The sequence below is a fragment of the Pseudoxanthomonas sp. CCNWLY206-1 genome, assembly GCF_039710385.1.
Classification (GTDB): Bacteria; Pseudomonadota; Gammaproteobacteria; order Xanthomonadales; family Xanthomonadaceae; genus Pseudoxanthomonas_A.
This window is the reverse complement of sequence record NZ_JBDKXI010000001.1, coordinates 866,886-923,924: the sequence shown is the minus strand read 5'-3', so window position 1 is coordinate 923,924 and position 57,039 is coordinate 866,886. Positions and strand designations below refer to the sequence as shown.

Genomic DNA, 57,039 nt, shown 5'->3' with positions numbered 1-57,039 from the left:
TAGCTGCGATTGAGCCCGCAGCGCCGCCGTTGACGTCCGAAGTACCGGAACTTCAGCAACGCGAGGTTCCGGAACCATCACCGCCGGCTGCCCTGCAGACCTTGCAGGTCACAGAGACGCCCGCACCCACCATCGAATTCGTGTTGCCGCCGCCTACGCCGCGCACGGTCGAAATCGCGCCGCCGCAGATCCGCACGCCTGAGATTGGCGTACCGACACGTGAGGTGACGGTGGTGCCGGCACCGCCCGCGCAACGGGAGCTGCCGCGGAGGCCGGTGGACACACCGCAGCTCGCGGCACCTGAGCAACAAGTCCAACAACGCGAAATCGCCGCGCCTGCGCCCCAAGTGCGTCAGGTGCAGGTGCCATCGCGCGAGATGGGCTCGCCCGAATTGCGCGCACCTGCGGTTAGCGTGCGTGAAGCCGAAATTCCTGCGCCTCAGCCTCGCCCTGGTCCTACAGGCACTGCGCCGACAGCGCCCGCCGCCCAGACACCGGGCAGTGCCACGACACAGACGTCCGGCACCAGCCGACCAGCGGGTGCGCAGCCGGCTGCGACGAGCTCCGGTCCCACAATGGCCGATCGGCCAGGCAGTCGACCTGCCCCAAGCCGCGCGGACGACTGGGGTGACTCGAATCGCAACGTGCCCGGCCAAGCGGGCGTGCCTGGCGGAGGAGAACGCCCGGGTCTATTCAACAGCGACGGTAGCGTCCGCCTTCCCGGGGCGGGTGATGCGGGCACGGCCAGCGACGGCGGGCCACGCGGTGCGCCCGGTGGCGATCAAGACGCGTGGACCCGTGAAAAGCTGGAGCAGGCCGGCACCTGGCTGCAACGGCCCCCTTATGACTACGAGCCCACCGCCTTCGATAAATTCTGGGTGCCCAATGAATCGCTGTTGCAGGAATGGGTACGGAAGAACATTCGCGAAACTTCCATCCCGATTCCAGGAACGTCGAAGCGGCTTAAATGCGTGGTTTCGGTACTGCAACTAGGCGGCGGTTGCGGCATCGTCGACCCCAATCTCAACGAGCAACCCGCCGAAGCGCGCCCGCCGCCGGATATTCCTGTCAAGCGCAAGCCGATTCCGACGGATAGTTAGGATAGGTAAGAGCGCCGTCCCGGCGCGCGCGCTTCGCTCTGCCTGCGCGCGATCTGGCAGGGAAAGCTCGCGCCGAGATGGCGCTCCAGATCGGTCGCCATCGGCAAGCACCCAACAAAAAACGGAGCCCTGCGGCTCCGTTTTCGTGTTCAGCAGCTAACGCTCAGGTCAATGCACGTTGTGCAGATCGCGTAGTTGGCTGGTGCGCGAGCCGAAGTAGGCGGCCAGGTCGGAAATATCCTGGTCGCTCAGATTGGTGGCTTGCGCGCTCATCAGCGCGTGCTCGCGATCGCCGGCGCGGTAGGCCTGCAGCGCGTGTGCGAGGTAGTCGGCGTATTGGCCACCCAGCTTAGGGTACGTGTCGTCGATAGGCGCATTGCCTTCGGCCCCATGACAGTCCACGCAGCTCTGACCTGTGGCCTTGCCCTTGGCGCTGGCCAACTGTTCGCCAGCGGCTATACGTCCTTTCGGCAGGCCGGCGGAAGAACTGGAACCGTGCTCGCCACTGCTGTGACCGGGGTCTTCGGCGGCGGTTTCGGTGGTTTCCACCTTGGAACATGCCCCCAGGGCGAGTGCAGCGAACAGGGCGATGGCTAGACGCTGGGCGTGCTTGGCGTTGGGCATGGGAAGGTTACTTGACGGTGGAAAGGAAAGCGGCGATGTCGGCAATGTCCTGCTCCGAGAAACTCTGAGCCTGGGCCTGCATCGTGGGGTGCTTGCGGTTGCCGTTCTTGTATTCGGTCAGCGCGTTGGCCAGGTATTCGGCCGATTGCCCGCCGATGCGTGGCACGTGGAAATTGGGGTAAGCGTTCTTATAGCCCGCGATACCGTGGCAGCCCTGGCAGGTGTAAGTCAGCAGGTGACCCTTTTCAGGATTACCGGCCAATGGCATGGCGGCGGGCGCGCTGACAGGAGCGGCGGCGGCTTCGGCGGCAGGCGGCGGGGTCTGCGATTGAGCGGTCAAGGCGGCCAGCGAAAGGGCGGCCAGGGCAAGGCAAGCGGCGAGCGGCAGCGGTCGCATCATGTCGTATCCGGAACTCTCTAAGATTGCGCGCGCCACGTACAACCGCGGCGCTTGGCTGGGGCAAGTATAACGTGTGGCCCGCAAATGCCGCCATCCGCCGGACGGCATCGCGGCCGCGACGCCTAGCGCTATGATCCTCGGGGACACTGAAATGTGCTTGCGGCCCGCAGTTTCTTTCATCGCGATGGGGATGTCCGTCTTGACCAGGCAACCGTAGGAGCGCCGTCCCGGCGCGAGCTCTTCGCCGTCGTCGCGACCTGACAGCAAAAGCTCGCGCCGAGACGGCGCTCCTACCTGGTTACCCCAGAACGTGCCGCTTAGCTCGGGCCGATCATCGTTTTGTCGCCAAACGCAGGGATCATCGCGCAACCGGCAGCGCTCCTGCCGCATCTAATTTCAGATCCCCTTGACGCAAGTCACCATGACCTTCGGCGCATGAAAGTCACGGTTAGGTGATATACCTTCATACAACACCTAAACAACAACCACACGGTCCGTCCCATGTCCCGACCAATCACACCATCCCGTCGCTTTCACCGTATCGCCTTGATTCCGTTGGTCTTCGGCGTGTTGGCGCTGGCGGCCTGCAAGGGCGGCGGCCCCACTCCGGAAGCCCAGGCCAAGAATGGCGAAGCCCCCAAGGGCCCGGATGCCGTGCCGGTGGAAGTGGTGAAGGCCGCTCATCGTCCGGTCGCGGCCAGCTACACCGGGACCGCGGCGCTGGATGCCCGTGGCGAGTCCCAGGTGGTGGCCAAGACCTCGGGCGTGGCCTTGGCGGTCATGGTCGAGGAAGGACAATTGGTCAGGGCCGGGCAGCCGCTGGTGAGGCTAGACCCGGATCGCGCACGTCTGGCGGTTGCCCAGAGTGAAGCGCAGATGCGCAAGCTGGAGAACAACTACCACCGCGCGCAGCAGCTGGTCGAGCAGCAGATGATCAGCGCCAATGACGTGGACCAGATCAAGTACGACTTGGAAAACGCCCGCGCGCAATATCGTCTGGCGTCGCTGGAGCTTTCCTACACGACCGTCGTAGCGCCGATTTCCGGCATCATCGCATCGCGCTCGATCAAGACCGGCAACTTCGTACAGATCAATACGCCGATCTTCCGCATCGTCGACAACTCGCGGTTGGAAGCCACGCTCAATGTGCCGGAACGCGAACTGTCCACCTTGAAGGGAGGGCAGCCGGTGTCGCTGCAAGTGGACGCGCTGCCAGGCAAGTCCTTCGAAGGTGTGGTGGATCGCATCGCACCGGTGGTGGATTCCGGTAGTGGCACCTTCCGCGTGGTCTGCAGTTTTGCAGGCGGCGACGTGCTGCAGCCGGGCATGTTCGGCCGCATCAAGATCGACTACGACAAGCGCGCCGACGCGCTGGTAGTGCCGCGCATCGCATTGCTGGACGATGAAGGCGATCCGGCGGTATTCGCGGTCCGTGACGGCAAGGCCGCACGCGTACCGGTCAAGCTGGGTTACATGGATGGCGAGTGGATAGAAATTCTCCAGGGCGTCAAGGTCGGCGATAGCGTCGTCACCGCTGGCAAGATCGCGCTGCGCGATGGCACACCGGTGGAAGTAATCGGCAAGCCAGTCGCGAAAGCCACCGCCAAGGTGGAGGTTGAAGCTGCCGGTAAGCAGCAATGAGCGCGCACGACAACGATCCCCCCGCCGGCGTCGATCCGCTGGCGCCGCCACCCGGCCTGACGGGCGGCGGATTGGTCGAGTTCTCCACCCGTCGCCGTGTCACCGTGGCGATGTTCTGGATCACGATGTTCCTGTTCGGATGCATCGCGCTGACATCGCTGAAGGTCAATCTGCTGCCCGACCTGAGCTATCCCACGCTCACGGTGCGCACCGAATACACCGGTGCAGCACCATCGGAGATCGAAACCCTGATCTCCGAGCCGGTGGAAGAAGCCGTTGGCGTGGTGAAGAACCTGCGCAAGCTGAAGTCGGTCTCGCGCACGGGCCAAAGTGACGTGGTGCTGGAATTCGCCTGGGGCACGGACATGGACCAGGCCAGCCTGGAAGTCCGCGACAAGATGGAAGTGCTGCAACTGCCGCTGGAAGCCAAAGCGCCCGTGTTGCTGCGTTTCAATCCGTCCACTGAGCCGGTCATGCGGCTCGTGCTGTCGTCGAAGACCGCCGGCAAGACCGATGCCGATTCCATTCGTCAGCTCACCGAGCTGCGGCGCTACGCAGATGACGATCTGAAAAAGAAACTGGAACCGGTCGGGGGCGTTGCCGCGGTCAAGGTCGGCGGCGGTCTGGAAGACGAGATACAGGTCGAACTGGATCAGCAGAAACTGGCGCAGTTGAACCTGCCCATCGACACCGTTATCCAACGTCTGCAGCAGGAAAACATCAACATTTCTGGCGGCCGCCTGGAGCAAGGCTCGCAGCGCTACCTGGTGCGGACAGTCAACCAGTTCGCCACCGTGGCCGAAATCCGCGAGATGCTGGTCACCACGCAGAGTTCGGGCAACAACGCGGCGGCTAGCGCAGCCCAGCAGATGGCCGCCATCGCGGCTTCAACCGGCGATGCGGCGGCGATGGCAGCAGCGGCGTCGGTACAGAATGCATCCTCGTCCAGTTCCAGCGTGATCGCCGGCGGAGTGCCGGTGCGCCTGAAAGACGTGGCCGAAGTCCGCCAGAGCTACAAGGAACGCGAAGCCATCATCCGCCTGGCCGGCAAGGAAGCGGTAGAACTGGCGATCTACAAGGAAGGCGACGCCAATACGGTTGCCACCGCTGACGCCATCAAGGCCAAGCTGGAGCAGATCAAGACGCAGATCCCGTCGGACGTGGAGCTGACAACGGTTGAAGATCAGTCGATCTTCATCAACCACGCCATTAGTGACGTGCAGAAGGATGCGGTGATCGGCGGCGTGCTGGCCATCCTGATCATCTTCCTGTTCTTGCGTGATGGCTGGAGCACTTTCGTGGTTGCGTTGTCGCTGCCCGCATCCATCGTGACCACGTTCTTCTTCATGGACCAGTTGGGACTGAGCTTGAACGTGATGTCCCTGGGTGGCCTGGCGCTCGCCACCGGCCTGGTGGTGGACGATTCTATTGTGGTGCTGGAAAGCATCGCCAAGGCACGTGAGCGCGGCTTGGGTATCCTGCAGGCGGCTATTACCGGTACTCGCGAGGTCAGTATGGCGGTGGTGGCGTCGACGCTGACCACGATCGCGGTGTTCCTGCCTCTGGTTTTCGTGGAAGGCATCGCGGGACAACTGTTCCGTGACCAAGCACTGACCGTGGCGATCGCCATCGGCGTGTCGCTGGTCGTGGCAATGACGTTGATTCCGATGCTGAGCGCGCTGAAGGGGCGGCCGCCGATGGCGTTCCCGGAAGAAGAAGGTCATCCAAAGTGGCAGCCCCAATCGCGCTGGCAGAAACCGGTGGCAGCTACAGGCCATGGCGTAGGTATGGTTTCGCGCGGATTCTTCTTCGGTCTCGTCTGGCTGTTCGTAAGGGTCTGGCGCGGTTTGGCTGCAGTGATCGGCCCGGTGATGCGCAAGGCCAGCGACCTGGCGATGGCGCCTTATCACTACGCCGAAAGCGGCTACATGAAGTTGCTGCCGAATTCGTTGGGCAAGCCCTGGCTGGTGCTCGGTTTCGCAGCGGCGGCGTTCGCCGCGACGCTGGCGGTCGTCCCGATGCTGGGCGCCGACCTGATTCCGCAGTTGGCGCAGGATCGTTTCGAAATGACCGTGAAACTGCCGCCCGGCACGCCGTTGCGGGAAACCGACGGCCTGGTGCGCGAGTTGCAGGAAAAGCACGCAAAAGACGAAGGCATCCGCGCGCTGTATGGCGTCAGCGGCAGCGGCACGCGTCTGGACGCCAATCCCACCGAAAGCGGCGAGAACATCGGCAAGATCACGGTGGTGATGGCTGACGGCGGCAGTAAGGAGCTGGAAGCGGAAGAGACCGAGAAGCTACGCGCCACGATGAAGGCGCACCCGGGTGCACAGGTGGATTTCCGCCGTCCCGAACTCTTCAGTTTCTCCACGCCGCTGGAAATCGAACTGCGCGGCCAGGACCTGGAAACCATCCAGACTGCAGGCCAGAAGATGGCGGCCTTGTTGCGTAGCAATCCGCACTACGCCGATGTGAAATCGACAGTGGAGGAGGGCTTCCCCGAAATCCAGATTCGCTTCGACCAAGATCGCGCCGGTGCGCTGGGACTTACCACGCGCCAGATCGCCGATGTGGTGGTGAAGAAAGTGCGTGGCGATGTTGCCACCCGCTACAGCTTCCGCGACCGCAAGATCGACGTACTGGTGCGTGCGCAGGAATCCGATCGCGCTTCGGTCGAAAGCATCCGCAAGCTGATCGTGAACCCAGGCAGTTCGCGCCCGGTGACACTGGAGTCGGTGGCCGAGGTCATATCGACCACGGGACCCAGTGAAATTCACCGCGCCGATCAGGTGCGTGTGGCGATCGTGTCGGCCAACCTGCGCGATATCGACCTGGGCGCGGCGGTGCAGGAAGTGCGGGACATGGTGGCGGAAAATTCGCTGGGTGCCGGCATCGGCATGCACATCGGCGGACAGGGCGAGGAACTGGCCGAATCCGTGAAGGCGCTGCTGTTCGCATTCGGCCTTGCCATCTTCCTGGTCTACCTGGTGATGGCCTCGCAGTTCGAATCGCTGCTGCATCCGTTCGTCATCCTGTTCACCATTCCCCTGGCACTGGTCGGTGCGGTGCTTGCGTTGCTGCTGACGCGTTCGCCGGTCTCGGTGGTGGTGTTCATTGGCTTGATCCTGCTGGTCGGATTGGTGGTGAAGAACGCCATCATCCTGATCGACAAGGTCAACCAGCTGCGGGAGGCGGGCGTCGCCAAGCGCGAAGCGCTGATCGAAGGTGCTCGTTCTCGCCTGCGTCCGATCATCATGACCACGCTGTGTACTTTGTTCGGCTTCTTGCCGCTGGCATTGGCTTTCGGCGAAGGCGCGGAAGTGCGCTCGCCAATGGCGATCACCGTAATCGGCGGTCTATTGGTATCTACGCTGCTGACGCTGGTGGTGATCCCGGTGGTGTACGACCTGCTGGATCGCCGCTCCGACGAGTACTACGCCGAGCGTGGTCGCCTGCATAAGCAAAACGAGGAACCGCTCTCCACCGCGGGCAACGAAGGGCTGGATCACGCATGAGCGTCGCCGAACTGAGCATCAAGCGTCCTGTCAGCGCGATCATGCTGTTCGTATCGCTGTTCGTCGTCGGCATGATCGCCGCAGTCCGTTTGCCACTTGAGGCCTTTCCGGAGGTCTCGCCGCCCTTCATCTTCGTGTCGTTGCCCTATACGGGCTCGACACCGGAGGAGGTGGAACGCACGGTGCTGCGTCCGGTGGAGGAGGCGCTTTCCACCATGACCGGCATCAAGCGCATGGATGCCACCGCGAATGCCAACGGCGCGGAAATCTTCATGCAGTTCTCGGATTGGGAACGCGATGTCGCCATTGCCGCCTCGGATGCGCGAGAGCGCATCGATGCCATCCGCGACGATCTGCCGGATGACTTGCAGCGCTATCTGGTATTGAAGTTCTCTACTACCGACCAACCAGTACTGCGGGTGCGTCTGGCCAGCGACGCCGACCTGACCGGCGCGTACGACATGATCAACCGCGAGTTCAAGCGGCGTATCGAGCGCATCCCAGGCGTGGCGCGCGTCGACATCTCCGGCGCGCCGGCCAATGAGGTAGAGATCGCGATCAACCAGGACCGTCTGACGGCGCACAACCTGGGCCTCAACGATCTGACCACGCGATTGCAAGCGATCAACTTCTCGGTGTCCGCCGGCACCATCACCGACGGCGGTCAGCGCCTGCGCGTGCAGCCGGTGGGCGAGATGACCGACCTGCAGCAGCTGCGTGACCTGGTAATCGGTAGCAACGGCGTGCGTTTGTCGGACATCGCCGAGATTCGCCTGAAGCCGCAACGGATGGACTATGGCCGGCGCCTGGATGGGCGCAAGGCAGTGGGCCTGGACATCTTCAAGGAGCGCAATGCCAATCTGGTGGAAGTCTCCAGTCGGGCACTGAAGGAAGTGGAGGAAATCCGTAAGGAGCCCTCGCTGAGCGACCTCCAGGTCAAGATAATCGACAATCAGGGCGACAACGTCACCACATCGCTGATCGAATTGGCCGAAGCCGGCGTAATCGGTTTGGTGTTGTCCATTGCAGTGCTGTTCTTCTTCCTGCGCCACTGGCCCTCCACGGCGATGGTCACGCTGGCGATTCCGATCTGCTTCGTGATGACGCTGGGCTTCATGTATTTCTTCGGCGTCACGCTCAACATTCTTTCGATGATGGGCCTGCTGCTGGCCATCGGCATGCTGGTGGACAACGCGGTGGTGGTGGTGGAAAGCATCTACCAGGAACGCGAGCGTATGCCCGATCAGCCGCGGCTGGCTTCGATTCTGGGCACCCGCCACGTGGCCATCGCACTGTCGGCCGGCACCTTGTGCCATTGCATCGTGTTCGTCCCCAATCTGTTCGGGGAACGCAACTTCCTGAGCATCTATCTGTCGCAGATCGCCATCACCATTTCGGTTTCGCTGCTGGCATCGTGGCTGGTGGCTGTCAGCTTGATTCCGATGTTGTCGGCGCGCATGAAGACGCCACCGGCAGTCGGAAACCACACCGGCATCATTCCGCGCATGCAGACGCGCTATGCGCGCATGTTGCGGTGGACGCTGGAGCATCGCGGCTGGAGCGTGCTCGGTATCGTGCTGATCATCGCGGTCAGCATCGTGCCAATGATGCTCACGAAGAAGAACATGTTCGGCGGCGACGACGGTACCGAAACCAACATCTTCTACCAGTGGAAAGGCTCCTATAGCCTCGGCCAGATTTCGGACGAGGTGCTGAAGGTCGAACAGTTCCTGGATGCGAACCGCAAACGCTTCCATATCGAACAGATCTATTCGTGGTACAGCGAACGCGGCGATGCCGGCACGCGCGTCAAGTTCAACGTCGAGGAAATCGACGACACCAAGAAGATCGTCGAAGAAATCCGCAAGGCACTTCCCAAGTCCGCGCGCGCCACCGTCGGCATAGGTGATGGCGGTGGCGGTCCGGGTGGCGGTGGGCAACCGGGTGAGAAGGTGCAGGTGCAACTGGTCGGCGATTCCACCGAAACATTGGCGGAAATCGCGCGTGAGATCGTGCCGATGCTGGGCAAGCGCAAGGAGCTGCGCGATGTGCGCGTGGACGCCGGCGACCAGAACAGCGAACTGTCGGTGCGGGTCGACCGTGAACGTGCGGCCTCGTTCGGCTTCAGTGCTCAGCAAGTCGCGGAGTTCGTCGGCGTTGCGCTACGTGGTGCGCCGTTGCGCGAATTCCGTCGCGGCGAGAACGAAGTGCCGGTTTGGGTGCGCTTCGCCGGTGCGGAGAGCTATGGCATCGAGGACCTGGATGCCTTCATGGTACGGGCGGCGGATGGGCGCACGGTGCCGTTGCTCAGCATGGTGGACGTGGACGTGAGCCCGGCCTCGACGCAGATTCAACGTACCAATCGCCAAACGACGCTGACGGTGCAAGCCAACCTGGGCGACAAGGTCACCGTGCCCGAAGCGCGCAAGGCGATGGAAGAAGCACTGAAAGGTGCTGTCTTCCCCGCGGGTTACAGCTACTCCTTCGATGGCGGCGCCTTCCAGGAAGAGGACGAAGCCGGCGCTCAGATGATGACCAACCTGGTGATCGCGCTGCTATTGATCTACATCGTGATGGCGGCAGTATTCGAGTCGCTGCTGTTTCCGGCGGCGATCATGAGCGGCGTGCTGTTCTCGGTGTTCGGTGTGTTCTGGTTGTTCTGGTTGACTGGCACCGAGTTCAACATCATGGCGTTCATCGGCATTTTGGTGCTAATGGGCGTGGTGGTGAACAACGGTATCGTGATGATCGAGCACATCAACAATCTGCGCCGGCGCGGGAAATCGCGAACGGACGCCTTGGTCGAGGGCAGCCGGGAGCGGCTGCGTCCCATCCTGATGACCATGGGTACCGCGATTCTGGCGATGATCCCGATTGCGTGGGGAAATACCCAGATGGGTGGCGATGGCCCGCCGTACTACCCGATGGCGCGTGCGATTGCCGGCGGCCTGGCTTTCTCGACGGTGGTCAGCCTGTTGTTCCTGCCGACCATCTACGCGATTCTCGATGATCTGCGTACCGGCACCGCGCGCCTCATCAAGCGCGCCCGCGTCCGCAAGGGCAGCGGCGCGCCTGCCGCGGTCGCGGCAATCCACGCGGAATGAAGAGTGGCGGTGATCCGGGCTCAGGTCCGGATCACCCGCGCGGCATTCTGTAGGAGCGGCGTCCCCGCCGCGAGCTTTCCCATCAGGTCGCAACAGAAGCTAAGAGCTCGCGCCGAGACGGCGCTCCTACAAAAGCAGGGAAAAGGTCGCGGCCAGGACGCCGGTCCTACGACGTGGGAAGCGGAATCGGATCAGCCGATGATCTTGCCGAGCATCCGCAGGCCGCCCGTCCACACGCCGATGGCGGTGCCCAGGCTGGTCAGGAAGAAATTCAGCAAAATGCGCGCTACCCGGTTCTTCCACCATCCGCGCAGCGTCTGCACGTCGTCACGCAGCGCCAGGAAATCAGCGTAGGTGGGTTTGCGCAACGTCGCTTCCACCAAGCCGCTGACGGTGCCGGATGCCAGGGCAGGGTGCAGCGGTGTTAGCGGCGATGAAATGAAGGCCGCCAGGATGCTCAACGGATGACCGCCGGCGATGGCGCAGCCCAGTGCGCCGAGCAGGCCGGTGGCCAGTACCCATTGCACGATCAGGTCCGAACCGACGTCCACACCGCCTTGCCAGAAACCCCAGGCAAAGCCGCCCAGTACAAACGCGGCCAGTACGATGGTGAACCAGGGAATTCCGCTCTTCTGCTGGATGTGTTCCAACTCGGCCAGGATATCGGCCGCTGGAGCACTGTCCTCGCGCAGATGCTTGGCCAGCCCTGGCAAATGACCGGCGCCGACCACGGCTAGAACTTCATAGGGCCGATCATCGTGCTGTCGTGGCTTTTCCTGCGCTACCTGGCGCAGGCGCGATGCCATGTAGCGGTCGCGTTCGGCGATGATGGTGTTGTAGAGCACAGGATTGTCGGCCGCGAACTCGCCAAAGCTGGATTCCAGCATGTCGCCTTGTTTGAGCTTTTCGATTTCCTCATCGCCGACTTCTTCGTCGACGAACATCGCCGTCATGATGCCGGCGCTGATCTTGGCCCGGCCCCACCAGCTCAAGCGGTGCAGGGCACGCTTGAAGGTAAGACCGACTTCGCGGTCGATCAGGTGCAGCGGTAGTCCGCGTTCTTTCGCATCCAATGCGCCGGCCTTCAACTCCGCACCTGGCTCCACATCCAATTGCTCGGCCAATCGCCGCTGATATGCCGCCAGCGCGAGATTGGCGGCGAACAGATGCGTCTTGCCTTCGCGTAGCACTTTGATCAGGTCCAGCTTGGCGAGTGCGTCGGGGTCGGTCAGCGATTGCAGACGCCCTGCGTCGAGTTCGATCGCCACGCTGTCGTACTCGCCGCTGGCGATGGATGCGCGAACAGCGTCCACACTGCTCCGGGAGACGTGAGCAGTGCCCAGCAGGGTGAAGCGCACGCCGTCGCGTTCGACGATCTGCCAGGGCTGGCCTTCGAGCGAATGCGGCGTGGTGGGCTGGGAGGTGGAGTCGTTCATTCGTTCAAGCCTGGAAACGTCGTGAGGTGTGGAGGCGGCATCGGCCACCATCGAAAAGATCGGACAGCGAGAAATGGCAGAGAAATGGTTTCGGGCGAATGCCGATCAACGATCTTCGCCAACAGGGGCATCCCGGTCACCCGAACCCAGCGGCCGCTGCATCTGCACGGTGTCCAGCCATCGGCCGTGCTTGCGGCCCAATCCCTGGAAGATACCGACAGTGCGGAAGCCCAGGCGCTCGTGCAACGCTACCGACGCGCCATTGCCGGGTTCGCCAATCACGGCAACCATCTGTCGGAAGCCTTTGGCCTCGCAGAGATCAATCAGTTTGGCCAGCAAGGCTTTACCGATGCCGCGGCCCTGGAACTCCGGGCGCAGGTAAACCGTGTCTTCCACCGTCCAGCGGTATCCGATACGTCCGCGATAGCTACTGGCGTAGGCATAACCGGCGAATGTGCCATCGAACTCCGCGACCAGATACGGATAACCAGCTGCCTGGATATCGCGCATGCGGCGATCCATTTCCTTCTCGTCCGGCGCATCGTATTCGTACGTGGCGACACGTTCGCGCACTTCGTCGGCGTACAGCACGGTGATGGCGGGAATGTCGGCGGCGGTGGCGTCGCGGATCAGCAGGCTCAAGTGGCGGGCTCTCAGTGGTGTGGCGCTCAATTGATGCAATGCTCAGTCGATATAGCGCTTGAGCAGATCGCCATACGCATCGATACGGCGGTCGCGCAGGAACGGCCAGATACGGCGCACATGCTCGCTGCGTACCAGATCGACCTCGACGCTGAGGATCTCCGGCTCGCCACCGGCTTCGGCGACGAATTCACCCTGCGGACCCAGCACATGGCTGTTGCCCCAGAATTGGATGCCGGAAGCGCCCAAGGGCGACGGTTCATGGCCGACGCGATTGCAGCTGAGCACGGGGAGGCCGTTGGCGACGGCGTGACCTCGATGGCTGAGGATCCAGGCATCGCGCTGGCGATTCTTTTCGTCCTGCGCATCATCCGGATCCCAGCCGATCGCGGTGGGGTAGAGCAGCAGCTCCGCGCCCGCCAACGCCATCAGCCGCGCAGCTTCCGGATACCACTGGTCCCAGCAGACCAGCACGCCTAGGCGGCCGACCGAGGTATCAATAGGTGTGAAGCCGATATCGCCCGGCGTGAAGTAGAACTTCTCATAGAAGCCCGGATCGTCGGGAATGTGCATCTTGCGGTACTTGCCGGCGATGCTGCCGTCTTTCTCGAAGACCACGGCGGTGTTGTGATACAGCCCGGCGGCGCGGCGCTCGAACAACGAACTGACCAGTACCACGCCATGTTGTTTGGCCAGCTTGCCGAGGCGTTCGGTGCTGGGACCGGGAATCGGCTCCGCCAGGTCGAATTCGCAGACGGCTTCGTGCTGGCAGAAATACGGGCCGTTGTGCAATTCCTGCAGCAACACCAACTGGGCGCCGCGCTTGGCTGCTTCGGCCACGCGGGTTTCGATGACGCTGAGATTGGCGTCGGCGTCACCGTGGTTTTTTTCCTGAATCAGGGCAACGGGCAGGGTCGTGCGGCGCATTGGGAAAAGAAGATCCGGGGAAGTGCGAATGGTACCGCGGATAGCCCGGGGGCAGGCTTCCGGGCCGTGAACGCTTGTCAGGAAGGCCTTGCGGGCAAAGCGGTTAAGGTTTCCTTTTCACGTTGCCAGCGGCCCAGGGCACCGCCAGTGAAAGCCCATACCGCTGCGATGCCCGCGCCGATCAACATCGCCAGCGCCGGTTGTTCGGCAACCAGGTCCAAGCCGCGTTTTACCCACGCGCTGATCGCGTCGCCACCGCGATAGACCACCGTATCGATGAAATTCTTGGCCTTGTACTTGGCGTCGGGCGCGACCACCGTGTAAAGCATCTCGCGGCCCGGGCGGACGAAGGCGTATTCGCCGGCGCGCCGTGCCACCATCACCACCACGAACACCGCGAAGGTGGGTGCCAGCGCCAGCCACACGAAGCCGGCCGCCATCACCAGCGGTACTGCAACCAGCAGCACGCCCACACCCAGACGTTGGGCAATGCGTCCGGTGATGAACAGTTGGCTGAGAATGGCCAATGCTTGCACGACCGTGTCGATCAAACCGAACACCTGCGTCTGCCTTGCTTTGTCGGGAAACAGCGCGTCGACCAGTTTGGCCTGTTCGAAGTAAAGGAACGTCGTCACCGTGGCCAACAGCACAACGAACAGCGCTATGCACAAAAGGTAGGGCGAGCGGAACACGTCGATGGCGCCGGCAAAGGGATTGCCGCCGAGCGGCTGGCGGCGTTGTTCCGCAGTGCTGGTGCCGGCGGGCAATGGATGGCGGTCGCGCCAACCGTGCACCCAGGTGGCGGTAGTCGCGCTAGCAGTGATCAGCAGCGCGGAAACGATCATCAGGCCACCATGTCCCAGCGGCTGGACCAGCAGCGTGGTCAGCAGCGGTCCGATCAATCCGCCCAGGCTGGCGCCGCCAGCGATCAGCGCGAACAAGCGCTTGGCTTCGGCGCTGGCGAACACATCCGCCAGCACGCTCCACGCCAGCGAGATCATCAGCAGATTGATGACCGATACCCAGATGTAGAACGCTCGCGCCATCCACACATTGTCCGGCTGCCACTGTATTGCCAGGCTGAAACCAAGCAGGCTGGCGACCACGGACCCGAATACCCACGGTACGATCCGCCGCCGCGACACCTTCGACACCAGCCAGCCGAATGGCGGCAGTACCAGCAGCGTTGCGATGAACGTGCCGGTGAACAGCCACTGCAGATTGTCCACGCCACCGGCGACACCCATGGTTTCGCGTATCGGCCGCAACATGAAGTAGCCGGTGAACAACAGGAAGAACATTGCCAGGCCGGCCAGCACCGCCGGTGCTTCGCGCAGTTCGACGTCGAACAATCGCGCGATACCGCGCAGCAGCGGTTGGGGGGTTCCGTCGCTCATCGGCTCAAGCCAATGCCGCGATGAGCGCCTGCCGCTGTTCCTCGGTCAAATCAGGTCCGACGCCTGCCATCAGGTTGTCGGTTTGCCGGTCTGGCTTGCCGGTCGCGGGAATCACTACTGTCACCGCAGGATGGCTGAGCGCGAATTTGAGGAAAGCCTGCGCCCAGGAACCGACGCCGGAACTTGCGACCGCAGCCGGCAATGGCTTGTCCTTGACTCGTGCGAACAACTTGCCGTCTTCGAACGCGCGGTTGATCATCACCGCGACACCGCGATCTTTCGCGAGCGGCAACAGCCGTTTCTCGGCGCCGCGCGACGTCACCGAATAATTGATCTGCAGGAAGTCTAGTTTCTCCGCCTGCACCACACCGATCAGTTCTTCGTGCGCCGTTTCCTGGTAATGAGTGACGCCTATGTAGCGCACCTTGCCCTGTGTCTTCAGCTCGCGCGCCACGGCCAGTTGTGTCTTCAGGTCGCCCAGGTTGTGAACCTGCAACAGTTCCACTTTGTCGGTCTTCAGCCGGCGCAGGCTGTCTTCGAACTGCGCCATGCCCTCGTCACGCCCATTGACGCCGGAGAGCTTGGTGGCCAGCCAAGCCTTTTCGCTTAGTTTCTGCTCGGCCAGTAGTGCACCCACAACGTCTTCCGCGGTGCCGTAAGTAGGTGCGGTGTCGATGACGCTGGCGCCTGCGGCGAAGAAGCGCTTCAGCACCTCACGTAGCGGATCGCGCTCGTCCTTGGAATCGCCAACCTCAAAACTGCCGGAGGTGCCCATGCCGATCACTGGAATTCGTTCGCCGGTGCTGGGAATCGCGCGGGTATTGAGCGGCCCAGGTAGAGACTTGGCCGGTTTGGCGGCAGTGGTTTGTCCTCCGCCACCGGCCTGCGCTTGAGCGGAATCTCGGCAGGCGGCGAGGGTGATGCCTGCGGCGGCGAGGGCACTCGAGGTCAAGAACGTGCGGCGTGTGTACACGGCAGTCTCCAGAGGCGGCGGGACTGTCGGTTATCGGCTATTTGGTGACCACGATGTGTGAATGAAGCGTTTGTTTAGCACCCAACCAAAGTCATGGTCGACCGGAACTGTGAAGGCCGGCTGGCAAATACCCGCGCGAGCGCCTGCGCCAGACGGGCGCAGGCAAGCTGCGGCGCTACGGCACCAAGCCCTTCGGCAACTGCATGGTGATGCAATGCAAGCTGCCGTTCTGCCAGATCAATGAGCGGCAAGGTACTTGAACGATGTCGCGGCCAGGGTAGGCCGCCGCCAGTACCTCGGCGGCTTTGCCGTCTGCCTCGTCTCCGTAAGCGGGCATCAATACCGCGTCGTTGATGACCAGGAAATTGGCGTAGGACGCTGCAAGGCGCCGACCTTCGTCAAGCACCGGCTTGGCCCACGGGAGCGGGAACAGCCTGTACGGCTGGCCGTCGCGAGTCCGCAGCGCCGCGATTTCCTTCGCCATGGCCTGCAGTTCCTGGTAATGCGAATCCTTGGGGTCATCGCACGCCTGGAACACGATCGCGTTATCCGGTGCGAACCGGGCGAGGGTGTCGATGTGGGCGTCGGTGTCGTCGCCTTCGAGATAACCGTGGTCCAGCCAAAGTACTCGGTCCTGATGCAGCCATCCCGCCAACTGCGAGGTAATCTGCTCCCGCGGGACGTCGGGGTGGCGCTCATGCAGGCACCGCCAAGTGGTCAGCAGCGTGCCGTCGCCATCTGTTTCGATGGCGCCGCCTTCCAGTGCAAAGTTAATGCTTTGCACGAAGTAGTTGTGAAACAACTGCATGCCTGACAGCTCGCCGACCAATTGGTCGTCCCGGCTGGCTTCGAACTTGCCGCCCCAACCGGTAAAGCGGAAATCCAGCAGCTTGAAATGACCGCTTTCGCACAGGGTGATAGGGCCCGAATCGCGCAGCCAGGTGTCGTCGTATTCAGCGGTGACGAAGCGCACCCGCGTCATTTCCACCCTGGCCGAACGCAAGCGGGCTTCCGCATAGGTCTGCAGGTCGTCGTCTGCGACGCAGATCACCACATCCTGGAAGCGAGTGATGGCTGCCACAAGCGCGACGTAGGTGTCTTCAACCGCGCCCAGGCGCTCGGCCCAATCGGTCTCGGCGTGTGGCCACGCGATCAGGATGGCGGATTGGGATTCCCACTCAGCGGGAAAGCGAAAAGCATCGGTCATTCAATGGAGTCCATGCATGGTTGCGCATGCGCTCCCAAGAGCGGCATGCATCATCTTATCGGCGGTTTGGGGCCGATTTCCTCGGGCCCGGCCTGGTTGGCAACCACGTCGATGACGCGGTTTTTTTCGAAGTAGACAGTGTAGGCGGGGTAGACCCAACGATGGATCGTCGGCCATTGGCGCTTTTGTCCGCCACGGGGTTCAAGCTTCTGTTGCGGAGCGCCAAAGCGGGCTTCGACCTGTTGCGCGGTCTGGCCGCGGACGGGAAGGGCTTCGGCGGGCTTTTCCTGGGCGCGCTCGATTAACAGGGTATCGGCGGTGGCAGTGCCAGCCAGGCCCAGCAAGGCGATCAACGGAAGAGCGAATGCGCGACGATTCATAAGATGTGGTTCCCCAGAAGACCCGCTCTTTATAGCAAAAGCCTTTCAACAAAAAACCGCCGCGCCGCAATGTATTGCGGCAATCGTGACGGCCGGCGCGTCGCTACGCGCGCGGAAGACCCGGGCACTCGTTGATCGGACAAAGAAAAACCGCCCGGAGGCGGTCTTTCTGCAGTCGGAAGCGGCATGCCGTTCAGCGCTGGCGCGCTTTGAGCATGCCGATTGTTTCAGCGCTGGCGCGCTTTGAAACGCGGATTCGACTTGCAAATCACGAAGACCTTGCCGCGACGGCGGACCACCTTGCAGTCGCGGTGACGGGCCTTCGCCGACTTCAGGGAGGACAGGACCTTCATGACGTAAACCTCGGCGTAAAAATAGATAGGGGCGAAACTAAGCCGGCTATTCTAGCGACCTTTCCGTCGGTAGATCAAGTGGTTGCGTCACGCCATTCGCACCAGATCGGTCAGATACCCGCTGGTCAGACACAAACCGGCGGCATAATGAGCGAAAAATACAGGAACGACCATGCCAGACACCATTCCCGTGCTGACCATTGACGGCCCTTCCGGCGCAGGCAAGGGCACCGTCAGCCGGATTGCCGCCAACCGCCTGGGCTGGTGCTACCTCGATTCAGGGGCGCTCTACCGGGCGGTGGGGGTGGCCGCAAGCTGGTCGGACCTGGACATCTCCGACGCCGCGGCGTTGGTGCGCTGCACCTTCGATACCCGGGTCGATTTCCGTGAGACCGAGCAGGGGCTGCGGGTGCTGGTCAACGGCGTGGACGCGACCGAGGAGCTACGCCTGGAAACCACGGGGGCGGTGGCATCGGCTATCGCGGCCTTCCCCGAGGTGCGCTCGGCGCTGAAGGAGCGCCAGCGGGCCTTTCGCCAGGCGCCAGGGTTGGTAGCCGATGGCCGGGACATGGGCACGGTCATCTTCCCGGACGCGCCCTACAAGGTGTTTCTGACCGCCAGCGCCGAGGAGCGAGCGGAAAGGCGCTATAAGCAGTTGAAAGACAAGGGGGTTTCCGTTACCTTAGACGGTCTGCTACGCGAGATTCTCGCCCGCGACGCCCGAGATGCACAACGCACGGTGGCGCCGTTGCGCCCGGCTGAAGATGCCGTGCTCATCGACACCACCGGTTTGTCCATCGACGAAGTCGTCGAGCGCGTTCTGGCCATAGTGAAATCATAAGCCGCGATTTCTTGCGGTTGCTCCGGATTCTTTTCCGATACGGAAAAGCAACGGAAGCAGGTTTCCAGCCAGCGCAGGGAATATTTCTTGGCAGAAACCGTCCCGGAACGCCGCCATTTCGGCAGCGCCGGTTAATCCACATCAACACACGGTACTTAGTACCGAAAGGGTGGACAGGGGGAGCGCCGATGCGGTGCACGCCTGTCCGTGTGTCCAACCGAGTAATCAATCAATGACCGAATCATTCGCAGAACTGTTTGAACAGAGCCAGACCCATCTGGCCAAGCTGAAGCCGGGCGCTATCGTCACAGGCATCGTTGTGGAAGTCCGCAATGACGTGGTGGTGATCAACGCTGGCCTGAAGTCTGAAGGCATCGTGCCGATCGAACAGTTCCGTAACGACGCCGGCGAAATCGACGTGGGCGTGGGCGACGAAGTGAAAGTCGCGCTCGACTCGCTCGAAAACGGCTTCGGCGAAACCGTCCTCTCGCGCGAGAAAGCCAAGCGCGCCATGGTATGGGACGAGCTGGAAGAAGCGCTGGAGAAGAACGAAACCATCACCGGCCGCATCAGCGGCAAGGTCAAGGGTGGTTTCACCGTCGACATCAAGGACGTCCGCGCATTCCTGCCGGGCTCGCTGGTCGATGTGCGCCCTGTGCGCGATCCGGGCTATCTGGAAGGCAAGGAGCTGGAATTCAAGCTCATCAAGCTGGACCGCAAGCGCAACAACGTGGTCGTCTCCCGCCGTGCGGTGGTCGAGAGCGAACATTCGGAAGAGCGCGAGCAGCTGATGGACAAGCTGCAGGAAGGCGTGGTGCTGAAGGGTGTGGTCAAGAACCTCACCGACTACGGCGCGTTCGTCGACCTGGGCGGCATCGATGGTCTGCTGCACATCACCGACATGGCCTGGAAGCGCGTGCGCCATCCGTCCGAAGTCGTGGAAGTCGGCCAGGAGCTGGATGTCCGCGTGCTGAAGTACGATCGCGAGCGTAACCGCGTCAGCCTGGGCCTGAAGCAGCTGGGCGAAGATCCGTGGGACAACATCGCGCGTCGCTACCCGGCCAACAGCCGCGTGTTCGGCAAGGTCTCCAACGTCACCGACTACGGCGCGTTCGTCGAAATCGAGCCGGGCGTGGAAGGTCTGGTGCACGTGTCCGAAATGGACTGGACCAACAAGAACGTCAATCCGTCCAAGGTCGTGCAGGTCGGCGACGACGTCGAAGTGATGGTGCTGGACGTGGACGAAGAGCGTCGCCGCATCTCGCTGGGCATGAAGCAGGTTGCCGCCAATCCGTGGGAAACCTTCGCTGCTATCCACAAGAAGGGCGACAAGGTGTCCGGTCAGATCAAGTCGATCACCGACTTCGGCATCTTCATCGGCCTGGACGGCGGCATTGACGGCTTGATCCATCTGTCGGACATCAGCTGGAACTCCACTGGCGAAGACATCGCCCGCAACTTCAAGAAGGGTGACACGCTGGAAGCCGTGGTGTTGGCCGTCGATCCGGAACGCGAGCGCATCAGCCTGGGCGTCAAGCAGCTGGAGCAGGATCCGTTCGGCCAGTACATGGCCACCCATCCGAAGGGTTCCAAGGTCGAAGGCGTGGTGAAGGAAGTCGACGCCAAGGGCGCGACGATCGAGCTAGGCGATGGCATCGAAGGCTATGTGTCTGCCCGCGATGTCGCCAACGAGCGCGTGGACGACGCCAGCCAGCACCTGAAGGTGGGCGACAAGGTCGAAGCCAAGTTCATCGGCATGGACCGCAAGGGCCGTACGCTGCAACTGTCGATCAAGGCCAAGGACGATGCCGAGATGCGCGAAGTGCTGGAGGAATACCAGTCCGCTTCGGGTGGCACCACCCAGCTTGGTGCGCTGCTGCGCGCCCAGTTGGACGGCAACAAGTCCGAGTAAGCCAATAGCAAGCCCAATAGCAAGTCAGATCCCAGCCGGCCCGGGTTTCCCCGGGCCGGTCATGGGTGTACCCGTCCGACGCCATAAGCGATGACCAAATCCGAACTCATCGAAATCCTGGCCCGCCGCCAACCTCACCTGAAGGCTGAAGACGTCGATCTCGCCGTCAAGGCGCTGCTGGAGATGATGGGTGGAGCGTTGGCGCAGGGAGATCGCATCGAAATCCGCGGATTCGGTAGTTTTTCGTTGCATTACCGTCCGCCGCGTCTGGGACGTAATCCCAAGACAGGCGATTCGGTCGCGTTGCCAGCCAAGCATGTTCCGCATTTCAAGCCGGGCAAGGAACTGCGCGAGCGCGTCAGCAGCGTCACGCCAATCGAAGAGAACGGCGACTAGAGCAGCCCTTGGAGCTGTTGACTGCCATGTTCGGCAGAGAGGGTCTCAGCTAAGCTAGGCACCCATCGCAAGGAGCTGCCTGATGAATATCTTCCGTTTGATCGTCGCGCTGGTTTTTCTGGCCGCCGGTTTGATCATCGGGTTTCTCAACGACAGTCCAGCCATCACGCTGGACCTGGTCTTCTTCCGGTGGTCGACGACCCCGGGCAACGCCATCATTCTCTCGCTGCTGACCGGCGTGATTGTCGGTGGGTCTATCGTTTTCGCGACCCTCGTGCTGCCGTTGTACGCCAAGCTCCGCAGGGCAGCCAAAGGACAGCCGTCCACTCCGGTCTCCACTCCTTCCGCAGGCGGCTAGGCAATGGCGTTCGTCACCGAATGGTTCTGGTTCTTTCTGTTTCTTCCGTTGGCTGCGCTGAGCGGTTGGGTGATAGGTCGACGAGGCGGGCAGCGTCATGGCGATACCCAAGTCAGTCGATTGTCGAGTACCTACTTCCGCGGTCTGAACTATTTGCTCAATGAGCAGCCAGACAAGGCGATCGAGCTTTTCCTGCATATTGCCGAACTGGACAAGGAAACCTTTGAAACCCAGGTGGCATTGGGACATCTGTTCCGCCGCCGTGGCGAGGTGGATCGGGCGATCCGTCTTCACCAAGGTCTGGTGCAGCGGTCCGACCTGAGTGACCAGCAGAAGGTGCAGGCGCTGCTGGCATTGGGTGAGGATTACATGCGGTCGGGCCTGCTGGACCGTGCGGAAACGGTATTCAGCGACTTGGCCAGAATCGATCAACGCGCTCCACAAGCTTTGAAGCATCTCATTGGTATCTACCAGGCCGAGCGCGATTGGGAAAAGGCCATCGACAACGCGCTTCGCTACGAAGAAGTCACCGGAGAGCCAATGGGCAAGCTGGTGGCGCAGTTCGAATGCGAGCTAGCTGAGCGGCATCGCACCGCCAATCAGGTGGATGGTGCACGTCAAGCCATCGTCAGGGCCTATCAGGCGGATGCGGGCTGTGTGCGAGCCGGCATATTGGAGGGCCGTATCGAGTCGGATGCGAGCAATCACGAAGCGGCGATCCGTGCTTTCGAACGCGCCGCTCGTCATGACCCGGACTATCTGCCGGAAGTACTGCCCGGTCTGCTCGCCAATTATGAGCATGTTGGGGATATGTCTGGTGCGCGAGCATTCTTGTCGGAAATGTGCGAACACTACCGTGGCATCGCCCCGGTGCTCGCCTTGACCAAGCTGGTCGAAAGCCAGGATGGCGTGGCGGCCGCCCGGGCTTACCTGGCCCGACAGTTGAAGGACCGGCCATCGGTGCGCGGCGAAGCCGCATTGATCGACCTGACTCTTGCGGAAGGTGCTGATCCGGAAGCCACGCTGCACGATCTCAAGCACATCACGGACCAATTACTGGTTCGCAATCCGAGTTACCGCTGCTCCCGGTGCGGCTTTGGCGCGCGCACTCATCATTGGCAATGTCCCAGCTGCAAGGAATGGGGCACGATCAAGCCGCTACTGAATTACGCGGTGGTGTAATGTCGAAGGTGGTGGCCTGGCTTCTGCTGCACTTCCTGATCGCGGCAGTGATCACCTGGCTCGCCCGTCACTATGCGCTGCGGACCAACCTGCTGGATCAACCCGGTGAACGGCGCAGCCATCAGGTGGCAACGGCGCGTGGGGGCGGGATATCGATTGTGATTGCATTGCTGATGGGCGGCATCTACCTCTGGTGGGAAGCCCCTGCCGGCGAGCTGATGCTGCCTGCGTTCCTCGTCGGGCTATTGCTGACCGCAGGGATCGGTTGGTGGGACGACCACCGCCCGTTATCCCCCTTGTTGCGCTTAGCCGTTCACGGGATAGCAGCAGTGATTTTGGCGGCGGCGACCTTTCGCACCACGGGAAGCTGGATGCACGGTGCGGCGGCGGCGGTCTTCGTCATGGTGCTGGTCAATGTCTGGAACTTCATGGACGGGATCGACGGGCTAGCGGCGAGCCAGGCTGCCATCGCCGCCATCGCATTCACGTTGCTGTTGGCAGGCCCCTGGTCCTGGTTGGGAGCAGCCCTGTTCGCCGCCTGTTGTGGTTTTCTGCCATTCAACTTCCCTAAAGCGCGCATATTCCTGGGGGATGTCGGCAGCGGCGCACTGGGGTTTGCGCTAGCGGGGCTGCTGACGGCGGGTTTGTCGGTCTCGACCGCCCCCTGGCCTCTATTGCTGTTGCCAATGAGTGCGTTCCTCGTGGACGCGAGCTTCACACTGATTTCGCGCATTCTGCGTCGGCAGCGCTGGTGGGAACCACACGTCGAACATCTTTACCAGCGCCTTTCCCGTCGGTACGGGCACCTAAGTGTGACCGTCATCTACGGTGTGTTCGCGCTTGTTACTTTGGCGTTAATCTTGGTGTTGTCTAATGTTACGCTGCCAGCGGCGATGATCGTCACGTCCGTTGCTTACCTGGTAACGCTAACGCTCAGAGCAGGGCTACGCAGGACCGTGCGGGAATAATGCCAAGGAGATTGATGTAATGAGTTCGTGGCGAGATCGGGTCACCAGTGCGCTGCCTCGCTTGGCGGTGGCTAGCCACGACCTTGTTATGGTGTGGCTGTGCTGGCAGGTACTGCATCGCTTGCGCTATGCAATGTTGCCTGAGTCGCCGGAATTTCCTCTCTGGTCGAACGAAGTCGCCATTGTCCTGCTGGGCCAGGGGATGGTGTTCTGGTGGATGGGTCTTTATCGTGGCCTCTGGCGATTCGCCAGCCTGCCCGATCTGTGGAATCTGCTGAAGGCCTCGGCGCTCGGCTCGCTGGCGGTGGTCGCCGGCCTGTTCTTCTACAATCGCTTCGGATCGGTACCACGTGCGGTGCTGGGCCTTTATCCTTTTGTGCTGATAGGTTTCCTGGGTCTGCCACGCTTGGTCTACCGGGCATGGAAGGACAATCAGGCCAATCGTTCGCATGAGGCTGCCTCCCGCGTACTGATCCTGGGCGCAGGACGAGCAGGCGAAGCGCTGGTTCGAGAGTTGCGCCGCACCGGTGTCTACTATCCCGTGGCATTCTTGGATGATGCGGTCAGGCTGCATGGGTCGAAGCTTCAGGGCGTTCCCGTCCTGGGCGGCCTGGAGAGCGCCGCGGCCGTGGCCCGTGAAACGGCCGCCAAGCTGCTGGTCATCGCCATGCCCTCGCTCGATGCGCCTGCCATGCAGCGGGTGGTAGCCATTTGCGAAAGCACGGGATTGCCGTTCCGGATGGTGCCACGCCTGGTGAATGTGCTGGAAGGGCAATCAATGCCCGGCGATTTGAAAGAGGTTGCCATCGAGGATCTGCTGGGCCGCAAATCGGTTATGCCGGACTGGAAGCTGATTCGCGGATGGCTGGGCGGGCGTACCGTGCTGGTGACCGGCGCCGGTGGTTCGATCGGCTCAGAGCTTTGCCGCCAATGCGCCCGTCACGGTGCGCAGCGCATTGCGTTGCTGGAGATCGATGAGCTGGCATTGATTACGATCCAGGGTGATCTGCAGCGTGCTTTTCCCGATCTGGAAATTCTTCCCGTACTTGGCAATTGCGGGGATCCCGCGGTAATTGCCCATGCGCTGAGGATTTCCGAACCGGATGCCGTCTTCCACGCGGCTGCCTACAAGCAGGTGCCGCTGCTCGAACAGCACCTGCGAGAAGCGATTGGCAATAATGTGCTGGCGACCGAGACGGTGGCTCGCGCATGCCGCGAAACCGGCGTGGCTACTTTCGTGCTGATCTCCACCGATAAGGCGGTCGATCCGGTCAATGTGCTGGGCGCCACCAAGCGGCTGGCCGAAATGGCCTGCCAGGCACTGGACGATGGGCGTGCCAGTACACGCTATGTCACTGTGCGGTTCGGCAACGTGCTGGATTCCGCCGGTAGCGTGGTGCCCTTGTTCCGCGAACAGATCCGCAAGGGCGGGCCAGTGACGGTGACCGATCCAGAGGTCACTCGTTATTTCATGACCATCCCCGAAGCCAGCCAGCTGATTCTGCAGGCGGCGGCCGGGGCGGCCCATGCCTCCATCTATACCTTGGACATGGGTGAGCCCGTGCCGATCCGGCTGCTTGCCGAACAGATGATTCGGCTGGCTGGCAAGCAACCGGGCCGCGATATCGCCATCGTCTACACCGGTCTGCGTCCTGGCGAAAAGCTGCACGAAAATCTGTTTCATGCCGATGAGCGTTATCGCCCAACGTCGCATTCGAAGATCATGCAAGCCGAAGCCCGCGAAGTGTCGCCCGAGTTTATCGAGATGGCGCTACAGCGGTTGCGAGGAGCATTCACCCGCTACGACACTACGGAATTGCAAGAAGTTCTGCGTGTGGCGGTGCCGGACTTCAAGCCGATCGTGCGTGAAGAAGACGCAAACGGAGCCTCGGCTAACATTGTTGTCTTCCCCGCTCGTGAGGCCAGAAAGACCCGATGACGCAGCGCATACGAAAGGCGGTATTCCCGGTAGCCGGGTTGGGTACGCGATTCCTTCCGGCGACAAAAACGGTTCCAAAGGAGATGCTGCCGATCATCGATAAGCCGCTGATCCAGTACGCCGTTGATGAAGCGATAGAAGCGGGTTGCGATACGCTGATCTTCGTCACCAACCGCTACAAACACTCCGTCGCGGATTATTTCGACAAGGCCTATGAGCTGGAACAGAAGCTCGAGAGGGCGGGCAAGACCGAGCAACTGGAGCTGGTGCGCAATGTGCTGCCGCCGCACGTGCGAGCAGTTTTCGTGACCCAGGCGGAAGCTCTGGGTTTAGGCCATGCGGTGCTATGCGCCAAGCCGATCGTCGGCGATGAGCCGTTCGCAGTATTGTTGCCGGACGATCTGATTTGGAATCGTGGTGGCGCTGGCGCCCTGAAGCAGATGGCCGATGCTGCCCAGGCGACGGGTGCAAGCGTCATTGCGGTGCAGGATGTGCCGCATGATCAAACCGGCAGCTACGGGATCGTGGCAACCGAGCCATTCGACGGACGCTCGGGACGCATCACCGCGATGGTGGAAAAGCCGAAGCCCGAAGTGGCTCCCAGCAATCTGGCAGTAGTCGGGCGGTATGTGCTGGATTCGCGCATTTTTTCGTTGCTCGAGAGCACCACGCCGGGTGCCGGCGGTGAAATCCAGCTGACAGATGCCATTGCGACGTTGCTGGCGGAGTCGCACGTGCATGCCTATCGGTTTCAAGGCACTCGCTTCGACTGCGGCACGCACATCGGCTTGATCGAGGCCACGATCCGCTATGCGCTGGATCATGAAAAGCTGAGTGATGCCGCCCGCACCATGATGCAGGATGCCTTGAGCGAACTAGGTGTGCAGGACCTGCAGTAGGTCAGGCGGCGCGGCTGGGGCCATCCTCGGGCATCTGTAGAAGCACCGCCGGCGCGAGCTCTTCGCCTATCGTGGCCTTAGCGGCAAGACTCCCCCTACAACGGCAAAGAGCCCAGAAGCGCAAAGGGCACGAGCAGGTGCGATACAGGTAGATACCTGAGGTAGGCTAGGCGCTGCGCAATATGTCGTAGCGCTTGGTTGATATGCCAACACCACCTCGCGATTATTACCGGGCCACCGTTGTTGATCCTCCGGCTTATGCCTCCTTGCAAGGCAAGCAGGAGGCGAGCGTGTGCGTCATAGGTGGCGGATTCGCGGGACTGAATACGGCATTGGGATTGGCCGAGCGCGGCACGGACGGCGTGACGGTACTGGAATCCGAGAACATTGGGTTCGGTGCGTCCGGTCGTAACGGTGGGTTCGTTTTTGCAGGGTTCTCACGTGGCGAAGAAGCCTTGCTGCGAGAGCTTGGCCCACAGCGAGCGAAGGCGCTATACGCCGGCACACGTGACGCGGTCGAAACCATTCGCCGCCGCATTAGCCAATACCGCATCGACTGCGATGTCACTGAGGGCGGAGCGATCTGGGCGAACTGGTTCCGCGATCCGGAGATATTGCGCTCGCGTCAACGTTTGCTGGCAGAACACTACGACGCCCATTGGCAATGGCTCACACAAGCCGAACTGCGTGAAAAAATCCGTAGCGAGCGCTATTACGACGCATTATTCGAGGCTCAAGGTTTTCATTTCCATCCATTGAAATATACGCACGGTATTGCACGTGCGGCGGTTGAGCAGGGTGTTTCCATTTTCGAAAAAACCCCTGCTATCGCGTTGAAGCGGGAGAGCGCCGCGTGGCGTATCCGAACGCCAAACGGTGAAATCCATGCGCAGCACGTGGTACTGGCCTGTGGTGGCTACCTGGCGGGACTGCGGCGACAGGTCGATGCCGGCGTACTTCCCATCGCCACCTATGTGATGGTCACCGAGCCGTTGGGGGACCGAATGTCGAATGTCTTAACGACGGGTGCGGCCATTTACGACACGCGTTTCGCCTTCGACTATTATCGCCCGCTGCCGGACACACGGCTCCTCTGGGGCGGCCGGATATCGATACTGGATCGGTCGCCACAGGCCGTGAAGCGCCTGTTGTATCGCGATCTGATGAAAGTATTTCCGCAACTGGAAGGTACGGCCGTCGAGTATGCATGGTCGGGATTGATGAGCTATGCGCGCCATCAGATGCCGCAGATCGGTCGTGTCGATGACGGACTCTGGCTGGCTCAAGCGTTTGGTGGGCATGGGGTCGCGCCAACGACCTTCGCGGGTGAAGTGCTGGCCGCGGCTATAGCAGAAAACGATGAGCGCTGGCGCGGCTTTTCTGATTACGGACTGGTATCGGCTTTGAAGCCAGCGGGATTCATCGGCGCACAATTGGGATATTGGTGGGCCGAACTCAAGGACGCCTGGAAAGATCGGATGGAAAAGCGATACGACCCATGAGCGAGAACGATACGATTACCTGGGCTGATTTCGAGAAGGTGCTGATTTGCGCCGGTACCGTGGTGCGGGTGGAGGAATTTCCAGAAGCGCACAAGCCTGCCTGGAAACTGTGGGTCGACTTTGGACCGTATGGCACCAAAAAAACCAGCGCGCAAGTGAAGAACCTCTACCGCGCGGAAGAACTACTGGGGCGGCAGATCGTCGGGGTGATCAACTTTCCGCCCAAGCAGGTGGGACCTTTCATTTCCGAATTTCTGTTGACCGGCTTCCCTACGGAAGAAGGCGTGGTGGTGACGGCCAACGGAACTCGGCTGGCGTAGCCGGCAAAAGTCAAACCGGAAGATGCCGCGCAACATCGCCACTCCGACAGTTCCGCTATTGAAGACTTTCATTGCAAACGAAAACGGGCAGCCTGAGCTGCCCGTTTTTCCACAATCGGTAAGAACTCAGAGCGCTTCGAAAATGCCCGCTGCGCCCATGCCGGTGCCAATGCACATCGTCACCATGCCGTACTTCTGCTGGCGTCGGCGCAGGCCGTGCACGATGGTCGCGGTGCGCACCGCGCCGGTAGCGCCCAGCGGATGGCCTAATGCGATGGCGCCGCCCAGCGGGTTGACCTTGGAGGGGTCCAAACCGGAGTCGCGGATCACCGCCAGCGCCTGCGCGGCGAAGGCTTCGTTGAGTTCGATCCAGTCCAGTTGGTCCTTGGTCAGGCCGGCCAGTTTGAGCGCTTTGGGAATTGCGGCGATCGGACCAATGCCCATCACTTCCGGTCGAACGCCAGCGACTGAGAAGCTCACGAAACGGGCCAGCGGAGTCAGTCCGTAGTCCTTGATGGCCTGTTCCGAAGCCAGCAGTACCGCACCGGCGCCATCACTCATCTGCGAGCTGTTGCCTGCGGTGACGCTGCCGCCGAACTGGCCGTTGCGGAATACCGGACGAAGCTTGGCAAGGCCTTCGGCAGAGGAATCCGGACGCGGGCCTTCATCGTTCTCAACCCACGCTTTCTTAAGACGAATGGTGTTGCCGGCCAGATCGGGCAGGTGCGAAACGACTTCGTACGGCGAAATCTCGTTCTTGAACTCGCCGGCGTTAATGGCTGCGATGGCTTTCTGGTGAGAGACCAGGGCGAAGGCATCCTGATCTTCGCGCGAAATCTTCCATTCCTCGGCCACTTTTTCCGCGGTGATACCCATGCCGTACGCAATCGCGATGTTCTCGTCCTTGGCGAAGACGCTCGGGCTTAGCGCAACTTTGTTGCCCATCATCGGCACCATCGACATCGATTCGGTACCACCGGCCAGCATCAGGTCGGCATTGCCCAGCCGGATCTGATCGGCCGCCAGCGCGACCGCCTGCAGGCCCGACGAACAGAAGCGGTTGATGGTCTGTGCGGCGATGGTGTTGGGGAGGCCCGCCAGCAGCACGCCGATCCGCGCCACGTTCATGCCTTGCTCGCCTTCCGGCATCGCGCAACCGATGATCGCGTCATCAATGCGGTTGACATCAATCCCCGGCGCCTGCGCGATCACGGCCTTCAGCACGTGCGCCAGCATATCGTCGGGACGGGTATTACGAAAAACACCTTTGGGCGCCTTGCCGACCGGTGTGCGTGTGGCGGCGACGATATAGGCTTCTTGGATTTGTTTGCTCATTTGGCTTTCTCCGAAAGCCGGGAATGGGGAATGGGAGAATCGGGAATCGTAAAAACAGATTCGCCTGATCTCGGAAATTCCGGATTTCCGGCGGAAATTGGGAGGAAGGGGGCGCCGGGCTGTTCTATTCCCGATTCCCCATTCCCGATTCTCAGTTCCTCAGCGGCTTACCCGTCTTCAGCATGTGACCGATGCGGGCCTGGGTCTTTTCCTGCTGGGCCAGTTCGACGAAATGCTTGCGTTCGAGTTTCAGCAGCCATTCTTCGTCCACCAGCGAACCGCGGTCGATCTCGCCGCCGCAGATAACAGTGGCGATCCGGGTGGCGATTTCGTAGTCGTACTCGCTGATGAAGCGGCCCTCCAGCATGTTGACCAGCATCATCTTGAAGGTGGCGATACCGACATCGCCGGCCACCTGGATACGACGCGCGGGCAGGGGCGGGCGATAACCGCTTTCAGCCATGGCCAACACCTGCTGCTTGGCCACGTAGAGCTGCTCGTAGGCATTGAAGACCACGTGGTCGGTAGCGCGCAGCAGCCCCAGTTCCTTCGCCTCGAACGCAGAGGTGGATACTTTGGCCATCGCGACGGTTTCGAAGGTGCGCTTGAGTTCGGCGAACACGTCGCCGCCCGGGCCCGCGGCCTGCGAGGCACGCACCGCGATTTCCTTCAAGCCGCCGCCGGCAGGCAGTAAACCAACACCGGCTTCGACGAGGCCGATATAGCTTTCCAGCGAGGCCACGGTCTTGGCGCTGTGCATCTGGAATTCACAGCCGCCGCCCAATGCCAGACCGCGCACGGCGGCTACGACCGGCACCAGCGAATACTTGATGCGCTGACTGGTCGCCTGGAAGTTGGCCACCATCGCTTCGAACTCGGTGATCTTGCCTGCCTGCAATGCACCCAGTGCACCGGCCAGATCGGCCCCGGCGGAAAACGGCTCTTTCTGCTGCCAGATCACCAGGCCCTTGAAGTCCTGCTCGGCTTTGCCAATGGCGGCTTGCAGGCCGTCCAGCACTGCGTCGGACACGGTGTTCATCTTGGTCTTGAAGCCCACCACGGCGACGCCATCGCCATCGGTCCACATGCGAACGCCGTCGTTCTCATAGACGGTTTCACCTTGCGCGAAGGCTTCGCCCAGCAGCGGATCCGGGAAGCGCTGGCGCTGATAGACCGGCAGTGCGGAGCGGGGCAGTTTGGCGTTCTTGATGGGGCTGTAGCTGCCCTCGGCGGCGTGGACGCCTTCGCGACCGTCGAACACCCAATCCGGTAGCGGCGCGCTGCTCATCGCCTTGCCGGCCACGATATCGTCGGCGATCCACTGCGCCACCTGTTTCCAGCCGGCGGCCTGCCAGGTTTCGAACGGGCCTAGCGACCAGCCGTAGCCCCAGCGGATAGCCAGATCCACATCGCGCGCGGTATCGGCGATATCCGCCAGATGGTAGGCGCTGTAGTGAAATAGATCGCGGAACACCGCCCACAGGAACTTCGCCTGCGGGTGCTGACTCTCGCGCAGCTTGGCGAATTTCTCGGCCGGATTCCTGATCTTCAGTATCTCGACGACTTCCGGCGCGGCGGCACGATCGGCGGAACGGTAGTCCTGCTTCTCCAGATCCAGCACCATGATGTCCTTGCCGACCTTGCGGAAGATGCCTGCGCCGGTCTTCTGGCCCAGTGCACCTTTCGTGATCAGCGCCTGCAACCATTTGGGCGCGGCGAAATACTGATGCCAGGGATCATTCGGCAGGGTATCGGCCATGGTCTTGATGACGTGCGCCATGGTGTCCAGACCGACGACGTCGGAGGTGCGGTAGGTCGCCGACTTGGGCCGGCCGATCAATGGCCCGGTGACGGCATCCACTTCGTCGAAGCCCAGATTGTTCTCGGCCGTGTGGTGGATGGTGGCCAGGATCGAGAACACACCAATGCGGTTGCCGATGAAGTTAGGCGTGTCCTTGGCATAGACCACGCCTTTGCCCAGCGCGGTAGTCAGGAAGGTTTCCAGGCCTTCCAGCACGGCCGCGTCAGTGGTCTTGGCGGGAATCAGCTCGGCCAGATGCATGTAGCGCGGCGGATTGAAGAAATGCACGCCGCAGAAGCGGTGGCGCAGTTGTTCTGGCAATACTTCGGATAAGGCATTGATACCCAGGCCTGACGTGTTGCTGGCCAGCACGGCACGGTCGGCGACGAACGGCGCGATCTTCTTATAGAGGTCCTGTTTCCAGTCCATCCGCTCAGCGATGGCCTCGATGATCAAGTCGCAGTCCTTCAGATGCTCCAGTCCTGTTTCGTAGTTGGCTGGGGTGATGGCTTCGGCCAGCGCTTTGGAACCCAGCGGCGCCGGGCTGAGCTTGGCGAGGTTGGCGATCGCCTTCAGGACGACGCCGTCCGGGTGGCCTTCCTTGGAGGGCAAGTCGAACAGCACCGTGTCGACGCCCGCATTGGTCAGATGAGCGGCGATCTGCGCGCCCATGACCCCGGCGCCCAGGACGGCCGCCTTGCGTACAAGCAACTTGTTGGACATTTGGATGAACCCTTGTGTTGGTTGATTACTTCACGTGGTCGGCCCGCAGGCCGGCCTCGGCAAAACGGATCAGTTCGCGGGCAGCGCGTTCTCGATGCGCTGTCTCGGTGACGCCGGCGGGGCGCTTGATCAGGCCGAAATCCGCCATGGCGTAGGTCAGGGCGCCAGAGAAGAAGTCCAGCCGCCAGTACAGCTCTTCCTTGCTCAATCCGGGCACACAGGCTGCGATCGCCTTGCCGAATTCGCGCAGTACATGGCCATAGTGGTCGGACAGGAACTGGCGCAGGCCGTCGTTCTTTTCCGCGTAGGCACGGGCGATGACGCGCACGAAGGCGCCGCCGCCATGGCGGTCCTGGGCGAGTGCCAGCGCCGGCTGGACAAAGGCGGCCAGGATCGGTTCCAGCTCGCCAGGATGCTGTTCCAGCGCGGTCTTGAGCTGACCCAGGCGCTGGGCGGTCATGTCGTCCATGCGGCGGCGGAAAACCTCGTTGACCAGGTTTTCCTTCGAGCCGAAGTGGTAGTTGACCGCAGCGATATTCACGTCGGCGCGGCTGGTGACCTGGCGCAGCGAAGTGCCGGCAAAGCCATATTGAGCGAACAGCTCTTCGGCGGCGCCGAGGATGCGGTCCTTGGTGGAGAAGTGCGTGGCATTGCCCATGGGAGTTCCGGTTAATCAAACGCTTGTTTGATTCTGGGCTCATCCATGGGCGAAGTCATGTTGCTCTGCAGCATTATTCTGCGGAGGTTATGTAAACCATGTGCGGGATACGTTAGAATCCCGCTACGCTTGTTAGGCTAAGCCCGCGTTTCGACGCGGGTTTTTTCATGTTAACCTTGGGTCTTTAGTGGCCCGCCCAACGGAGAAATCCCCATGGCGCTGGAGCGCACACTGTCAATCGTCAAGCCTGATGCCGTCGCCAAGAACGTCGTCGGCGAGATCTATTCGCGTTTCGAAAAGGCCGGTCTGAAGATCGTCGCCTCCAAGATGAAGCACCTGTCGCGCCGTGAGGCGGAAGGTTTCTACGCCGTACACCGCGAGCGCCCGTTCTTCAATGCGCTGGTCGAGTTCATGATTTCCGGTCCGGTCGCCATCCAGGTGCTGGAAGGCGAGAACGCAATCCTCAAGAATCGCGAGCTGATGGGCGCGACCAATCCGAAGGATGCGGCGCCGGGCACTATCCGTGCTGACTTCGCAGACAGCATCGACGCCAATGCCGTGCATGGTTCCGACGCAGCGGAAACGGCTGCCCAGGAAATTGCTTATTTCTTCGCAAGCACCGAAGTTTTTTCCCGCTGAACCTGTGACCGACGTGAACGAAGTCGTAGCCAAGAAACAGAACCTGCTCGACCTCGATCGCGAGGGCATGGAGCGCTTTTTCGCCGAGACTCTCGGCGAACAGCGCTACCGCGCCCATCAGGTGATGAAGTGGATCCATCACCGCTACGTCACTGACTTCGACGCCATGACCGACCTCGGCAAGGCCTTGCGCGCAAAGCTGCAAGCGCATGCCGAGGTCGTCGCTTTGAACGTCCATTTCGATAAGCCATCTCACGACGGCACGCACAAATGGTTGTTGGGCATGGATGGCGGAAGCAACGCCATCGAAACTGTCTACATTCCCGACAAGAACCGCGGCACGCTGTGCGTCTCCTCGCAAGTGGGTTGCGCGCTCAATTGCCAGTTCTGTTCCACCGCCACGCAGGGTTTCAACCGCAACCTGTCCGCTGCCGAGATCATTGGCCAGGTGTGGATCGCCGCGCGCCATCTGGGCAACGTGCCGCATCAGCAGCGCAAGCTCACCAACGTGGTGATGATGGGGATGGGCGAGCCACTGATGAATTTCGACAACGTCGTGCGCGCGATGAACATCATGCGCGACGATTTGGGCTATGGCCTGGCTAGCAAGCGGGTGACGTTGTCCACCGCGGGCCTGGTGCCGATGATCGATCGGTTGTCGGTGGAGACCGACGTTTCGCTGGCGGTTTCGTTGCATGCGCCCAACGACGAACTGCGTACGGAACTGGTGCCGCTCAACAAAAAATATCCCATCGAAGAATTGATGGCCGCTTGTGCGCGCTATGTACGGCACAACAAGAAGCGCGATTCGGTAACGTTCGAATACACGATGATGAAAGGCGTGAATGATCGACCCGAGCATGCGCGTCAGCTCGCCAGGTTGATCCGCCAGTTCGACAACGCAGCGCAGTCCAAGGATGCGGGCAAGGTCAACCTGATTCCATTCAATCCGTTCCCGGGTACCCGTTACGAACGGTCTAGCGAAAGCGACATCCGCGCATTCCAGAAGATATTGCTGGATGCGCAGGTGCTGACGATGGTGCGTCGCACGCGCGGCGACGACATCGATGCCGCTTGCGGGCAATTGAAGGGCCAGGTGGTTGACCGTACCCGCCGCCAAGCCGAGTTCCGGCGCCAGCTCGAAGCGCAGGGCATCAGTGATGCGGCTGCATAAGGTAGCGCTGCTGCTGATCATCCCCATGCTGCTGGCTGGCGGCTGCAGTCGGCTCACCTTCGTCAAGCCCAAGATGGAGCGCAAGGACGGCGAACAGATCGCGCCGGACTATCAGGTCAGCGATACACCCGCGACCAAGCAGCGGATGGCTGCCCAGGAGCAAATGGGGCGAGCTCTGCAAAATTTGCAAGCGGGCAAGCTGGACGCTGCCGAGCAGAGCGCGAAGGCGGTATTGAAAATGAGGCCGGATTCGGCTGATGCCACCACGTTGATGGCGATAATCGAAGACCGGCGCGGCCGGGCTTCCCAGGCAGGCGCTCATTACAAGCGAGCCGCCGAGCTCCCGCCACTGGATGGTGGTCGGCAGAATAACTATGGTGCATGGTTGTGTGCCAACGGCTATCCTGCCGAATCGCTGGTCTGGTTCGATCGGGCGTTGAACGATCCGAACTATGCGACCCCGGCCGCAGCCTTGGCTAACGCCGGTGGCTGTGCCGCCAAGGTTGGTCAGTACGAGCGCTCGGAGCGCGACTTGCGCCGGGCACTTGCGTTGGATCCGCGAAATTCGTTTGCATTGGGGGCAATGGCGGAAAACGAATATCGCAGCCAACGTTTCTTTGAAGCGCGGGCGTTTGTGGAAAGACGTCTGGCGGCGGCGCCAGCCAGTCCGGTCATGCTGAAACTAGCATCACAAATCGAAGAAAGGCTGGGCGACAAGGTTGCTGCCAGTCGATATGTTAAACAGTTACGGGCGGAATTTCCCGACGCGGTCGAAGCTAATCTTGGGGGAAGTGCAGGACCATGACGGATTCAAACTCGTTTGATACGCAGCAATTTGGGGGCTGCGGGGCGTTTCTGAGGGCAGCACGTGAAGAAGCGGGGCTCAGCCTGTCGGAAGTCGGCAGTCGCCTGAAGATGCCTGTGAAGGTGCTGCAGGCGCTGGAAGGGGAGCAATGGCAGCAGCTAGGTGCGCCGGTATTCGTACGCGGGCAGCTACGCAGCTATGCCAGGTTGCTGAAGGTTGACGTGGAGCCCTATCTTCAGCGGGCGCAATTGGACGTGGTGCAGCCGGTCGAACTGATCAGCCGCAGCTATACTCCCAAGTTCCAGCGCCTCATGGAAAGTGCACAGCGCCGCGCCATCTATGTGGTGATCACGCTGTGCTTCTTCGCCGTTCCCGCTTGGCTGGCCATCCAGTCGCGCAACGGCGATGTCGGTGTTCCCACTGCATCCCTGGACACAATGCCGCCCGTATCCGTGCCGCCAGGTAGCGATGCGGCAATGCCGCAGGAAAGGGAGCGTTCCACCCTCCCGGCTGCACCATACGTAGCCTCGATGGCGCCGCCTATTTCGCGTCCATCCGTACCCTCTCTCAACCTGCGTTTCCGTGGCGAGAGCTGGGTGCAGATCATTGCGCCTGACGGTACCAGCATTGAGCAGGCGTTGTTGAAGGCTGGCGATGAACGCAGTTATGTCAAAGGGCAAGTAGGCCGGATCGTGTTGGGCAATGCAGCTGCGGTCGAGGTTCAGCATGCAGGTAGTACGGTGGACCTAACACCGTTTCAGCGAGCGAATGTCGCGCGCTTTGCGGTATCCTCTGAGGGTTCCCTGGCGCCGGTCGCAGACTGACTCGCGTACGGGTCTGTCCAACTAAATACCAAGACCCCGCCAGACGGGGCAAGAGTACGCATGGCGATTGACGATCTGCTCGACGAACACGAACAAAGCGAACGCGTCCGCACTTGGCTCAGGAATAACGGCGCCGGCCTTATCGGCGGCGTAGCCCTTGGTCTGGCGGTTATTTTTGGCTGGCAGTGGTGGCAGAAGGAACAGGCCAAGCAGAATCAGCAGGCCCATCTTGCGTATCAAACTGCCGTCGAAAGTTTGTCCGGCAATCCCGCGAACGCGAAGCCGGACCCCGCTAAAACCAAGGCTGCCGTCGCCAAGCTGAAAGATGCGGGGGATCAGATCTATGCCGATCTAGCCGGACTGCAGCTGGCCAAAGTCCAGGTTGACGCCGGGCAACGGGATGAGGCGATCGCTACCTTGCGTGGACTGACCCCCGATGCCTCCTTGCGTCCCTTGGTCAATCTGCGGCTCGCGCGTCTGCTGACCGATGCTGGCAAGCCCGATGAAGCACTCAAGCTGCTTGGCCAAGCCGATGATCCGGCTGGGCTGGAAGTCCGTGGCGACGCTTTGCTGGCGGCCGGCAAGCGCGAAGAAGCGCGTGACGCCTATACCAAGGCCCTGACCGGTCTGGACGTGGCGGCGCCGCAGCGCCGACTGGTGGAACTGAAACTTACCGACGCGGGCGGTACGCCTCCTAAGTCTGGAGAGCCGACCTGATGAGGCCGCAATCGATGTTTAAGCGAATCGCCATTGTCGCGGCACTGGCGCTGGTGTTGTCTGGTTGCAGCACCGTAAAAGGCTGGTTCGGCGGAAAAGACAAGGAAAACGAAAAACCCACGGAGCCGGCGGAACTGGCCGACTTCACCCCAAGCGTCACGGTGTCCAAGCTGTGGAGCGCCAATGCAGGCAAGGGTGAGGACAAGCTGGGTCTGCAGCAGACGCCGGTGGTCGAAGACGGCAAGGTCTATGCGGCGGCAGTGGAAGGGGGCGTGCGCGTTTTCGATCTGCAGACCGGTAAAAAGGTCTGGGAATACGAGCCCGAGAAAGAAAAGAAGAAACCAGAACTACGCCTTTCCGGTGGTCCGGGTGTAGGTGAAGGACTGGTTGCCATTGGTACCCTCGAAGGCCAGGTGATCGCGCTCGACGCGGCTTCCGGCACGGAAAAGTGGCGCGCCAAGGTGCCGAGCGAAGTCATCACCGCGCCGGCCATCGGCGACGGCCTGGTGTTCGTGCGCAGCAACGATGGCCGAGTATCCGCTTTCGACGCCACCAACGGCGAACGCCGGTGGTTCCACAATCAGGAACCACCCACTTTGACGGTACGCGGCAACGCATCGCTGACTCTGGGCCCAGGCGTCCTGTTCGTTGGCAATGATGACGGCACTGTATCGGCGCTGGCGGTAAATGACGGCCGCGAAATCTGGAACCAGACCGTGGGCGTCCCCAGCGGCCGCACTGAGCTGGAACGCATGGCTGACGTCGACGGTGCACCGGTACTGGAAGGCACCACCTTGTTCGCTACCAGCTTCAAGAAGGAAACCGTGGCGCTGGAAGGTCCGAGCGGCCGACCGCTGTGGGCGCGCGAAAACGGCGGTGTGGGCGGATTGGGCGTTACCAGCAGCAGTGTGGTCGTCGCTGATCCGGCGGGCACCGTGTGGGCGCTGGACAAGTACAGCGGCGCACCCATGTGGTCCAACCCCTCGCTGGCGCGCCGTTCGCTGACCGGCCCCAGCATCCATGGTGATTACGCCGTGGTTGGCGATCTGGATGGCTACCTGCATTGGCTAAAGCTCGATAACGGCGAACTCGCTGCGCGCGAGCGGGCCGGCCGCAAGCCGCTGCGGGGCAAGCCCGTGGTCGCCGATGGCATTCTGATAGTCCAGAACGTCAATGGCGAACTGACGGCCTTCCGCTTCCAATAATAGGGCGCGGCGGGCCACCGGCCGAAGCTGCCCCAAAGCCGGGAAGTTTCTGTGCGGCGCCCACTGGCGCCGCGACGTGCGGGCGTTTTCCCGATACCATGGCGCCCTCGTTCGTGGTCGCGCCGGGGCGGGTGGGCCGTTGGCTTGCCGCTCCGCTCCCCATTTCGTTTCCGGTCTTCGGCACCTTTCATGCTTCCCCTTGTCGCCCTTGTGGGCCGTCCCAACGTCGGCAAATCGACGCTATTCAATGCGCTGACTCGCAGCCGCGATGCACTTGTGCACGATGAGCCTGGCGTTACCCGTGATCGCAACTACGGCGTTTGCCGACTCGATCCCGATCAGCCTTTCGCCGTTGTGGATACCGGCGGTATCGCGGGTCAGGAAGAAGGGCTGGCTGGAGCCACCGCGCGTCAGGCACGCGCTGCTGCCGAAGAAGCCGACCTCGTACTGTTCATCGTTGACGGCCGCGAAGGCGCCTCGTCACTGGATGACGAAATCCTGGCCTGGCTGCGCAAGACTGCGCGGCCGACGATGCTGGTGATCAACAAGATCGATGGCCTGGAGGAATCCACGGCACGTTCGGACTTCGCGCGCTACGGCTTCAGCGACGTCATCGCCGTTTCCGCCGCGCATCGCCAGGGTATCGACGATCTGCTGGAAGAGGTGCTGGGACGCTTGCCGGAAGAAGGCGACGCCGAGGTGCTCGATGACGATCCCGCACGTGTGCGTATCGCCTTCGTTGGCCGCCCTAACGTCGGCAAGTCCACCTTGGTCAATCGTCTGCTTGGCGAAGAGCGGATGATCGCTTCGGAAGTCCCGGGCACCACGCGCGATTCCATCGCGGTGGATATGGAGCGGGACGGTCGTCAGTACCGCTTGGTCGACACTGCCGGCTTGCGCCGTAAATCCAAAGTGGACGAGGCGGTGGAGAAGTTCTCGATCGTCAAGACCTTGCAGGCCATCGAGCAGTGCCAGGTTGCGGTACTGCTGCTGGATGCCACCGAAGGCGTCACCGATCAGGATGCCAGCGTGTTGGGCGCGATCCTCGATGCCGGCCGCGCCTTGGTGGTCGCCATCAACAAATGGGACGGGCTGACCACGTACCAGCGCGAACAAGCGGAAGCGCTGTTGTCGCGCAAGCTCAGCTTCGTGGAATGGGCAGAAGCGGTGCGGATTTCGGCCAAGCACGGTTCCGGGCTACGCGAGTTGTTCCGCGCCATCCATCGCGCGCATGCGTCGGCCACCAAGGAACTGGTTACCAGCGAGGTCAATAAAGCGCTGGAAATCGCCTACGAAACCAATCCGCCACCCAGCATCCGCGGCCACGTCTCCAAGCTGCGCTTCGTACATCCCGGCGGCACCAATCCACCGACGTTCATCGTGCACGGCACCCGGCTTAAGGTGCTGCCCGAGTCATATAAGCGCTATCTGGAAAATTTCTTCCGTAAGCGTTTCAAGCTGGTCGGCACGCCGGTGAGATTCATCTTCAAGGAAGGCGTGAACCCTTACGAAGGCAAGAAGAACGTCTTGACCGAAAAGCAAGTGGCCAAGAAGCGTCGTTTGATCCGCCACGTCAAGCGCGGCAAATAGGCAGCTCCTCAGCCGCTGTGTCCGCACCGTAAACGATGAATGACCTTCCCACCCGTATCGCTTATGAGCAAGCCGTGGCTATCGTCCAGCGGGTTGCCGGCGAGCGGCGGTTGACGCAGGAACGGATCGCGATCCGTCGTGCTGACGGACGCATTCTGGCTGAGCCGATTCAAGCGCCGATCTCCCTGCCGCCATTCGACAACAGTCGCATGGATGGTTTCGCTCTCCGCCACGCAGACGTACAGCACGCAGATACACGGGCGGACAGCCCGGTTCGCCTGCGCATCGTCGGCGAGCAATTTGCTGGTTACGACACAGGCCTGCGCATCGGTGCGGGGGAATGCGCGCGTATCACCACTGGCGCGCCATTGCCTGCCGGCGCGGACACTGTCGTTGTCAAAGAAAACGTCCGAGAACACGATGGCGTCATCGATCTGGAAGCCATCCCCGGTGCGGGAGCCGACATCCGCCGGGCTGGCGACGATGTGGCTGCCGGTGACGTGGTACTGCAAGCAGGGCAGGTACTGACACCCGCGCGCCTGAGCCTGATCGCCGCGTTGGGCATTGCCGACGTGATGGTTTCCCGGCGGCCCACCGTCGCGGTGTTCACCACGGGCGACGAACTGGTCGAGCCGGGTCTACCGTTGGCGCCGGGACAGATATACAACAGCAATCGCGAATTGCTGATGGGACTGTTGCGCGCGCAAGGGCTGGAGCCTACGGCGTGGCCGAGCCTGCCGGACGACCCAACTCGAATCGAATCTCAGCTGCGCGACGCGGCATCCGCGTTCGATGTGGTGATCACTTGCGGCGGCGTTTCCGCTGGCGAGAAAGACCTGCTTCCGGCGATGCTGGGTACGCATGGCCAGATCCATTTCTGGAAAGTGCGGATGAAACCCGGTATGCCGGTATTGTTCGGCACTTTGGAACGTGCCGCGTTTCTGGGGCTGCCCGGTAATCCTGTATCGGTGCTGGCCACCTTCAGCAACCTTGGGCGTGCGCTGTTGGACGGACTGCAGGGCAGGGAGGAATCCCGTCCGCGTTGGTTCGCCGCGCTTGCGGCCGCCTGGACCAAGACCCACGACCGCCATGAATTCCTGCGTGGCCGATTGAACTGCGGCCCGGATGGGAGGTTGTCGGTCACGCCTCATCCTGCCGACGCTTCCCACCGTCTACGCGGTGCGGCCGACAGCGACGTGTTGATCGTGCTGCCTGAAGGCGCGCGCAACTACGCGAGTGGCGATGTGGTGGAAGTCATCGGTTACTGACGGACGTTTGCGGGATAATTCCGGCATGGGCATCCACGAAATCACCCCGGCTGACGTCCGGAAGCACCTGGCACGCGGTGCACTGTTCTTCGACGTGCGCGAAGAATACGAAAGAGCGAGTGGGCAGGCCGAAGGCGCGCGGGGCGTCTCCAAGGCAGTGCTGGAAGCCAATCCCGGTGCACATGCGCCCGACCGCAGCACGGAGATCGTACTGATCTGCCAGAAGGGCGGACGTTCGCTTGAAACGGCGCAAGTGCTGCATGCCGCCGGCTACACCCGCGTGATGTCGGTGGCCGGCGGCACCTCGCGCTGGATCGAAGAACGATTGCCGATCGTCACCCCGCAGCTCGACGCCGAACAGCAGGATTTCTACGAACGTTATTCGCGCCATTTGCTCCTGCCGGAAGTAGGTGTCGCCGGCCAGCACAGGTTGCAGCGTGCGCGTGTGCTGATGATCGGCGCCGGCGGCTTGGGCTCGCCGGCAGCGTTCTATCTGGCGGCGGCCGGTGTAGGCCATCTGCGTATCGCCGATGACGACGTCGTGGATCGCAGTAACCTGCAACGGCAGATCCTGCATACCGAAGCACGCATCGGCACACCGAAAGTGGCGTCGGCCCAGGCCACGCTTTCCGCGCTCAATCCACGCATGCAAGTGGAGGCCGTGGCCGAGCGGGTGACCTCCGACAACATCGATCGGCTATTGGACGGTGTGGATGTCGTATTGGATGGCGCAGACAATTTTCCGGTGCGCTATCTGCTCAACGATGCCTGCATCAAACACGGCAAACCGCTGGTGTACGGCGCCGTGCAGCGTTTCGAAGGGCAGGTCAGCGTGTTCGATGCCGGACGGCGTCGCGGACAAGCGCCCTGCTATCGCTGCCTGTTTCCGGAGCCGCCGCCACCGGAGTTCGCGCCCAACTGTGCGGAAGCGGGCGTGCTGGGCGTCCTGCCGGGCGTCATTGGCCTATTGCAGGCCAACGAAACGATCAAGTTGATCTTGGAAATCGGCGAATCGCTGGCGGGCCGGCTGCTCAATTTCGACGCGTTGTCGATGCGCTTTCGCGAAGTCCGGCTGCGGCCGGATCCAGGATGCCCGGTGTGCGCGGTAGGCGCGCCATTTCCTGGCTATATCGACTACCAGCGTTTCTGCTCAGTGTCTTCCCGGGCGTAGGTCGGGGCCATGCTCACGACGCCTTGTCCGTCCCGGAGCACCGCATGCGTCGGCCGGGCAGCGCCAAGCTACCTGCGTTCGGGCCGATTGGCCTCCACCGTTTCCGCTTGCACGAACGTCGCAAGCGATTGCCAGTAACGCGGATCACTGGAAAGATTGTTGTGATCTGCTCGCGGGAACGCGACGATCTCGGGTTCTCGAGGCAGCCCGGCGATCAATCGATCGGTATGTCGCGCTGGGATCACGGCATCGTTCGGCGCGCGGATGACCATCAGCGGTCCTGCGTGTTGCGGCAGATAGCGAAACGATTCATACCGGTCGCGGACCAGCCAGCGCACGGGAAAAAGCGGGTAGTGCGTTTGCCCGACATCGGCCAGGCTGTCGAACGGGGTCACCAGCACCAGCCTGTCAACCGTGCGCTGCGAGGCCAGGTAGCTGGCAACGCCGCTACCCAGGCTGCGGCCTATCACTGCGATGGGGCCGGCATGGCGTTGCCGAACATCGTCATATATCGTCAGAGCATCCGCGAATAACGCGTTCTGGTCAGGCTGTCCATCGCTCGCACCATAGCCGCGATAGGCGATCAGATAGCTGCTGCGGCTGGGAAAATACCGGGCGAAACCGCCACGGTTCAACTCGATGCTTTCGCCGTTGCCGCCGAAGTAGAGGATGGCGCCTGAGCGGCCCGGATTGGCCACCCAGCCGCGGAGAACGACATCGCTTCGGTCGATGCTGACATCGGTTTGCGCAGCGGCTACGCGCGTCGTCTCGGGGAAGTAGATCAACGCGCGCTGCTTGGCATAGAGCAACCCGCACAGCGCCAGATACAGCAGCGCGAAAAGCGCGAGGAAGATCAGCAGCGTTTTGCCTATCACTAGGGTCTGTTTTGCGTGGCTTCGAAAGCGGCGAGCTGCTCCGGCGTTGCGTCCTTCTGGTGTTTCGCCTTCCATTGAGCGAACGGCATGCCGTAGACGTGTTCGCGAGCTTTTTCCTTATCCATCGGTTGGCCGGCGGATTCGGCCGCTTCGCGATACCAGTCCGCCAGGCAGTTTCGGCAAAAACCGGCGAGGATCATCAGGTCGATGTTCTGTACATCAGGGCGATCCTGATTGAGATGTTTCAGCAATCGGCGGAAGGCGGCAGCTTCCAGGGCAGTGGTGTCGGTCATGGTCGGGTTCCTTGGGGGCGTCCCGTGGGCGCGAGCTTTTGAAAGATTGTCGATCATCTTTCTGGCTGAATTATCGTGAAAAGCTGGCGCCATGGAGGCGCTCCTACAACCCGGCTCGCGAATCGGGGACAATACACGCCGAGACTTTACACCTGATCCCCCTGATGACCGCGCGAATCCTCGATGGCCGCCGTATTGCCGAAGACCTGCTGGACGACCTGAAAGCCAAGGTCGATGCGCGCATTGCCGCGGGTTTGCCGCGCCCGGGATTGGCTGTTGTCCTGGTGGGAGGGGATCCGGCCTCGGCCGTCTACGTGCGCAATAAGCGACGCGCGGCGGAAAAAGTCGGCATCGCGGCATACGACTACGACCTGCCTGCCGGTACGGGCGAGCGGGAACTGCTGGCCCTGATCGATCAACTGAACGCGGATCCGAAGATCCACGGCATTCTGGTGCAGTTGCCGCTGCCGGGCATTCCCGATGCCAGCCGCCTGATCCACCAGATCGATCCGCGCAAGGATGTGGATGGTTTTCATCCCGAGAACGTCGGCCATCTGGCCCTGCGCCAGTTCGGTTTGCGCCCGTGTACTCCACGCGGCATCACCACGCTGCTGGCCTATACAGATCGACCCGTGCGCGGACAGAACGCCACCATCGTGGGCGTCAGCAATCACGTCGGCAGGCCGATGGCGCTGGAACTTCTCATCGCCGGCTGCACCGTGACCAGCTGCCACAAGTTCACTCCGCCGGACGTGCTGCGCAGCCGAGTCGGCGACGCCGACATCCTGGTGGTGGCGGCCGGCAAACCGAGCTTGATTCCGGGGGAATGGGTCAAGCCCGGCGCCGTCGTCATCGATGTGGGCATCAACCGACTGGAGGACGGGCGTCTGGTCGGCGACGTAGGCTTCGACGAAGCCGCCAAACGGGCCAGTTGGATTACCCCCGTCCCCGGCGGCGTCGGGCCGATGACCGTCGCGACGCTGATGCAGAACACGCTGGAAGCCGCCGAAGCGCCGTGAAGTCGGCCGCTGCGCCGCCTGCAAAGGGACAAGTCGGCCACGGTGCGGCCTGCAAAGATGAGGCGTCACCGCTTTTACTGACAGCGCCGTAGCTGCGACTTACCTCTTTGCAGCTCGCGTAGCGAGCGACTTTCCACCTGTCTACGCGACGCATCGTTGCCGAACCGGTAGCCCGGGAATTCCAACCAACCCGCCAAACAAGGTACAATGTCGCGCTTCCCCAACTACCGGGTCCGCCGATGCTACGCATCCAGGCTGAAGCACTCACCTACGACGACGTTTCCCTCGTCCCCGCTCATTCCATCGTCCTGCCTAAAGACGTCGACCTGGGTACGCGCCTGACGCGCAGCCTGAGTTTGAAGTTGCCGATCGTCTCGGCCGCCATGGATACCGTCACCGAAGCGCGCCTTGCCATCGCCATGGCCCAGCTGGGCGGCATCGGCATCATCCATAAGAACCTGACCGTTGAGCAGCAGGCCGCCGAAGTGGCGAAGGTCAAGAAGTTCGAAGCCGGCGTCATCAAGGAACCCTTCACGGTCGGGCCGGAAACCACGATTGGCGAGGTGCTGAAACTGACCCGCGCCCGCAACATCTCCGGTGTGCCGGTGGTGGACGGCGGGCAGCTGGTGGGCATCGTCACCAGCCGTGACATGCGATTCGAGACCAAGCTAGACGATCCGGTCCGCCACATCATGACCAAGAAGGAGCGCCTGATCACCGTCAAGGAAGGCGCCAGCGACCAGGAAGTGCTGCAACTGCTGCATAAGCATCGCATCGAAAAAATCCTGGTGGTCAACGACGGCTTCGACCTGCGCGGCCTGATTACCGTCAAGGACATCCAGAAGAAGACCGACAACCCCAACGCCGCCAAGGACAGCGCCAGCCGATTGGTGGTGGGCGCCGCCGTGGGCGTGGGCGGAGACACCGATCAGCGCATCGAAGCGTTGGTGGCTGCGGGCGTGGACGTGGTGATCGTCGATACCGCGCATGGGCATTCGCAGGGCGTCATCGATCGCGTGGCCTGGGCCAAGAAGCAGTTCCCGCAGTTGCAGGTCATTGGCGGCAACATCGTCACCGGCGACGCCGCACTGGCGCTGATGGATGCCGGTGCCGATGCGGTGAAGGTCGGCGTGGGTCCGGGTTCGATCTGTACTACACGCATGGTCGCCGGCGTCGGCGTGCCGCAAATCACGGCGGTCAGCATGGTCGCGGAAGCCCTGCAGGATCGTATTCCGCTGATTGCCGATGGCGGCATCCGCTACTCCGGCGATATCGGCAAGGCCATTGTTGCCGGCGCTTCCACGGTGATGATCGGCGGGTTGTTCGCCGGCACCGAGGAAGCTCCGGGTGAAGTGGAATTGTTCCAAGGCCGCAGCTACAAGAGCTATCGCGGCATGGGCAGCCTGGGCGCGATGGAGAAGGGTAGCAAGGACCGCTATTTCCAGGATGCCAGCGACGCCGACAAGCTGGTGCCGGAAGGCATTGAAGGTCGGGTTCCTTACCGCGGACCGCTCAGCGGCATCATCCATCAGTTGATCGGCGGCTTGCGCGCGACCATGGGTTACGTGGGTTGCGCCACCATCGAAGAGATGCAGAAGAAGCCGCAGTTCGTGACCATCACCGGCGCCGGTCAGCGCGAAAGCCACGTGCACGACGTGCAGATCACCAAGGAACCACCGAATTACCGGATGGGCTAAAAGCCTATCCGGGAATGGGGAATCGGGAATCGGGAATCGATGAACCCCCAGCGTTTCAGCGATTCCCGATTCTCCATCCTCGATTCCCGGCCCCCATGACCGATATCCACAGCGACAAGATCCTCATCCTAGATTTCGGTGCGCAGTACACGCAGCTGATCGCGCGGCGTATTCGCGAAATCGGTGTGTACTGCGAAATCTGGGCCTGGGACCATGATCCCGCTGAAATCGCGGCATATGGCGCCAAGGGGATCATCCTGTCGGGCGGTCCGGAATCCACTACTCAACATGGCGCACCGGCCGCGCCGCAGGAAGTCTTCGATTCGGGTCTACCGATTCTTGGCATTTGCTATGGCATGCAGACGTTGGCCGCGCAGCTGGGTGGCGCCACCGAAGCCGCGGACGCGCGCGAGTTCGGTCATGCGGAAGTGGAAATCGTCGCGCCGGATGCATTGTTTTCAGGCCTCAGCGACCACGGCGGCGAGCCACGCCTGAACGTGTGGATGAGCCATGGCGATCACGTCGCCAAGGCGCCACCCGGCTTCACTGTTACCGCCAAAACGGACCGTATTCCGGTTGCGGCGATGTCCAATGAGACCAAGCGCTGGTATGGCGTGCAGTTCCACCCGGAAGTAACGCACACCTTGCAGGGCGAAACCCTGCTGCGGCGATTCGTGGTGGATATCTGCGGCTGCAAGACGCTGTGGACCGCTGCCCACATCATCGAAGACCAGATTGCCCGCGTGCGCGAGCAGGTCGGCTCGGATGAGGTGATCCTCGGGTTATCCGGCGGCGTGGACTCTTCGGTGGTCGCCGCACTGCTGCACAAGGCCATCGGCGATCAGCTGACTTGTGTGTTCGTGGATACCGGCCTGCTGCGTTGGCAGGAAGGCGACCAGGTGATGGCGATGTTCGCCGAGCACATGGGTGTCAAGGTGATCCGGGTGAACGCCGCTGACCGTTATTTCAATGCGCTGGAAGGCGTGGCGGACCCGGAAGCCAAGCGCAAGATCATCGGCAATTTGTTCGTTGATATCTTCGATGAAGAAGCCGGCAAGCTGGCCAACGCCAAATGGCTGGCGCAGGGCACCATCTACCCCGACGTGATCGAATCGGCCGGCAGCAAGACCGGCAAGGCGCACGTCATCAAGAGCCACCACAACGTCGGCGGTCTGCCAGCACATATGAAGCTGGGCTTGGTGGAGCCGCTACGCGAACTGTTCAAGGACGAAGTGCGCCGCCTGGGCGTCGAATTAGGCCTGCCGCGCAGCATGGTGTACCGCCACCCATTCCCCGGCCCCGGCCTGGGTGTGCGCATCCTGGGCGAAGTGAAGCGCGAGTACGCCGAACTCCTGGCCAAGGCCGATGCGATCTTTATCGAAGAATTGCGAAAAGCCGAGCTGTACGACAAGACCAGCCAGGCGTTCGCCGTATTCCTGCCGGTGAAATCCGTCGGCGTGGTGGGCGACGCCCGCGCCTACGAATGGGTGATCGCATTGCGCGCAGTGGAGACCATCGATTTCATGACCGCGCACTGGGCACACTTGCCGTACGACTTCCTGGGTACGGTTTCCAACCGCATCATCAATGAGCTGAGGGGTATATCCCGCGTGGTGTACGACATCAGCGGCAAGCCGCCAGCGACCATCGAATGGGAATGAGGGGTGCGATGGATACGCTGACGTCTTCGCGTTCCGCTGCTCCTGGCCCATGGCCCATGGCCGATGGGGCCCGCCCGTTACAGAAATGAATTCACTGCTGCCCGACGAGCACTGGATGCACCATGCCTTTGCGCTGGCCGATCGGGCGGAACAAGAGTTCGATGAGATACCGGTGGGCGCGGTGCTGGTCAGCTCGGACGGCGAAGTGCTTGGTGAAGGCTGGAACCGTAACCTGGCTGACAGCGATCCAAGCGCCCATGCTGAGATCGTCGCGATGCGGCAGGCGGGGCGGAAGCTGGGTAACCATCGTCTGATTGGGACCACGCTATACGTGACCTTGGAGCCCTGCGCGATGTGTGCCATGGCCTTGGTGCACGCGCGGGTAAGCCGCTTGGTGTTCGCTGCCAGTGACCCCAAGACCGGCGCCTGCGGCAGCGTATTCGATCTGATCTCCGATCCACGCCACAACCATCGGGTGGCAGTGCAGGGCGGGGTACTGGCGGAAGAAGCCAGCCGGCGGCTGAGCAATTACTTCCGCGCCAAGCGTGGCAAGCCGCCGCTACCGTAGCCACACCTGCCGTAGCGTGCGCGGTGCGTACGAATAGAGGGTGGAGGTCGGTGCCGCGCCTGGAATGGGTCACGACGTGCGCGCAGTGCACGCTACGTACCTGACCTGCCGCTCTACCTGATCGGCGTCTTGCGCCGGAAATGGCGGTGGTCCATTTCCTCGTTGATCGCGGTCACCGCCAGGGTGGACTCCCGCGCCAGCAGCAAGCTGGCCGCCAGCATTGCCAGCACACCGGCGGCGGCCAGCCAAGTCGGCAGGGCACCCAGGCGATGCCCGACGAAGGTGTCCACGGCCACCGCCAGGCTGGTACCGACAAACAGGCTGATGGCACCGTAAAGGAGTTGGCCCGCGCGCAAGATAATCAGGCTGCGCCGGCGTTGCAGGGCGATACGCCTTTCGTAGAGCACGCGCTCAGCCTCGTCCTCGATGTCCACCAGCTCGCGCAGCAGCGTGCGGGCGCGATCGATGATGCGGGCCAGGCGATTATTGGCTGACAGCAACAGCGAAGCCGTCGCGGTGAGGAAAAAGGCCGGGGCCAGCATCGCGGTGAGCACGGCGTAGTGGGCGAAATTGTTCATGGGCCGGTGGTGGTGGTGGTCTGCGTTATCATGCCATGGCACGGTTTTTTTCCGCGCCCCGGATCGAAATCTCCGGACCATGCTAAACATTGCGGCCAAACATCCACGGGAAGGTGCATGACAGTCAGCCACGCGAACAACGACCGTCTTATCTGGATAGATCTGGAAATGACCGGATTGGACACCGGTAAGGACTCCATCCTGGAAATCGCGACGGTGGTGACGGATTCCCAGTTGAACATATTGGCCGAAGGGCCGGAACTGGCTATCGCCCATACGCTGGAGACGCTGGACGCGATGGACGATTGGAACCGCAATCAGCACCGCAAGTCCGGATTGTGGCAGCGAGTGCTGGAAAGCCAGGTCAATCTGGCGCAGGCCGAGGCACAGACAGTCGCTTTCCTGTCGCAATGGGTACAGCCGAATGCGTCGCCCATGTGCGGCAACTCCATCTGCCAGGATCGCCGTTTCATGCATCGCTTGATGCCGCGACTGGAGAAGTACTTCCATTACCGCAATCTGGATGTCAGCACACTCAAGGAACTGGCGCGCCGCTGGGCGCCCGCCGTACTGGAAGGCGTACGCAAGCAGTCTGCGCACACCGCGTTGAGTGACGTGCGTGATTCTATTGAAGAGCTACGCCACTACCGCAAGCACCTGGCGGAATTGGCGGGAGGCTGAGCGCACATCGCTTCGTCCCCTCCTTAAAGTGTTCCTCAACAGCCGAATGGCTGTTCAAGGGCGCCATGGAGATTCGCTTTTTCTTCTGTCTTTGAGAGCAAAAGCAAATCCCCCTTAATCCCCCCTTTACAAAAGGGGGAGCAAAGCAAAAACCTTTCCCGATCCGCGCTTCACCTCAATCGGCCTCTTCAGCCGGCTTCGCAAGCTTCATCAACAGCGGCATGTCCGCGGACGCCTCGCCGCCTTGTGCAAGGTGGTGGTACATGTGGACGTCGCGTTGCGGGTAGGGAATGCTGAGGCCCGCAGCGTCGAAAGCCTTCTTGATGCGTTCGAGCAGTTCGCATTTGGTAGCGAAGAAATCTTCATTGCGGACGTGGCAGCGGATGCCCAAGTCGACGCTGCTCTCGGCAAGGGCGTAAACCAGCACATCGGCCGGCGGTTCCGCCAATACGCGTTTGTCGGCGCCCATCACTTCCAGCGCCGTTGCGCGCGCCAGGTCGATGTCGTCGGAGTAGGAAATACCGACGATCATCTCGATGCGGCGCATGTAGTCCGGCGTCAGATTGACGATGGAATCGCCGGTGATCAGGCTGTTGGGCAGCACGATGAGCTGGTTATCTGCGCCGCGCAGTTGAGTCTGGAAAATGCTGACGGCCTCGACTTTGCCGGATTCTCCGGCGATCTTCACGATATCGCCGACGCGAAAAGGCTTGAGTGAAACCAGCATCACGCCCGAGGCCACGTTGGACAGCGAGTCTTTCAGCGCCAAGCCTATCGCCAGCCCTGCTGCGCCAATCACCGCGACCAGCGAGGTTGGCGCCACACCGAAAACCAGTTGCAGGATGGCCAACACCAGCACCACCAGCAGAATGACGTAGATCACCTTGCGCAGGAACAGCGCGGCGGTGGGTTCGAGATTCGCCCGGCTCATGGCCTTGCTGATCAGCCCAGAGGCCCATTTGACCAGACGAATACCGATGTAGAGCGCCACCAGCCCTATCGCGATGCGCATGCCTGCCGAGAGGAGGACATGCATCCAAGCGTCCTCATTCGCGTTCTTCCACCAAGTTGCCAGGTTCTTCCACCGATCCACGTCGTGCCTCTTCTACGCTTATGAGAAGCCCTGCAGAGCAGGGCTGAGTTTCAAGCGAGGATTCTAACGCGCGAGCGCCACGGCGAGGATCAGGCGGATTTCAGCTTGGCCAGTCTCAACCAGGTGTCCACCACAGTGTCGGGATTGAGCGAAACCGATTCAATGCCTTCCTGCATCAACCATTCGGCCAGGTCGGGATGATCCGAGGGGCCTTGCCCGCAGATGCCGATATATTTGCCTTTGGCGCGTGCGCTCTTGATCGCCATCGACAATAGTTTCTTCACCGCCGGATTCCGCTCGTCGAACAGGTCGGCGACGATGCTCGAATCGCGATCCAGGCCCAGGGTCAACTGGGTGAGATCGTTGGACCCTATCGAGAAGCCATCGAAGATATCCAGGAATTCATCCGCCAGCAACGCATTGGACGGTACTTCGCACATCATGATGATCTTCAGGCCCGGCTTGTCGCCGGTGGCGCCATCGCCTTGGCGCAGACCATGCTTGGCCAGCACGTCGATCACCTTGCGGCCTTCTTCCAGCGTTCGCACGAATGGGATCATCACCCACAGGTTGTCCAGGCCCATTTCGTCGCGCACTCGACGCACGGCACGACATTCCAGCGCGAACGCGGGTTCGAAACCGGGATCGACATAGCGGCTCGCGCCGCGGAAGCCGATCATCGGATTCTCTTCGTGCGGTTCGTAGCGCTCACCGCCGATTAGATTCGCGTACTCGTTGGACTTGAAGTCTGACAGGCGCACGATCACCGGGTTCGGCGCCACGGATGCGGTGATGGTGGCGATGCCTTCAGCCAGGCGATCGACGTAGAAACTGACCGGATCGCCGTAGCCGGCGATCTTGGCGTCGATCTTCTTGCGCACGGCCAGATCCTGGCGGTCGTACTCAAGCAATGCATTCGGATGGATGCCGATATGGCTGGCGATGATCATTTCCAGGCGCGCCAGGCCGATGCCGGCGTTGGGCAGCTGGCCGAAATCGAACGCACGTTCCGGATTGGCGACGTTCATCATGATCTTGAGCGGCGCCGGCGGCATGTTGCCCAGATCGGTGGTCGTGCGCTCAAAGGGCAGGGCGCCGTCATAGATGTAGCCGGTATCGCCTTCGGCGCAACTGACCGTTACTTCCTGGCCGTTCGCTATGAGGTCCAGCGCATTGCCGGTGCCGACAACCGCCGGCACGCCCAGTTCGCGCGCGATGATCGCGGCATGGCACGTGCGTCCGCCGCGATTGGTGACGATCGCCGAGGCGCGCTTCATCACCGGCTCCCAATCCGGGTCGGTCATGTCCGCCACCAGAACATCGCCGGGCTGCACCTGGCTCATGTCGCTCAGGCTGCGTACCACGCGCGCCACGCCACTGCCGATCTTGTGCCCGATGGCGCGGCCTTCGGCCACGATCTGGCCGCGCTTGCCCAGCGCATAACGTTCGATCTGCGTGGCCTTGCCGCGCGATTTCACCGTTTCCGGACGCGCCTGCACGACGAATAGTTTGCCGCTGACACCGTCCTTGGCCCATTCGATGTCCATCGGGCGGCCGTAGTGCTCTTCGATCACCAGCGCCTGCTTGGAGAGCTCCTGCACGTCTTCGTCGGTGATGGAGAAACGCTGGCGCAGGTCGGCAGGTGTGCTTTCGTTGCGCACACGCTCACCCGGTTGGTCCGAATAGACCATGCGGATTTCCTTGCTGCCCAGGGTGCGGCGCAGGATGGCCGGCTTACCTTGCCGCAGAGTGGGCTTGTAGACGTAGAACTCGTCGGGATTGACCGCGCCCTGGACGACGTTTTCGCCCAAGCCATAGCTGGAAGTGACGAAGACGACATCGCGGAAACCAGACTCGGTGTCCAGCGTAAACAAAACGCCCGCAGCGCCCACGTCCGATCGGACCATCAACTGCACGCCGGCCGAGAGGAACACGTCCTCATGCTTGAAACCGTGGTGGACGCGATAGGCGATAGCACGGTCGTTGTACAGCGAGGCGAACACTTCCTTGACCTTGTGCACCACATCGTCGGCACCGGTGACGTTGAGGAAGGTTTCCTGCTGGCCGGCGAAGCTGGCGTCGGGCAGGTCCTCGGCGGTGGCCGAAGAGCGCACCGCGACCGCCACATCGCCACCACCGTTATCGGCGCATAGCTTGCGATAAGCGGTACGGATATCGGCATCCAGGTCTGGCTGCAAGGGCGCATCGGTGACCCAGCCGCGGATCTCCTTGCCGGCCAGGGTCAGTGCATCGACGTCCTCCACGTCCAGCGTGGCGAGCTTGTCGAAGATGCGGGTATAGAGGTCGTTATGGGCAATGAACGCTTTGAAAGCTTCAGCGGTGGTGGCATACCCGCCAGGTACCGAGACACCCAGGTTGGCCAAATGGCCGATCATTTCACCGAGGGAGGAGTTTTTACCGCCCACGCGGGCCAAGTCGGCCAGACGCAACTCGTGCAGCCACAGGATATTCTCGTTCAAGCGCAATGCTCCAAAGCAGGACTGTGCGCCGCGCCGAGACTGACGGCGGGGGCCGTGTCCATGGGGAAGAGCGGATATGATGCAGTGCATACCAATTGCAGACAAGCTTGAATCGACGGGGTTTTCGTGGTGAGCGAGGAAAAAATGACGATGTCCGGCCTGCGGCCCGTGTTCTACGTGTCAGATGGCACCGGTATCACCGCCGAAACCATCGGCCACAGCCTGCTGACCCAGTTTTCGGGGTTCAGTTTTCAAACCGACCGTATTTCCTTTGTCGACGACGTCGAAAAGGCCCACGACGCCGCCGACCGCATCCGCCGGGCAGGGCTGAAACTCGGCGTCCGCCCCATTGTGGTGAATTCCTGCGTGGACCCGCAGTTGAGCATCGTGCTGGCTGAAAGTGGCGCGCTGATGCTCGATGTGTTCGCGCCCTTCATCGAGCCCCTGGAGCGTGAGTTGGGTACGCCCAGGCAATCGCGGGTGGGCCAAGCGCACGGACTGGTCGATTTCGAGACGTATCACCGCCGCATCAACGCCATGAACTTCGCACTGACGCACGACGACGGTATCGCGCTCAACTACGACGAAGCCGACGTGATCCTGGTAGCGGTCTCGCGTGCGGGAAAAACGCCCACCTGCGTTTATCTGGCGCTGCACTACGGGGTCCGCGCGGCGAACTATCCGCTGACCGACCAGGATCTGGAAACCGACCGTTTGCCGCCGCGTTTGCGGCCTTATCGGCGAAAACTATTCGGATTGACCATCGATCCGGAACGGTTGCACCAGATACGCCAGGAGCGCCGGCCGAATTCCGGCTACGCCAATCTGGCGACCTGCAAGAGCGAAGTGGCGGCGGCCGAAGCGATGTTTCAGGTGGAGCGCATTCCCACGCTCAGCACCACCAATAAATCCATTGAGGAAATTTCCAGCAAGGTGCTGTCTACGCTGGGCCTGCAGCGCGAAATGTTTTAGTAAAAATGTTCTGGTAAATGCGTGAATGCGGGCAGGTAAAAAACAGCCGCGTGGAATGCTTAACTTAGGCCTGATATCGGCTTTCGTCAATGCTGCCGGAAAGCTATTTCTACGTGTAGGATCGGTGCCATGACGCACGCTCTGACCCGCACCGCACGTATCCCAAAACTCAGCCGTTTTGGCTGGCTGATGGCGCTGTATGCGGAAAATCACGCACGGCTGGCACGCCTGTTGGCACCCGAGCATCTGAAGACTGGGACCTACGTCTCTTCAGTGGGAGATGGGTTAGATCTACGGCTGGACGTCATCGAAACGCACCGCTACACCGTGGAGCTGCGGCTGACCTATGACATGCGCGACCCGCAGACCGGCGAGCCTGACCCGTCCGCGTTTATCCGCATGTACCGGGACGCGCACCAAGCCGAGGCGACGCATTGCTATGTGGGGCGACGTTGGCAGGATGTGATTGGCTTGTATCCGCCGCCCGCGGAAGTGATCAGCCATCGCATGCGAATGAATACTTTCCTCAGCAAGTGGCTGGAGTACCTGGCCGAGCAAGGCCACGGCGTGGCGACGCTGCGCCAGGTCGATGCCGTGGTGCCGCGGGTCGCCTGAGCGTCGCTCCTGGGCTCCTGTAGAGCCAGTATCGTGCGTTAACCACCGAAACAGCGTCCTTGTGGGAGCGACGTAAGTCGCGATGGAACTCTGCGGGTAACGCTTCCATCGCGGCTTACGTCGCCGCTCCCACCAGGAGTCCATCCGCGCGATAGAGCTTGGCTTGTTCGGAACTCCCTGGAAAAACCAAGCGGCTATTCGCTATCCACGAGGAGCACCGCAATCCTCGGATCCTTGCCAAGGGCTTTCCCTAGACCAACCGGACAAAACGGATCGCATTGAGGCGGTTGGATTCGCGGGTCATGTTCATCACGTCGACGGAACCGCAGGTTTCCAACGCGAGCACCCGTTGCGCGACTGCATCGAACGACGCCTGGTCCAATCCAAGTCCGCCGGCCGTCCAACGGGTATCACGGTTGATGGGCAGCTGCGACAACAACTCGTCGACGAAGGAATGAGGATCGTAGGTCATGACTGCGGGCTCCAGAAAGGGGACAGCTTGGACGACACGTGTCTCAACATCTGAGTCAGGCAGAGCGCGGTAGGGGGGGCCGGGGCTCGCGTCTACGATTACTACGGCAACCCAGGTGAGTTTCTTGTAAAGCCTGCTTGTCGGACGCTCAGGTACGCGCTGGCGGTTGCGCTGGGGGCTCCGGCACTGGCTCACCGCCGCCGGTTTTTCGCTGCCGGACGGGATCCGGCGGCCTCCACCGCGCATTAACGCCTCGCCGCTAGAGTGGGGGCACACCCATTCAGATGGAGATGGGTTCGTCCGCTTCCATACACTACTTCTGTACCTCTGAGCGGACCGGCTTCCCGTGATCGGCGGCCGTCCACAAGTGCGGTATCAAGGAGGCAGGTTGATGCCACGAGACAGATCGCCGACAGGCCCCTCGGAAGCGCGAGCCTGGGTTACCGAACTGATGAAGCGTCTGCCTTGGCGCTGGATCGCCGGCGCTTCGGTTCTTTTATTCGCGTTACTGGCTGGCTGGATGATCGGCGGACGCTAGCAAACGCAAAAGCTCAGGCGCCGCGGCAAGACGCCGATCCGTTCGTCGCCTGATCAGCCGCTAGAGCCTTGTTGCGTGTCAGGCGCCGTCTCTTGGACAAGCGCGGCTTGAATCGCGACCAGATCCGTCAAGCGGGCGTCGACGTTCGCCCGGACCTGGGCAACATAAGCCTGACTGGCCTCATCTACCAACGCCGGCCGTACCTTGAGATCAATGACACCCAGCGCTTTACGTTGGCATTTGAGTGCGGCTTCCAAATAGGCCAGATCATATTGATGGGGCGAGAGAGAAAGCAGCAGCATGCGTTCGCTATCCGCAGCAAGCCACAAATCCGACGATAGGGATGAGTCTGGATCCGGATTAAGTTCCAGGGCGCCATCGAACTCGTGTCGATACTGCTGTGCATGGCGGCGCGCCAATGCCGCCAGCAGTGGCGACCCTCGTTGCGCAGCATCCTCGGCAAGCAGACGCTCGTGTGCACTCATGGACAGCATCACCCCCAGCGCCTGGCTTTGATCCAGTCTGCGGTTTGATCCATGGGCGTGAGCGCTCGGGGAATCGGCTGCCTCATCGGACAACTCGCCCGCGGGACGGATATCCAGCGTTGGCAGGCTGGAAAGTCCGCCCCCAGCCAGCAAGCCGATCGTCAAGAAACCGAAGGCGGTAATCACTCTATTCACGGCGGTGGCCATCCCCGGTGCCTGATCGCTTGCGCCCAGCATTGAGTAGATGGCGTCACGGCATTGTCAAAACAGCCGCGATGTCCGGAGGGAATGGCCGGAAGTGCAAATGCGTCCACAAATCCAGCCGTCGGGGCTCTCCTCACCGGCTCGGAAATATCTGCAGACCTTGAACAAAGTGCAGGGGAAGCACTTTCAGGAACCTGGGAAGAGTGCCGAAAAAAATTCATTAATCCTCGGCGGCGGCGTGGCGCGTCATTGGCAACTCCGAATTCCGCTGATCGGGACCAGCCAGGGGAATATGCGCGATGCACTGATCATTGCTGCGTTGATTTCCAGGTTTGATTCGGCTGGCTGTTCCGTGCTTGGAAGCGTGCCTCTTACCTTGGCATGCATCTTGCGGACCGAAACACAAACCTTTGTGTGGCTAACCCATTCCGGGGTGCCGCTTGTCTTGCGGTGAGGCTTATGGACGGAACAACGACAAGAAAAAAGAGAAATCAAAATGGGCGCGCGCTGGTCACTGGCGGTGCCGGCTTCCTGGGTGCGCACCTATGCACTCGCCTGATCGAGGACGGCTACGAAGTCGTGGCGCTGGACAACCTGATAACCGGCAATATGAAGAACATAGCTTCATTGCTTGGAAACAAGGCATTCAAGTTCGTTCGCCATGACGTCACCGAAATCATCGATGAAGCCGCCGTCGATATCAGGGTCGACCGAATCTTCAACCTGGCGTGTTGTGCTTCGCCGGTGCATTACCAAGCCGATCCGGTGAAGACCCTGCAGACCTGCCTGGAGGGTGCGCTGAACATGCTGCAGGTCGCGCGTCGCTTCAACGCGCGGATATTCCAGGCTTCCACCAGCGAAGTTTATGGAGAGCCTGAAATC

Annotated in this window: 53 protein-coding genes (2 of these 53 running past the window's edge); 33 read left to right on the top strand and 20 right to left on the bottom strand. The window is 61.6% G+C overall.

Translation table 11 applies throughout. From position 1 onward, the window contains the following. Positions 1-1,100 carry the 3' portion of a hypothetical protein gene (locus AADW18_RS03940; RefSeq protein WP_337342032.1) on the top strand. The gene continues 541 nt to the left of window position 1, outside the view, so only the last 1,100 of its 1,641 coding nucleotides appear in the window; its start codon lies off the left edge, out of view; the stop codon is at positions 1,098-1,100. Positions 1,101-1,268: 168 nt separating this feature from the next. Here the strand turns inward: AADW18_RS03940 and AADW18_RS03935 are convergent, their stop codons facing one another. Next, complete coding sequence (locus tag AADW18_RS03935) at positions 1,269-1,724, bottom strand: cytochrome c (RefSeq protein ID WP_337342031.1); 456 nt, start codon at positions 1,722-1,724, stop codon at positions 1,269-1,271. A 7-nt stretch (positions 1,725-1,731) separates the two neighbouring features. Further along, positions 1,732-2,121: a c-type cytochrome gene (locus tag AADW18_RS03930; protein WP_337342118.1), complete on the bottom strand. Its 390-nt coding sequence runs from the start codon at positions 2,119-2,121 to the stop codon at positions 1,732-1,734. Positions 2,122-2,691: 570 nt separating this feature from the next. Here AADW18_RS03930 and AADW18_RS03925 point away from each other — a divergent pair. The 3 genes from AADW18_RS03925 to AADW18_RS03915 are packed head-to-tail and all read left to right on the top strand — an operon-like array spanning position 2,692 to position 10,384. Next, positions 2,692-3,765, top strand: a complete 1,074-nt coding sequence (locus tag AADW18_RS03925) for an efflux RND transporter periplasmic adaptor subunit (RefSeq protein ID WP_337342117.1) — start codon at positions 2,692-2,694, stop codon at positions 3,763-3,765. Next, positions 3,762-7,280, top strand: coding sequence for an efflux RND transporter permease subunit (locus AADW18_RS03920; protein WP_337342030.1), 3,519 nt, complete (start codon positions 3,762-3,764; stop codon positions 7,278-7,280). The genes AADW18_RS03925 and AADW18_RS03920 overlap by 4 nt, the downstream gene beginning before the upstream one ends. Next, positions 7,277-10,384: an efflux RND transporter permease subunit gene (locus AADW18_RS03915; RefSeq protein WP_337342029.1), complete on the top strand. Its 3,108-nt coding sequence runs from the start codon at positions 7,277-7,279 to the stop codon at positions 10,382-10,384. The genes AADW18_RS03920 and AADW18_RS03915 overlap by 4 nt, the downstream gene beginning before the upstream one ends. Positions 10,385-10,575: 191 nt before the next feature. Here AADW18_RS03915 and AADW18_RS03910 read toward each other — a convergent pair whose 3' ends face one another. The 8 genes from AADW18_RS03910 to ykgO form a co-directional block, all read right to left on the bottom strand. Next, positions 10,576-11,820 carry a TraB/GumN family protein gene (locus tag AADW18_RS03910; protein ID WP_337342028.1) on the bottom strand — a complete coding sequence of 415 codons (1,245 nt, stop codon included), beginning with the start codon at positions 11,818-11,820 and terminating at the stop codon, positions 10,576-10,578. A 105-nt stretch (positions 11,821-11,925) separates the two neighbouring features. Beyond that, positions 11,926-12,462 carry an N-acetyltransferase family protein gene (locus AADW18_RS03905; protein WP_337342027.1) on the bottom strand — a complete coding sequence of 179 codons (537 nt, stop codon included), beginning with the start codon at positions 12,460-12,462 and terminating at the stop codon, positions 11,926-11,928. A gap of 42 nt (positions 12,463-12,504) precedes the next feature. Then, entirely contained in the window at positions 12,505-13,389 is an 885-nt protein-coding gene (locus tag AADW18_RS03900; protein WP_337342026.1) for a carbon-nitrogen hydrolase, read from the bottom strand. Positions 13,390-13,466: 77 nt separating this feature from the next. Further along, positions 13,467-14,786: an MFS transporter gene (locus AADW18_RS03895; RefSeq protein WP_337342025.1), complete on the bottom strand. Its 1,320-nt coding sequence runs from the start codon at positions 14,784-14,786 to the stop codon at positions 13,467-13,469. A gap of 4 nt (positions 14,787-14,790) precedes the next feature. Continuing rightward, positions 14,791-15,759, bottom strand: a complete 969-nt coding sequence (locus AADW18_RS03890; protein ID WP_337342024.1) for an aldo/keto reductase — start codon at positions 15,757-15,759, stop codon at positions 14,791-14,793. A gap of 175 nt (positions 15,760-15,934) precedes the next feature. Continuing rightward, positions 15,935-16,966 carry an agmatine deiminase family protein gene (locus tag AADW18_RS03885; protein ID WP_337342023.1) on the bottom strand — a complete coding sequence of 344 codons (1,032 nt, stop codon included), beginning with the start codon at positions 16,964-16,966 and terminating at the stop codon, positions 15,935-15,937. Positions 16,967-17,016: 50 nt separating this feature from the next. Further along, positions 17,017-17,346, bottom strand: coding sequence for a hypothetical protein (locus AADW18_RS03880; protein ID WP_337342022.1), 330 nt, complete (start codon positions 17,344-17,346; stop codon positions 17,017-17,019). Between the two features lie 227 nt (positions 17,347-17,573). Continuing rightward, a complete protein-coding gene (gene ykgO, locus AADW18_RS03875; RefSeq protein ID WP_010342887.1) occupies positions 17,574-17,699 on the bottom strand; it encodes a type B 50S ribosomal protein L36 in 126 nt (41 codons plus the stop codon). A gap of 172 nt (positions 17,700-17,871) precedes the next feature. Between ykgO and cmk the strand changes: the two genes are divergently transcribed. The 10 genes from cmk to AADW18_RS03825 all read left to right on the top strand — a co-directional run bounded on the left by cmk (position 17,872) and on the right by AADW18_RS03825 (position 28,016). After that, positions 17,872-18,540: a (d)CMP kinase gene (gene cmk, locus AADW18_RS03870; protein ID WP_337342021.1), complete on the top strand. Its 669-nt coding sequence runs from the start codon at positions 17,872-17,874 to the stop codon at positions 18,538-18,540. 193 nt (positions 18,541-18,733) lie between these two features. Next, positions 18,734-20,452 (top strand): 30S ribosomal protein S1, encoded by a 1,719-nt coding sequence (gene rpsA, locus AADW18_RS03865; RefSeq protein WP_337342020.1) that lies wholly within the window; start codon positions 18,734-18,736, stop codon positions 20,450-20,452. A 90-nt stretch (positions 20,453-20,542) separates the two neighbouring features. Then, on the top strand, positions 20,543-20,848 hold the full coding sequence (locus AADW18_RS03860; RefSeq protein WP_337342019.1) for an integration host factor subunit beta: 306 nt from the start codon (positions 20,543-20,545) through the stop codon (positions 20,846-20,848). Positions 20,849-20,930: 82 nt separating this feature from the next. After that, positions 20,931-21,206 (top strand): hypothetical protein, encoded by a 276-nt coding sequence (locus tag AADW18_RS03855; RefSeq protein WP_337342018.1) that lies wholly within the window; start codon positions 20,931-20,933, stop codon positions 21,204-21,206. 3 nt (positions 21,207-21,209) lie between these two features. Beyond that, positions 21,210-22,388 carry a lipopolysaccharide assembly protein LapB gene (gene lapB / locus AADW18_RS03850; protein WP_337342017.1) on the top strand — a complete coding sequence of 393 codons (1,179 nt, stop codon included), beginning with the start codon at positions 21,210-21,212 and terminating at the stop codon, positions 22,386-22,388. After that, positions 22,388-23,356, top strand: coding sequence for a glycosyltransferase family 4 protein (locus AADW18_RS03845; RefSeq protein WP_337342016.1), 969 nt, complete (start codon positions 22,388-22,390; stop codon positions 23,354-23,356). The genes lapB and AADW18_RS03845 overlap by 1 nt, the downstream gene beginning before the upstream one ends. 19 nt (positions 23,357-23,375) lie before the next feature. Further along, positions 23,376-25,295 carry a nucleoside-diphosphate sugar epimerase/dehydratase gene (locus AADW18_RS03840; protein WP_337342015.1) on the top strand — a complete coding sequence of 640 codons (1,920 nt, stop codon included), beginning with the start codon at positions 23,376-23,378 and terminating at the stop codon, positions 25,293-25,295. Further along, a complete protein-coding gene (galU, locus tag AADW18_RS03835; RefSeq protein WP_337342014.1) occupies positions 25,292-26,194 on the top strand; it encodes a UTP--glucose-1-phosphate uridylyltransferase GalU in 903 nt (300 codons plus the stop codon). The genes AADW18_RS03840 and galU overlap by 4 nt, the downstream gene beginning before the upstream one ends. 203 nt (positions 26,195-26,397) lie before the next feature. Further along, on the top strand, positions 26,398-27,696 hold the full coding sequence (locus AADW18_RS03830) for an FAD-binding oxidoreductase (RefSeq protein ID WP_337342013.1): 1,299 nt from the start codon (positions 26,398-26,400) through the stop codon (positions 27,694-27,696). Next, positions 27,693-28,016, top strand: a complete 324-nt coding sequence (locus tag AADW18_RS03825) for a tRNA-binding protein (RefSeq protein WP_337342012.1) — start codon at positions 27,693-27,695, stop codon at positions 28,014-28,016. Before AADW18_RS03830 ends, AADW18_RS03825 begins: the two co-directional genes overlap by 4 nt. 126 nt (positions 28,017-28,142) lie before the next feature. Here AADW18_RS03825 and AADW18_RS03820 read toward each other — a convergent pair whose 3' ends face one another. The 3 genes from AADW18_RS03820 to AADW18_RS03810 all read right to left on the bottom strand — a co-directional run bounded on the left by AADW18_RS03820 (position 28,143) and on the right by AADW18_RS03810 (position 32,533). Then, positions 28,143-29,351 carry an acetyl-CoA C-acyltransferase gene (locus AADW18_RS03820; RefSeq protein ID WP_337342011.1) on the bottom strand — a complete coding sequence of 403 codons (1,209 nt, stop codon included), beginning with the start codon at positions 29,349-29,351 and terminating at the stop codon, positions 28,143-28,145. A 151-nt stretch (positions 29,352-29,502) separates the two neighbouring features. Beyond that, complete coding sequence (locus AADW18_RS03815) at positions 29,503-31,875, bottom strand: 3-hydroxyacyl-CoA dehydrogenase/enoyl-CoA hydratase family protein (RefSeq protein ID WP_337342010.1); 2,373 nt, start codon at positions 31,873-31,875, stop codon at positions 29,503-29,505. A 25-nt stretch (positions 31,876-31,900) separates the two neighbouring features. Further along, positions 31,901-32,533 carry a TetR family transcriptional regulator gene (locus AADW18_RS03810; protein ID WP_337342009.1) on the bottom strand — a complete coding sequence of 211 codons (633 nt, stop codon included), beginning with the start codon at positions 32,531-32,533 and terminating at the stop codon, positions 31,901-31,903. A gap of 213 nt (positions 32,534-32,746) precedes the next feature. Here AADW18_RS03810 and ndk point away from each other — a divergent pair, with 213 nt between their 5' ends. The 9 genes from ndk (at position 32,747) to moeB (ending at position 41,926) form a co-directional block, all read left to right on the top strand. After that, a complete protein-coding gene (gene ndk, locus AADW18_RS03805) occupies positions 32,747-33,172 on the top strand; it encodes a nucleoside-diphosphate kinase (protein WP_337342008.1) in 426 nt (141 codons plus the stop codon). A 13-nt stretch (positions 33,173-33,185) separates the two neighbouring features. Beyond that, entirely contained in the window at positions 33,186-34,346 is a 1,161-nt protein-coding gene (rlmN, locus tag AADW18_RS03800; protein WP_337342007.1) for a 23S rRNA (adenine(2503)-C(2))-methyltransferase RlmN, read from the top strand. Next, positions 34,333-35,151, top strand: coding sequence for a type IV pilus biogenesis/stability protein PilW (locus AADW18_RS03795; protein WP_337342006.1), 819 nt, complete (start codon positions 34,333-34,335; stop codon positions 35,149-35,151). Before rlmN ends, AADW18_RS03795 begins: the two co-directional genes overlap by 14 nt. Further along, on the top strand, positions 35,148-35,975 hold the full coding sequence (locus AADW18_RS03790; protein ID WP_337342005.1) for a RodZ domain-containing protein: 828 nt from the start codon (positions 35,148-35,150) through the stop codon (positions 35,973-35,975). The genes AADW18_RS03795 and AADW18_RS03790 overlap by 4 nt, the downstream gene beginning before the upstream one ends. A 60-nt stretch (positions 35,976-36,035) precedes the next feature. Next, the gene (locus tag AADW18_RS03785; RefSeq protein ID WP_337342004.1) at positions 36,036-36,692 is read left to right on the top strand and encodes a tetratricopeptide repeat protein; all 657 of its coding nucleotides are present in this window, start codon (positions 36,036-36,038) and stop codon (positions 36,690-36,692) included. Then, on the top strand, positions 36,692-37,897 hold the full coding sequence (gene bamB / locus AADW18_RS03780) for an outer membrane protein assembly factor BamB (protein ID WP_337342003.1): 1,206 nt from the start codon (positions 36,692-36,694) through the stop codon (positions 37,895-37,897). The genes AADW18_RS03785 and bamB overlap by 1 nt, the downstream gene beginning before the upstream one ends. A 189-nt stretch (positions 37,898-38,086) precedes the next feature. Beyond that, entirely contained in the window at positions 38,087-39,487 is a 1,401-nt protein-coding gene (gene der, locus AADW18_RS03775; protein WP_337342002.1) for a ribosome biogenesis GTPase Der, read from the top strand. Between the two features lie 35 nt (positions 39,488-39,522). Beyond that, the gene (gene glp / locus AADW18_RS03770) at positions 39,523-40,755 is read left to right on the top strand and encodes a gephyrin-like molybdotransferase Glp (protein WP_337342001.1); all 1,233 of its coding nucleotides are present in this window, start codon (positions 39,523-39,525) and stop codon (positions 40,753-40,755) included. Between the two features lie 25 nt (positions 40,756-40,780). Then, positions 40,781-41,926, top strand: coding sequence for a molybdopterin-synthase adenylyltransferase MoeB (gene moeB / locus AADW18_RS03765; RefSeq protein WP_337342000.1), 1,146 nt, complete (start codon positions 40,781-40,783; stop codon positions 41,924-41,926). A 68-nt stretch (positions 41,927-41,994) separates the two neighbouring features. On the opposite strand, the gene AADW18_RS03760 is transcribed toward moeB, so the two are convergent. Continuing rightward, positions 41,995-42,801, bottom strand: a complete 807-nt coding sequence (locus tag AADW18_RS03760) for an alpha/beta hydrolase (protein WP_337341999.1) — start codon at positions 42,799-42,801, stop codon at positions 41,995-41,997. Then, positions 42,801-43,094, bottom strand: a complete 294-nt coding sequence (locus tag AADW18_RS03755) for a DUF1244 domain-containing protein (RefSeq protein WP_337342116.1) — start codon at positions 43,092-43,094, stop codon at positions 42,801-42,803. Before AADW18_RS03755 ends, AADW18_RS03760 begins: the two co-directional genes overlap by 1 nt. Positions 43,095-43,258: 164 nt before the next feature. On the opposite strand from AADW18_RS03755, the gene folD reads away from it, so the two are divergent. From folD to tadA, 4 genes are all read left to right on the top strand, one after another. Next, on the top strand, positions 43,259-44,113 hold the full coding sequence (gene folD, locus AADW18_RS03750) for a bifunctional methylenetetrahydrofolate dehydrogenase/methenyltetrahydrofolate cyclohydrolase FolD (protein WP_337341998.1): 855 nt from the start codon (positions 43,259-43,261) through the stop codon (positions 44,111-44,113). A 239-nt stretch (positions 44,114-44,352) separates the two neighbouring features. Then, complete coding sequence (gene guaB, locus AADW18_RS03745; RefSeq protein ID WP_337341997.1) at positions 44,353-45,810, top strand: IMP dehydrogenase; 1,458 nt, start codon at positions 44,353-44,355, stop codon at positions 45,808-45,810. Positions 45,811-45,905: 95 nt separating this feature from the next. Then, positions 45,906-47,471 carry a glutamine-hydrolyzing GMP synthase gene (gene guaA, locus AADW18_RS03740; RefSeq protein ID WP_337341996.1) on the top strand — a complete coding sequence of 522 codons (1,566 nt, stop codon included), beginning with the start codon at positions 45,906-45,908 and terminating at the stop codon, positions 47,469-47,471. Positions 47,472-47,556: 85 nt separating this feature from the next. Then, on the top strand, positions 47,557-48,039 hold the full coding sequence (gene tadA, locus AADW18_RS03735) for a tRNA adenosine(34) deaminase TadA (RefSeq protein ID WP_337341995.1): 483 nt from the start codon (positions 47,557-47,559) through the stop codon (positions 48,037-48,039). A gap of 113 nt (positions 48,040-48,152) precedes the next feature. On the opposite strand, the gene AADW18_RS03730 is transcribed toward tadA, so the two are convergent. Continuing rightward, the gene (locus AADW18_RS03730) at positions 48,153-48,617 is read right to left on the bottom strand and encodes a DUF2721 domain-containing protein (RefSeq protein WP_337341994.1); all 465 of its coding nucleotides are present in this window, start codon (positions 48,615-48,617) and stop codon (positions 48,153-48,155) included. Between the two features lie 117 nt (positions 48,618-48,734). Between AADW18_RS03730 and orn the strand changes: the two genes are divergently transcribed. After that, complete coding sequence (orn, locus tag AADW18_RS03725; protein WP_337341993.1) at positions 48,735-49,298, top strand: oligoribonuclease; 564 nt, start codon at positions 48,735-48,737, stop codon at positions 49,296-49,298. A gap of 175 nt (positions 49,299-49,473) precedes the next feature. Here the strand turns inward: orn and AADW18_RS03720 are convergent, their stop codons facing one another. After that, entirely contained in the window at positions 49,474-50,334 is an 861-nt protein-coding gene (locus AADW18_RS03720; RefSeq protein ID WP_337341992.1) for a mechanosensitive ion channel family protein, read from the bottom strand. Positions 50,335-50,480: 146 nt separating this feature from the next. Next, positions 50,481-52,871: a phosphoenolpyruvate synthase gene (ppsA, locus tag AADW18_RS03715; RefSeq protein ID WP_337341991.1), complete on the bottom strand. Its 2,391-nt coding sequence runs from the start codon at positions 52,869-52,871 to the stop codon at positions 50,481-50,483. Positions 52,872-53,021: 150 nt separating this feature from the next. Between ppsA and AADW18_RS03710 the strand changes: the two genes are divergently transcribed. Beyond that, complete coding sequence (locus AADW18_RS03710) at positions 53,022-53,843, top strand: pyruvate, water dikinase regulatory protein (protein ID WP_337341990.1); 822 nt, start codon at positions 53,022-53,024, stop codon at positions 53,841-53,843. Between the two features lie 129 nt (positions 53,844-53,972). Next, positions 53,973-54,458 (top strand): DUF1249 domain-containing protein, encoded by a 486-nt coding sequence (locus AADW18_RS03705; protein ID WP_337341989.1) that lies wholly within the window; start codon positions 53,973-53,975, stop codon positions 54,456-54,458. A gap of 250 nt (positions 54,459-54,708) precedes the next feature. On the opposite strand, the gene AADW18_RS03700 is transcribed toward AADW18_RS03705, so the two are convergent. Next, positions 54,709-54,930: a hypothetical protein gene (locus AADW18_RS03700; RefSeq protein WP_337341988.1), complete on the bottom strand. Its 222-nt coding sequence runs from the start codon at positions 54,928-54,930 to the stop codon at positions 54,709-54,711. A gap of 391 nt (positions 54,931-55,321) precedes the next feature. On the opposite strand from AADW18_RS03700, the gene AADW18_RS03695 reads away from it, so the two are divergent. Beyond that, positions 55,322-55,468: a hypothetical protein gene (locus AADW18_RS03695; protein WP_337341987.1), complete on the top strand. Its 147-nt coding sequence runs from the start codon at positions 55,322-55,324 to the stop codon at positions 55,466-55,468. A gap of 53 nt (positions 55,469-55,521) precedes the next feature. On the opposite strand, the gene AADW18_RS03690 is transcribed toward AADW18_RS03695, so the two are convergent. Then, on the bottom strand, positions 55,522-56,160 hold the full coding sequence (locus AADW18_RS03690; RefSeq protein ID WP_337341986.1) for a hypothetical protein: 639 nt from the start codon (positions 56,158-56,160) through the stop codon (positions 55,522-55,524). Positions 56,161-56,257: 97 nt separating this feature from the next. Here AADW18_RS03690 and AADW18_RS03685 point away from each other — a divergent pair, with 97 nt between their 5' ends. Both AADW18_RS03685 and AADW18_RS03680 read left to right on the top strand, forming a co-directional pair. Beyond that, positions 56,258-56,611, top strand: coding sequence for a hypothetical protein (locus tag AADW18_RS03685; RefSeq protein WP_337341985.1), 354 nt, complete (start codon positions 56,258-56,260; stop codon positions 56,609-56,611). 5 nt (positions 56,612-56,616) lie between these two features. After that, on the top strand, positions 56,617-57,039 hold the start of the coding sequence (locus tag AADW18_RS03680) for a UDP-glucuronic acid decarboxylase family protein (RefSeq protein WP_337341984.1). 615 nt of this gene lie beyond the right edge of the window; 423 of the gene's 1,038 nt are visible here — the first part of the coding sequence; its start codon is at positions 56,617-56,619; its stop codon lies off the right edge, out of view.

Bases quoted from the DNA above. Each gene is read 5' to 3' on its own strand.
- AADW18_RS03935 (WP_337342031.1), bottom strand. From the start codon at position 1,724: ATGCCCAACGCCAAGCACGCCCAGCGTCTAGCCATCGCCCTGTTCGCT.
- AADW18_RS03930 (WP_337342118.1), bottom strand. From the start codon at position 2,121: ATGCGACCGCTGCCGCTCGCCGCTTGCCTTGCCCTGGCCGCCCTTTCG.
- AADW18_RS03920 (WP_337342030.1), top strand. From the start codon at position 3,762: ATGAGCGCGCACGACAACGATCCCCCCGCCGGCGTCGATCCGCTGGCG.
- AADW18_RS03915 (WP_337342029.1), top strand. From the start codon at position 7,277: ATGAGCGTCGCCGAACTGAGCATCAAGCGTCCTGTCAGCGCGATCATG.
- AADW18_RS03910 (WP_337342028.1), bottom strand. From the start codon at position 11,820: ATGAACGACTCCACCTCCCAGCCCACCACGCCGCATTCGCTCGAAGGC.
- AADW18_RS03900 (WP_337342026.1), bottom strand. From the start codon at position 13,389: ATGCGCCGCACGACCCTGCCCGTTGCCCTGATTCAGGAAAAAAACCAC.
- AADW18_RS03895 (WP_337342025.1), bottom strand. From the start codon at position 14,786: ATGAGCGACGGAACCCCCCAACCGCTGCTGCGCGGTATCGCGCGATTG.
- AADW18_RS03885 (WP_337342023.1), bottom strand. From the start codon at position 16,966: ATGACCGATGCTTTTCGCTTTCCCGCTGAGTGGGAATCCCAATCCGCC.
- AADW18_RS03880 (WP_337342022.1), bottom strand. From the start codon at position 17,346: ATGAATCGTCGCGCATTCGCTCTTCCGTTGATCGCCTTGCTGGGCCTG.
- ykgO (WP_010342887.1), bottom strand. From the start codon at position 17,699: ATGAAGGTCCTGTCCTCCCTGAAGTCGGCGAAGGCCCGTCACCGCGAC.
- cmk (WP_337342021.1), top strand. From the start codon at position 17,872: ATGCCAGACACCATTCCCGTGCTGACCATTGACGGCCCTTCCGGCGCA.
- AADW18_RS03860 (WP_337342019.1), top strand. From the start codon at position 20,543: ATGACCAAATCCGAACTCATCGAAATCCTGGCCCGCCGCCAACCTCAC.
- AADW18_RS03855 (WP_337342018.1), top strand. From the start codon at position 20,931: ATGAATATCTTCCGTTTGATCGTCGCGCTGGTTTTTCTGGCCGCCGGT.
- lapB (WP_337342017.1), top strand. From the start codon at position 21,210: ATGGCGTTCGTCACCGAATGGTTCTGGTTCTTTCTGTTTCTTCCGTTG.
- AADW18_RS03845 (WP_337342016.1), top strand. From the start codon at position 22,388: ATGTCGAAGGTGGTGGCCTGGCTTCTGCTGCACTTCCTGATCGCGGCA.
- AADW18_RS03840 (WP_337342015.1), top strand. From the start codon at position 23,376: ATGAGTTCGTGGCGAGATCGGGTCACCAGTGCGCTGCCTCGCTTGGCG.
- galU (WP_337342014.1), top strand. From the start codon at position 25,292: ATGACGCAGCGCATACGAAAGGCGGTATTCCCGGTAGCCGGGTTGGGT.
- AADW18_RS03830 (WP_337342013.1), top strand. From the start codon at position 26,398: ATGCCAACACCACCTCGCGATTATTACCGGGCCACCGTTGTTGATCCT.
- AADW18_RS03825 (WP_337342012.1), top strand. From the start codon at position 27,693: ATGAGCGAGAACGATACGATTACCTGGGCTGATTTCGAGAAGGTGCTG.
- AADW18_RS03820 (WP_337342011.1), bottom strand. From the start codon at position 29,351: ATGAGCAAACAAATCCAAGAAGCCTATATCGTCGCCGCCACACGCACA.
- AADW18_RS03815 (WP_337342010.1), bottom strand. From the start codon at position 31,875: ATGTCCAACAAGTTGCTTGTACGCAAGGCGGCCGTCCTGGGCGCCGGG.
- AADW18_RS03810 (WP_337342009.1), bottom strand. From the start codon at position 32,533: ATGGGCAATGCCACGCACTTCTCCACCAAGGACCGCATCCTCGGCGCC.
- ndk (WP_337342008.1), top strand. From the start codon at position 32,747: ATGGCGCTGGAGCGCACACTGTCAATCGTCAAGCCTGATGCCGTCGCC.
- AADW18_RS03795 (WP_337342006.1), top strand. From the start codon at position 34,333: ATGCGGCTGCATAAGGTAGCGCTGCTGCTGATCATCCCCATGCTGCTG.
- AADW18_RS03790 (WP_337342005.1), top strand. From the start codon at position 35,148: ATGACGGATTCAAACTCGTTTGATACGCAGCAATTTGGGGGCTGCGGG.
- AADW18_RS03785 (WP_337342004.1), top strand. From the start codon at position 36,036: ATGGCGATTGACGATCTGCTCGACGAACACGAACAAAGCGAACGCGTC.
- bamB (WP_337342003.1), top strand. From the start codon at position 36,692: ATGAGGCCGCAATCGATGTTTAAGCGAATCGCCATTGTCGCGGCACTG.
- der (WP_337342002.1), top strand. From the start codon at position 38,087: ATGCTTCCCCTTGTCGCCCTTGTGGGCCGTCCCAACGTCGGCAAATCG.
- glp (WP_337342001.1), top strand. From the start codon at position 39,523: ATGAATGACCTTCCCACCCGTATCGCTTATGAGCAAGCCGTGGCTATC.
- moeB (WP_337342000.1), top strand. From the start codon at position 40,781: ATGGGCATCCACGAAATCACCCCGGCTGACGTCCGGAAGCACCTGGCA.
- AADW18_RS03755 (WP_337342116.1), bottom strand. From the start codon at position 43,094: ATGACCGACACCACTGCCCTGGAAGCTGCCGCCTTCCGCCGATTGCTG.
- folD (WP_337341998.1), top strand. From the start codon at position 43,259: ATGACCGCGCGAATCCTCGATGGCCGCCGTATTGCCGAAGACCTGCTG.
- guaB (WP_337341997.1), top strand. From the start codon at position 44,353: ATGCTACGCATCCAGGCTGAAGCACTCACCTACGACGACGTTTCCCTC.
- guaA (WP_337341996.1), top strand. From the start codon at position 45,906: ATGACCGATATCCACAGCGACAAGATCCTCATCCTAGATTTCGGTGCG.
- tadA (WP_337341995.1), top strand. From the start codon at position 47,557: ATGAATTCACTGCTGCCCGACGAGCACTGGATGCACCATGCCTTTGCG.
- AADW18_RS03730 (WP_337341994.1), bottom strand. From the start codon at position 48,617: ATGAACAATTTCGCCCACTACGCCGTGCTCACCGCGATGCTGGCCCCG.
- orn (WP_337341993.1), top strand. From the start codon at position 48,735: ATGACAGTCAGCCACGCGAACAACGACCGTCTTATCTGGATAGATCTG.
- AADW18_RS03720 (WP_337341992.1), bottom strand. From the start codon at position 50,334: ATGCATGTCCTCCTCTCGGCAGGCATGCGCATCGCGATAGGGCTGGTG.
- AADW18_RS03710 (WP_337341990.1), top strand. From the start codon at position 53,022: ATGTCCGGCCTGCGGCCCGTGTTCTACGTGTCAGATGGCACCGGTATC.
- AADW18_RS03705 (WP_337341989.1), top strand. From the start codon at position 53,973: ATGACGCACGCTCTGACCCGCACCGCACGTATCCCAAAACTCAGCCGT.
- AADW18_RS03700 (WP_337341988.1), bottom strand. From the start codon at position 54,930: ATGACCTACGATCCTCATTCCTTCGTCGACGAGTTGTTGTCGCAGCTG.
- AADW18_RS03695 (WP_337341987.1), top strand. From the start codon at position 55,322: ATGCCACGAGACAGATCGCCGACAGGCCCCTCGGAAGCGCGAGCCTGG.
- AADW18_RS03690 (WP_337341986.1), bottom strand. From the start codon at position 56,160: ATGGCCACCGCCGTGAATAGAGTGATTACCGCCTTCGGTTTCTTGACG.
- AADW18_RS03685 (WP_337341985.1), top strand. From the start codon at position 56,258: ATGCGTCCACAAATCCAGCCGTCGGGGCTCTCCTCACCGGCTCGGAAA.